Source organism: Segatella copri (assembly GCF_026015465.1).
Classification (GTDB): Bacteria; Bacteroidota; Bacteroidia; order Bacteroidales; family Bacteroidaceae; genus Prevotella; species Prevotella copri_E.
In genome coordinates this window covers 613,358-671,028 of the sequence record NZ_JAPDUQ010000002.1, presented here as the reverse complement: position 1 = coordinate 671,028, position 57,671 = coordinate 613,358, and the positions used below count along the sequence as shown (strand labels likewise).

Genomic DNA, 57,671 nt, shown 5'->3' with positions numbered 1-57,671 from the left:
GAAGACCTGAAAGCGGAAATCGCAAAGAACAGGGAGAACGAGGAATTCATGCGCTTCCAGTTTAAGGAACTGGATGACGCAAACCTGCAGGAAGGCGAACTTGAGCAACTGGAACAGGAAGCAGAAACCCTGAGTCATTCTGAAGACATCAAGACTGCGCTCTATGAAGCAGATAATGCACTCTCGGGCGAAGACGGCAGCATTCTCGACAAACTGAAGAATGCAGCCCAGCAGATTGACAACATCAAGGAGGTTTATCCGGATGTGAAGGAGGTGGCTGAACGAATGCAGAGCAGCTATATAGAACTCAAGGATATTGCCCAGGAAATAAGCGGAAGCGTTGACAATATAGAGTTCGACCCGAACCGTCTTGAAACCATCAATTCCCGGCTTGACCAGCTCTACTCGCTCCAGCAGAAATTCCATGTGGAAAATGTAGAGGAACTCATCGCCACTCGCGAGCGAATCAACGAACAGCTACAGCACATTGATAATGGAGATGAAGACATAGAAGAGCTGGAAAAGCAAGTTGCCCTTCTGCTTGCCAAGGCTGAAAAGCTGGCTGGTGAACTGACTGCCATCCGAACAAAATCGGCTAGAAAGATAGAAGAAGAAATGAAGAAACGTCTCATTCCTCTGGGAATTCCAAACGTCCGCTTCGAAATTTCATTCTCCGCCAAGCCGCTCAGTTCTGATGGTGTTGACAAGGTCAATTTCCTGTTCAGCGCCAACAAGAGCACGCTTCTCCAGCCGGTGAGTCAGGTTGCTTCTGGTGGAGAAATCGCCCGCGTCATGCTTTCTCTGAAGGCCATGATCAGCGGCGCCGTAAAACTGCCAACCATCATCTTTGATGAAATCGACACGGGAGTAAGCGGTAAGATTGCTGAAAAGATGGCGGAAATCATGACAGAGATGGGCAACCTGAACCGTCAGGTTATTTCCATCACCCACCTGCCTCAGATTGCTTCCATGGGAACCCATCATTACAAGGTTCTGAAAGAAGAAACCGAAGAGGGAACTCTTTCTCACATGAAGGAACTCAACGAGCAGCAGCGCATAGAAGAAATCGCCCAGATGCTCAGCGGAAGCGACATTACGCCTGCTGCCCTGGCAAATGCTAAGGAGTTGCTCAATAAACACAAGCAACACAAATAAGATTATGAAAAAAATAAATATGATCATGATGGGACTGATGCTCGGAGCATCGTCCCTCTATGCCCAGCCGGGTTCGGTCCAGAAACTGGCTAAGAGCGTTTTCACCTTGACTACTTTCAATCAGAAAGGCGACATTATCGCCTCTACCCAAGGTGTTTTTATCGACAACAAGGGAACGGCTATCAGCACCTTCAAGCCATTTGTCGGAGCTGTAAAGGCTAGCGTTGTTGACGCTTCCGGAAAATCGATTCCTGTTGAGGCCATCATGGGAGCCGACGAACTCTACGATGTGGCTAAATTCCGCATCAACGCCTCTACAGTTGCTGCCCCTATTGCAACCAAGGAATCGGCTGCTGGCGACAAGGTCTGGCTGGTTCCATATTCTATCAAGAAGCCGGCTTACCAGCAGGAGGACATCAGCAGCGTGGAGAAGTTCAAGACTACGTACAACTATTACATCTTCTCGAATAGTGCTCCCGAAAATGCAGTAGGTTGTCCGTTTGCCAACAAGAACGGTCAGGTCATCGGTCTGATGCACAGCAATGGTCAGGTTACGGCCATCGACGCCAACTACGCCAAGCAGCTGAAGGTAACCGGTCTTTCGAGTCTTGATGCAGCCCTTCGCGAAACCACCATCCGTACAGCTCTTCCTGATACAGAGAACGAAGCTATGACGATGATGACTCTGAAGAAAGGCCAGACTACAGCTGATGAGTATGCGAAATATAGCGATGAGTTTATCAGTAAATTTCCTACTTCAGCCTTCGGTTACAAGGAGAAAGCCGCTTATCTGACGGATAAGGCCGAATATGATGCAGCTGCCAAACTGATGGAAGAAGGCATTAAGAAATCGGCTGCCAAGGATGAGGCTCATTCCAACTATGCCGACCTGATTTATCAGAAGATTATTTACAAGGGCGATTCTGTTTATAAGGACTGGACGCTTGATAAGGCCATAGCTGAGGCTCAAAAGGCATACGAAATCAAGGCTCAGCCTATTTACCGCCATCAGGAAGCGCAGATTAATTTTGTAAAGGGTGAGTATCAGAAAGCTTACGATACTTTCATGGATTTGACCAATACTTCACTTCTCAGCGGCGAACTCTATTTTGAGGCTGCCCAGGCTAAGAAGAATCTCAAGGCTCCAGCCAAGGAGATTGAGGTTTTGCTCGATAGTGCGGTAAGCGTTGGAAACAAGATCGGAATGGTTGCGAATTATTATCTGGCACGTGGAGAATTTCTGAAGGAGCAGGGTGAATTCCGCCGCGCTATTCAGGATTATAATATGTACGATTCCATTGCCCGTCCTGTTTCGCCAGCCTTCTTCTACACCCGTTACCAATGCGAAACCAAGTTACGCATGTGGCAGCCAGCCCTGCTTGATATTGCCCGCACCTGTTACCTGGCTCCTAAAGAGCCTACATATTTTGCAGAATGGGCAAGTCTCGACTTGCGTGTAAAGCGTTATGATGAAGGAATCAGCGCAGCCACCCATTGCATAGAGTTGGCTCCTGAATATGCTGACGGCTACCTTCTCTTAGGACTGCTCCAGAAGGAGAAAGGAAATAAGGAAGAGGCCATCAAGAACCTGAAGAAAGCCCAGGAACTCGGCGATTCCCGCGCTGGAGAATATCTCAAGAAAATGAAGTAATTTTTTAGTAATAAGTAAGAAAGTCCGTAGGCATTTTAACAGAACGCCTACGGACTTTCTTTTACATTTTAGTCATGTGGTACCCCAGCATTTTAAGCTCTACGGCTATTCCCATGAGGAACATCTGGTGAAGGGCAGCAACGAAACCACGGAAGGCTTCCTCGCTTCCAGGCTGCAGATTCAGATGAATCAGCTTGCTGTAAGAGCGCGAAGCACATTCTGCCACTACATTCGTAACAGCCTTATGCGCTTCCTCATTCAGCAGCAGAACCTTTTCGCAGATGTAATCATCCATGTGGTCGAAATCTATTCTGTCACGAAGATATTCATAATGATTCTCTACCTTGCTGTAGAGTTCCCAATCCTCATCCCAATACTTGGCAAGCGCCATTCCTACATACATGATCCAACCCAATGAAACCGTAGGATATTTGGCAAACTCGCGAATCGCATCAGGCAGATAACTCTCGCCTACTTTCTGCCACAGCTCTTCCAAATCCGGAGCTTCCGGCAAATGAGCATCTACCTTATCAATACTCAGCAGATATTGATAAAGATCTTCCTTGAAGATCGCTTCAAAATTCTTTTTCTCTTCCATTTATCTTTTCTTTTTCTAATATTTTTTTACTGAACTCTGCAAACCCTGATTCCTATCTGCACCGGATGTTTGTGCATGTAAGTATAAAGTGTCATCGGTTCATCAATCACCTTCTTGTGAATGCTGCTGGCGTTGAGCAGATGCAATCCGTCTTTGTGCCAGGAGGCAATACCGATGTGGGTCGTGTCGAGCCCCTTCTTGTTGGTAATGATGGCGATAATGTCACCATCGTGAATAGCGTTGCGGAAAACTGCCGTGTTGGCAATCTTGCCCTTCGGAACATAACGGTAACGCTTGCCGTTCACACTCTGTTCCAGTTTTCTGATTCCCGATTTCCATTCCGGATGAGCCTTAAGCATCTTATAGCTCGAAACATGCGTACTCATCCAGTTGATGTTCACGGTCTGAACGGCCGAGAAAGGAGGATTGGGTGCAATATTCTTCACGATTCCCTCGCGCTCGTTTGCATCCATCCAAATCGTGAAATAATGCTGGCGCTTCACATAGGAAATCTCTCCACCCACATAACGCACATTTCGGAGATGTTCACAGAAAGCCGAGAAAGAAGTCTCGTTCTTCTTGGCGCACAGGGTGAGCGCCGTAACCATCTCTACGTATGTGGTGCAGTCCAGCTCACGGGTGTTCACGATGAGCACCTCTTCCTTCGTCCGGTCCAGCGTGCCGCCCACATAAGGGACGCCCGCCATCTGCTTGCCGAACCAGAGCATCCAACTGGCTGGTTTCTTCTTCATAGCCCTTGCCTTCTGCAGCAGTCCTACAATCCGCAGACTGTCCTGCCGCTGATAAACCACATTCACCCTGGCTTCTCCCGGAACAGCCAGCACGCAAGCCAGCACGACAGCTGCCATTTTCGTAAATATTTTCATCTCTTCTCTTTTTATATGTTAATGATGACGTTTCCTGCCAAAGTTCACGCCCACATAAATATTGAGTGAGCCAAACGAATTGTTGGTAGAAAACTGTTTTTTCTTATAGTTGTAGGAATGGATGATGGTGCTGGCGCCCGCGTACCAATGCGTGTTGTTCCACACAATACCGAAGCGGCCTATTCCATCCAGGTTCACATTCTTGAAACTGAAGTTGGTAATGTCCAGATGTTCACTTTCATTATCCGATTTCGAGCGGTTGTAAGCCACACCCACCGAGAGCGAAGCATTAAAGAGCCAGTTCTTGGCGAAAACCCAGTTGTAAGCATAGCCGCAGGTTACGTTCACATCGCTGTATTTCACCTTGCTGAACATCAGCGAACTGTCTATCTTGGCTTCCGGAGTTCCCCCGTTTGTCAGATTTTTGTTCAGCCGTTCATCTACAAGATTGGCCAGTTTATCCCAGTTCACCTCCAGTTCATGCTCCGTGTAACCGATTCCCAGAAGCATGGAACCGGCACTTCTCCGCTGCACCGTACTCTGCGAATAGGCGGCAGGATAAGAGAAACGGCGATGGTTGAAGATGTAATAAAGATTGAATCCCTTGATGCTCGATTTGAAACCGTCGAAAGGAGCCTTGCGGATAGGGTCACAATCGATGTGCTCACCCAGATTCATCCGCAGAACATGATAGTCATTTCCCGTCTGTCGCCAGAACAGGTCTATTCCCAGCAGACTGCTGTAGAGGCTCAGGTCAAACTCCTTTTTATTAGTGTGGTTATTCCTGAAATTAATGTGCTTCAGGTCGAACGTATAACCCAGAAACACCCATCGCCAGCCCAAATAAGGCCCCAGGCGGTAAGAAGGATCAGGAGCAAAGGAAATGCTCTGTCCCTCGCGGTTTCTGAGTGTATATTCCTCGTAGGTATTGGTGTTCTGCAGCATCACCGTATAATTGTAGTGCTGGTCTTCGATGTAAGAAGAATCCGTACTGTTGAATTCTCTGAAGAACCGGGTGAACACATTTCCCACCTGATGGAAGAAAGTTTTTCGATGGCGCTCTTTCACAAGGCTGTCCTTGGAATTATGCATGAACATCGACTTGTTGAAGAGCGTTCCCAGCATGGTAGAATCCACAGGCTCCCCTGCCCTTGCCGAAGTACAGGCAAGAGAACAGATAATTGCAACTATACAGAAACTTCTCTTCATAACTTACTCTCTATTCCAGATGATGATGCTTCCTTGATGTTTGCTTTCGAGATGATTTTGTAAAGAAAAATCAGTTCTTCCACAACACACGGTCCAGCACCCAGTTCACAGCCGTAGCCGAAACGCTGGTGCAGTCGCATTCGCCTATTCCCTGCAGATGCTCAATCACACTCTTGATGAGCGGCAGCTGCACGTAAGGCGGATTCGGAACCGTAATCGAGTTCTTTCCTTCGCTCGTAATCACTTCTATCGGCTGGTAAGTGAACACCGAGAATGAGAGCGAACCTTTCTCGCCAATCACCTCGATGCAGTCTTCCTTCGCACTCTCATGTCCCACGAAGCACCAGCTTCCGCTGCCCGGAATTCCACTCTCAAAGAAGAAGCACGCCGAGAGCGTATCTTCTGCCTGATAAAGATGCGCTCTGTTGGCAGGATAGCCGTGCGCACGGGTAATCACACCAAACAGATTCTGGAGCAAATCTATCTGATGAGGAGCCAGGTCGTAGAAATAGCCGCCGCCCGCAATATCCGGCTGCAGTCGCCAGGGCATTTCCTTGCCGCTCTGAAAGTCGAGATCGCGCGGAGGAACCGAGAAGCGCACCTGCACATTTACCACATTACCGATGGTTCCGCTCTCGATAATCTCCTTTACCTTCTGGAAATAAGGAAGATAACGGCGATAGTAAGCCACAAAGCATGGAACACCCGTCTGCTCGCTGATGCGGTTGATGCGGATGCAGTCGTTGTAACTCGCAGCCAGCGGTTTCTCTATATAGCAAGGTTTGCCCGCACGCATCGCCATGATGGCGAAGGTGGCGTGAGAAGAAGGTGGCGTGGCGATGTAAACAGCATTCACATCGGGATCTTCTATCAACTCCGATGCATCTGTATACCATTTGCGCACATGATGGCGCTCAGCATAGCTGCGTGCCTTGTTCTCGCTTCGGCTCATCACAGCCACCACCTGCGAACCCTCTACTTCGTTGAAAGCCGGTCCGCTCTTCTTTTCGGTTACTTCTCCGCAGCCGATAAATCCCCAATTAATCTGTTTCATTCTCTGTTGGTTTATTCTCTCCCGAAAGATTATTCTCCGGCGAGCGATTTGTTGATTTCGTCAATATAGTCGAGCACCTCGTCGCGTCCCATCTTCTTCTCACTACTGGTAATGAAATAAGGTGGAAGCGCTTCCCAGCGGTCTTCCAGTGCATGCATCCATTTCTCCGCATTCATGCGAGCCTTGACCGGACCCAACTTGTCGGCCTTGGTAAAGACGATACAGAAAGGAACGCCGCTCTCGCCCAGCCAGTCTACAAACTCGCGGTCTATCTTCTGCTGGTCGTGGCGCACATCGATGAGCACGAAGACGTTAGCCAACTGCTGGCGCTGCAGAATATAACTGCTTATCATCTGTTCCAGCTGTTTCTGTACGGTCTTCGAGCGTTTGGCGAAACCATAGCCCGGAAGGTCAACCAGATACCATTCGTTGTTGATGATAAAGTGGTTGATAAGCAGCGTCTTGCCCGGTGTGGCTGAAGTCTTAGCCAAACCCTTGTGGTTGCAGAGCATATTGATGAGGCTCGATTTTCCCACATTACTTCTGCCGATGAAAGCATATTCTGCCTTCGTATCTTTTGGACACATGCTCACTCGTGGAGCCGATATTGTAAATTCTGATTTCTTAATTTCCATTTTTTCTATTTTCTTTTATAAATGTTTATTATTAACGGCCGCACATCAACTAATCATAAAGTTCAATGTTCAACGCTCAAAGTTCAAAGTCTAGAGCATTTCAGCCAGTTCCAGCCATCTCATTTCCTTCTCATCAAGTTCATCCTTGATTTCTGGCAGGCGTTTGCTCTTCTCCGTCAGTTCCTCAACCGACAGATTTCCGCTGCAGAGTTCCTCTTCCAGTTTCTTCTGTTCCTCGGTCAGCGCATCTATTTCCTGGGTCAGCTGCTCATATTCGCGCTTCTCCTTATAGCTCATCTTGCGCTTGTTCTCAAAGTTGGCGTCGCGCTTTGCTGTGCCTGCTCCATCGCTTTCTGCCGGTGCATTTCCGCCCTTTGCCGATTTCGCCTGTTCCGCCTCGTCCTTCGCCTGCATCCGGCTCCATTCCCTGTACTGCGTATAGTTGCCTGGAAAATCCTGAATTTCGCCTTCGCCCTTGAAAACCAGCAGATGGTCTACTACCTTGTCCATGAAATAGCGGTCGTGGCTCACTACGATGACGCAACCCGCAAAATCCTGAAGATATTCTTCCAATACCTGCAGCGTCTGGATGTCGAGGTCGTTAGTCGGCTCGTCCAGCACCAGGAAGTTCGGATTTCTCATCAGCACCGTACAGAGGTAGAGCTTGCGTTTCTCGCCGCCACTCAGCTTGTAAACGTAGTTGTGCTGCTCCTCAGGCGTAAAGAGGAAGAACTGCAGAAACTGCGAAGCCGTCATGTGCTTGCCGCCGCCCAGATCTATGTAATCAGCAATCTCCGTAATCACGTCAATCACCTTCTGGTCTTCACGGAATTTCAGTCCCTCCTGCGAGAAATAGCCGAAGCGAACCGTCTCGCCGATGTCAAACTTGCCGCTGTCGGGCTGAACCTCGCCCAGCAGCATCTTGATGAAGGTCGATTTTCCCGTTCCGTTATTACCCACAATACCCATCTTCTCGAAGCGGGCAAAGTTGTAGTAGAAGTTGTCGAGAATCACCTTCTTCTGTCCCCTGTCGTCAAAAGCCTTGCTCACATACTGGCATTCGAAAATCTTCGAACCTATATAAACGGTAGAAGCCTTCAGTCTTACCTGCCGGTCTTCGATGCGCTGCTTTGCCACCTTTTCCAGCTCGTAGAAAGCATCCTCGCGGTATTTCGCCTTATGTCCGCGAGCCTGAGGCTGACGGCGCATCCAGTCGAGTTCCCTGCGGTAGAGATTCTTCGAGTGCTGTATTTCGGCTCTCTGATTGTCCATTCTCTCCTGCCTCTTCTCCAGATAATAGGCATAATTGCCCCGGTAGGTGTAGATGGTGCGGTCGTCTAGTTCCAGAATCGTATTGCACACCTTGTCCAGGAAGAATCGGTCGTGCGTAACCATGAAGATGGTCTTGTTGCCGCGGTTCAGATAACCTTCCAGCCACTCTATCATCTCCAGGTCCAGATGGTTGGTCGGCTCGTCCAGCATCAGAAAGTCAGGTTCCGTAATCAGCACATTCGCCAGCGCCACTCGCTTCTGCTGTCCGCCGCTGAGCTGTCCCATCGGCTGTTCCAGGTTGGTAATGTGCAGCTGTGTGAGAATCTGTTTCGCCTTCAGCACCTTCTCCGGATCATCCTCATGATTGAAGCACGCCTGCAGCACACTTTCCTCCGGATCAAACTGCGGCGACTGTTCCAGATAGCCCACCTTCAAGTCGCGTCGGTAGATGATGTCTCCGCTCTCGTGGCCCTCTTTATCCATCAGCACCGACATGAGTGTAGACTTTCCCGTGCCGTTTCTCGCCACGAGTCCCACTTTCTGTCCTTCAGCGATAGAGAAGGAAATATTATCAAAAAGAACCTGTGCACCAAAGCGTTTGGTGAGGTTTTGAACGTCTAAATAGGGTATTTGACTAGCCATTTTTATTTTTTTTGTGCAAAGATAGGCAAAATATTTGGCAGAAACAAATTTTTTAATTATCTTTGCACACGAATTTATCAATCAATACCGTGTTTCCATTCAGAAACGCGACATTTCAGAAAGAAAATCATTAATATACAATATATAATATATGTATAGTAAAGAAGAATTACAAGCAAAGAGTGTCGTTCAGTTGAAGGACATTGCAAAGGAACTAGGAGTCAAGGTCAAGTCGGGCGATAAGAAAGAAACTGTCGTCTACGCCATTCTCGACGCCCAGGCAGAACAGCCAGCTTCTGATGCAGGCCCTAAGCGCAAGCGCACCCGCATTGCAACCAAGAAAGAAGACCGTGTTTATTCAGTACACGGCAATGAGGGAGAGAATTTCGACGTGCAGAAGAATCAGGTTCTGGGTCCTAACGGCGGCGAAGCTGCTCCTCAGGCTATGAACGAAACTGCCCCAGCCCCAGCGGTTGAGGAAGAAATCCAGTTCAGTCCGGCAGAGCAGAGTTTACAATCAACAGCCCAGAAGCAGGTTCTGAACCAGTCGGGCGAAGACATAGAGTCACAGGTACTTGCCAACTTCCCGAAACACCGCGGCAGAAGAAGCAAGGCTGAACTCGAGGCCATCGCTAAAGCCAGAGCAGCAGCCATCAGAAAACATCAGGCAGTAAAGGCCGAGATTGAAGCCCAGATGGCAAAAGATGCACAGGCTAAGGCTAACAAGCAGCCGACTGATGCTAACCAGCCGGCAGAAGCTGCAGCCGACAACCAGCAGACTGCTCCTGAGAATGCAGCAGCTCCTGAGCACGCAGCCGTTCCTGAAGAGCAGTTCTCTGCCGGAAACGCTGAGAGCGCCAACATCAGCGGCAATTTGCAGGCGATGCTCCAGGCTAAGATGAATGCACAGAACGCAGCAGCAGCTCCAGTTCCGGCAGCCGCTCCGGCTCCAGCTGAGGAGACAAAGGAAAAAGCTACTGAAGAAACTGCAACCGATAAGAAGCAGGAGTCAGCTCCTATCCACTATACAGAAGGTATGAAGGTAGAACTCGATGCAGACGGAACCTGGAAGGGTGATCCGGGCGATGGAACCGATTTCATTCCTGTAGTCGACATTCCTATCGAAGACCAGGCTGCCATTCCTACAGTCGACATCTTCGACCGTCCAACCACTCCACAGGTTTCTCACCAGCACACGCCAGCTGCTCCTGTTGCCAAGAACAAGCAGGAAGCACCAGCTTACGATTTCAGCAATCTCGTGAAATCCAACGGTGTGCTCGAAGTGATTTCAGAAGGCTACGGATTCCTGCGCAGCAGCGATTACAATTACCTTTCTTCACCGGATGATGTTTATGTAGCATCCAGCTTCGTCAAGAAGTTCGGTCTGAAGACTGGCGATGTCATCGAGTGCAAGGTTCGTCCGCCTCACGAGGGCGAGAAATACTTCCCGCTCACCAGCATCATCAAGATCAATGGCCGTGACCCGTCAGAGGTTCGTGACCGTGTTCCTTTCGAGCACCTCACCCCACTCTTCCCTAACGAGAAGTTCAATCTCTGTGGCGACCGCCGAACCACCAATCTCAGCACCCGCATCGTAGATCTCTTCTCGCCAATCGGTAAGGGTCAGCGTGCGCTCATCGTGGCTCAGCCTAAGACCGGTAAGACCATCCTCATGAAGGATATTGCCAACGCCATCGCAGCCAACCATCCTGAGGCTTATCTCATGATGCTGCTCATCGACGAGCGTCCTGAGGAGGTTACCGACATGGCACGCACCGTGAATGCAGAGGTTATTGCCTCTACCTTCGACGAGCCTGCAGAGCGCCATGTCAAGATTGCCGGAATCGTGCTCGAGAAGGCAAAGAGAATGGTAGAATGCGGACACGATGTTGTCATCTTCCTCGATTCCATCACCCGTCTCGCCCGTGCCTACAACACCACAGCTCCTGCATCTGGTAAGGTGCTCACCGGTGGTGTGGATGCAAACGCCCTCCAGAAGCCTAAGCGTTTCTTCGGTGCTGCGCGTAACATCGAAGGCGGCGGTTCGCTCACCATCATCGCTACTGCCCTCATCGATACAGGTAGTAAGATGGATGAAGTCATCTTCGAAGAGTTCAAGGGAACAGGTAACATGGAGTTGCAGCTCGACCGCTCACTCAGCAACAAGCGCATCTTCCCTGCTGTCAACCTCATTTCTTCGTCTACCCGTCGCGACGATCTCCTGCAGGACAAGACAACGCTCGACCGCATGTGGATTCTGCGCAAGTATCTGTCAGATATGAACGCTATCGAGGCGATGAGCACCATCCACAAGAACATGCAGCATACTCGCAACAACGACGAGTTCCTGCTCTCTATGAATTCATAACCCCTCATCCGGGTTTAACCATACTAGAATATCCGGCAAAAGGCTCCGTTCATCGGCTGTCTTTACTAGATATAAATGAAGAGAGATTTGAAAGAGAAGGGCAAGTTCCATTTCCGGGATTTGCCCTTCGTGCTTTTTTACTGTTTAAAATCATTAAAAAAATATTCCATTTCATTTTTTATTCGTATCTTTGCTAATCTTAAACACAGAGGGACGCAAAGCCCCAATATAAATAATGTATAACTTAAAATCAAAAGAACCATGAGCAAATATTTTGCAGAATCAGAATTGATTATCAATGAAGACGGAAGCTGCTTCCACCTTCATCTACGCCCGGAACAAGTGGCTGATAAAGTAATCCTCGTTGGCGACCCAGGTCGCGTAGCCCTCGTAGCCTCCCATTTCGATGAGAAGGAATGCGAAGTTTCAAGTCGGGAATTCCACGCCATCACCGGCACATATAAAGGCAAGCGAATCACTGTGCAGAGCACCGGAATAGGATGCGATAATATCGATATTGTAGTCAACGAGCTCGATGCGCTGAAGAACATCGATTTCAAAACCCGCACCGAGAAACCCGAGCACACCACGCTCACCCTCGTGCGCATCGGAACCTGCGGCGGCCTGCAGCTCAACTGCCCTGCCGGAACCTTCGTAGCCTCGCAGAAGAGCATCGGTTTCGACGGACTCATCAACTTCTATGCCCGTCGCAACGAAATCTGCGACCTCGAAACAGAGGCAGAATTCAAGCGCCAGGTAAAATGGAACGACCAGATTGGCAACCCATACTGTGTAGACAACAATCCGGAACTGCTCAACCAGATAGCCGGCGATGATATGGTACGCGGAATCACCATAGCCTGTGGCGGTTTCTACGGACCTCAGGGCCGCGAACTCCGTGCCCCACTTGCCGATCCAGAACTTAATCAGAAGATTGAAGCATTCGAGTATAACGGTCTGCGCGTCAACAACTTTGAGATGGAGAGCTCAGCCCTCGCCGGTCTTTCCCTTCTCCTCGGTCATAAGGCATTAACCTGCTGCATGGTCATCGCCAACCGCCGTGCCCTCAACGCCAACACCGGCTACAAGAGCACCATCGACAATCTCATCAAGGTTGTATTAGATAGAATTTAAACAATAAAAAAATGAATCAAGAAGAATGTATCTGCGCCCTGGCAACCCCAGCCGGCGGTGCTATCGGAATCATCCGACTCAGTGGCTCTAACGCCATTACCCTCACCGACAAAATCTTCCAGTCTGCCAACGGCAAATCCCTGGAAGAAGCCAAGCCCTACACTCTGCATTATGGCGAAATCAAGGATAAGGATGGCAACACCATCGATGATGTACTGGTGAGCGTGTTCCGTGCACCCCACAGTTATACAGGCGAGAACTCCACCGAGATTTCCTGTCATGGCAGCCGGTACATTCTTCAGCAGGTTCTCCATCGCTTTACAGAGGTAGGATGTCGCCAGGCAGAACCGGGCGAATACACCCGTCGTGCCTATCTTAACGGCAAGATGGACCTATCCCAGGCAGAAGCCGTAGCTGATCTCATCGCCTCTACCAACAAGGCAACCCACAAGATGGCGCTCAGCCAACTGAAGGGTCATTTCAGCAACGAACTCTTCCTCCTTCGCGAAAAATTATTAAAGATGACTTCGCTCCTGGAGTTGGAGCTCGACTTCAGCGACCACGAAGAACTGGAGTTTGCCGACCGCAGCGAACTCCAGGCACTAGCCGAAGAAATCAATCACAAGATTACTACCCTCGCCCATTCCTTCGAAACCGGCAATGCCCTGAAGCAAGGAGTAGCCGTAGCCATCGTAGGCAAGACGAATGTGGGTAAGAGCACCCTGCTCAACCGTCTGCTCCACGAGGAGAAGGCAATCGTGAGCGACATTCACGGAACCACCCGAGATGTAATCGAAGACACCACCCTCATCGACGGAATCACCTTCCGCTTTATTGACACAGCCGGAATCCGCAAGACGGATGATGTGGTAGAAAACATCGGAATAGAGCGCACCTTCCAGAAGATGGAAGAGGCGAAGATAGTAATCTGGCTATTAGATGAGCAGCCGTCAGCCTCAGAAATCGAGGAGATGAAGCTGAAGAACCAGGGCAAGAAGCTGCTGGTAGTATTTAATAAGATGGATAAACTTGAGAATGATAAACTTGCGTTCGATAAATTCACCCATTCCTGTGGCTCAGATTCCAGTGAATCAGAAGCCAGCGAAGGAGATTCCAGTGAACCAAAAGCCCCACTCTTCATCAGTGCCCGCACAGGCGAGAATGTTTCATCCCTGGAGCAGGCATTAGTAAGAGCCGCTGATATTCCTGAGATTACCGAGAACGACGTCATCATAACGAGTGCCCGCCATTACGAGGCCCTTCTCCGTGCCCATGATTCCCTCTCCCGAGTATTGGAGTCGATGGAAATGGGCATGAGCGGCGACATCATCGCCGAAGACCTGAAAATGGTATTGGAAGAATTGGGCGAAATCACTGGCGGACAGATCAGTAGCCAGGAAACGCTAAACAATATCTTCAAGCACTTTTGCATCGGAAAGTAACCCCCCTGGACAGCTCTAAAACGAACATTTTTATAACTGCTTGCAAGCCACCTACTTAGGTGGTTTTTTTCGTCTTAACACATTCCATTTGTAATTTGCTGAAACCAATATTTTGGTGTATTTTTGGCTCAAATTTCATTCGTGGCCCTCAATTCTGTGAGAAAATGGAAAGGAAAAAATCTATGTTTTGGTACCTTCTGAGACAAAATGAGACAGTTTCAATCCTTCGACCATTTCTCATGTTTGGCACCTCGTGAGAAATACTGAGAATATGTGAGACAGTCTGAGACAAAATCGACGACCTCATTAACCAAAAAGAGCATGTAAAAATGAGAATAATTAAGGTGTGTGGAGTCTGTGGAAAGGAGTTTGTTGCCAGCAAAATGACCAGTAAATACTGTTCAAGACGCTGTGAACGTGTCGCTTTCCGGAAAAGAGAATCCGAAAAGAAGAAAAATGAGAAAGAAAGTGCCGAAGCTTTGCGTGAGGAAGAGAAGATAAAATCCTTGCGAGAAAAGGCATTCCTTACCCCGAAAGACGTTGGCGTTCTATTCGGTGTAAGCCGTGCTACCGTATATAGATATTTCCAAACTGGTATTGTTAAAGCTATAAAAATTAGAAATAAAACTTTTGTTAGAACATCAGACCTAGATAAGATGTTCGATGAAGCTTCACCATACAAGAAGAGAAAATATCAAATCAAGGAAGAGCAGGAGTATTATACCCTTCGTGAAATCATGGAGAAATATCACATCGGTCGCAAAGCCGTATGGGGACGTTGTGACCGTATGGGTATTCCAAAAGTTTATGAAGGTCGTAACACCTTCTTCAGCAAAAAGGCAGTTGATGCAAAGTTTGCAGACCTTCTTGAAGAAATCAATCTCGGCAACTACTATACAATGGATCAGGTGATGGACATGTATGGTATGACTCGAACTAACGCTATGAATTTTGTAACCTATCACAAGGTACCAAGGGTAAACAGAAATGGTAAAGCCTATTACTCAAAGATACATATTGATAGTATCAAGCAAAAAGGTAATGAGGTAGATCCGGACTGGTACACTTACGAAGAGATTTCAGAAAAGTATGGCCTTACAAAGGATCAGATTAGCTACACTCTTAAAAATTATGATGTAAGGACTGAGAAGCGAGGTAAGTTCACGATGATATATAGAACCGACTTCGACAAGATTACTCAACAGCGAATGGGCAACACCAAGAAAGTTGAGAACTTGGATGGAACAGAACGTGTCATCTTCCAAGCAAAAGCACAGGAGAGAGCATGTCCTCCTACTCCAGAAGGATATTACTCAACTGAGGAAGTGGCAGAAATGTTCAAGATCACCATCAAGCATGTCGGTGTGATGACCAGAGAGAACAAAACTCCTAAAATAGCTCTTAAAAATTTCAACTTCTATGAGAAGAAGGCCATCGATATCCTGTATAATCAAAAGCATAAGTATGCGGATATAAATGACTGGATTACTCCTGAGGAGATGAGAGATACCTACAAGATGACGCATGATGCAGTACGTTCATTCATCCACCGGCATAAGATACCTTCAAAAGTTGAATATGGAGTAACCTACTATTCAAAGCAGCACATCCAGGCGCTGAAGACTGGATATTTCGAAGGAAGAGAACGCTACTATTCAGTCGAAGAAGCTATGAAGAAGTATGGAATGACAAAGGATATTGTTCATTATTACGTCAAGCATTACAAAGTCACTAAAGTAAAGAAGGGGCAATTCATGTTCTTTAGAAAAGAAGAATTCGACAGACTCATGGAAAAACGTTTCAAAAATGATGATTTGAAAACAGATTATACCGAATAGTATGATTTACTTTCTCTTTACTGTTGTCAATGTAGTATCATTTAGGAATTTTGCAACCGAATTTTATTAATACAAAAATCAGATATATTATGCAAGTATGTAAAACCGTTAAGCTCCGTATGCGTGACAGACGCAACGGAACAAAGTCACTTTTCCTGGACTTTTGGCCAGGATATAGAGACCCGGAGACGATGGAGTTGATACGCCGTCGCTCACTTGGCATGTACATTTATGCCGATCCTGCCAACAAGCAGCAGAAGCTCTACAACGACAAGATTCTCGCCAAGGCAGAAGCTATTCGTTGTAAGGTGTATATTGATGTTCTCGATGAGAAATATGATTTCTTCAACCGTGACAGATTGAAGGAGGACTTTCTCGGATATTTCAGAAGGTGACTATATACGACAATACCCCGATATTCTCGTGGTAGTCAATTAAGGAAACGTTGCTAAATACAATAATACCGATTATGATGCGTTATTATAGCAAAGTTTTATAGATACAGAAAGGAAAAAGCCCTGACAGAGCGGTTACTCTATCAGGGCACATCCTAAATGGTAAAACACATTACTTGTTCTTCTTGCCAGTAGATGTGTTTGGGGTACTGCGATAGTGAGTTCTCACTTCTGTACCATCTTCTTTGGTATGAGAGTGTACATACACTTTCTTTTTACCTTCTGAAGTTTCTGCCATAAGCAATCCTTTCTTCTCTATGGTGGCAAGCCACTGTTAAACAATAGAAAAGTCTCCTTGCCTACTCCAAATAGGCTTGGAGACTTTTCGTTAATAAACTCATATGTCTCTTTAGTACGAGGCAGAACCATCAGCCTTTAAGTAGCCGATAATTCCATATACTTTTTACAAAACTTATGCCAGTGATTCTCTGCTGACAGAATGGCTGTCCCAATCTGCCTTTTTTGACGTGACAGCGTTAATCGAAAGAAAACATCATAAGTATGAAAGAAACAAGAATTATAATCAACAGCACCGAAAATGCCGAAATCAAGATAACGGCAGAGCAAAACTTCAATCCCTTATTTTCGGAAACGTTTTTAAGCGTGGATAAACCATTAGACGTACACCTTATAGATAAAGAGACGATAAGTGGCGAGGATGCTTGTAAATCGGCATCTACCACCATTCTTTCTAATCTATTAGGAATTATCCAAAAAGCAGATAAGGATAGTAGCCACATATTCACGCAAAAAGAATTAGATTTGAAGTCTGAATTTATAGACTTGCATAGGATAGAACAATTTGAAGAGATAGCAGGAATTAAGTTTGACCACTCCAAATTTCATAATCGAAGAGAATTTCGAGCCTATTTCAAGAAGTGGCTAATGGAACGCAATATGTGAAATAGTGTTATATTTTTAGGCATTTCTAACTTTCTTTCAATAAATTTGCGTATCTTTGTCGCTGTCTTTCGGGACAAAAGTTTTCGTGGAATAAAGAAAGTGCCTTACTTCTTGTAAAATCGCCAAATCTCTACAAAGAATATACGAGGCACGGAGCAGCTCATATACGTGGGCTGCCTATCCGTGCGTATATTCAGGTGTTTGGCGATACCTACAAGAGGTGCATGGGAGGCAGCCCACTTTCTGAATCTATAAACATTGTAGAATTATTCTCCAAGTTGGCTGTCTGCGGAGAACTCTTGTAAAATTCGCCATTATGAAAGTTTTTGGAAAAGCATTCTTATCGGGGGTTGTATTTGCCATACTCTTGATTGTTCTTGTCCCTTTGTTCGCAGAGGGAATGTCGCCAGGTGTTGCTATTGCTAGGCTTACAAATAATCCGTTGAAGATGGTTTCAGTTCTTCAAATAATGTGTATCACAGGACTTGTTTTTGGGTGTGTTGCTAGCTTTTTCTCTTGGATTGGTCGCAGAAATCGTGAACGTGAAGAGACAGATGACCTTATGCGTGAATATCTTAAAAAGAAACTCCAAGAAGAAAATGAAAAGCAATATTAGAAAGCAACTTTCCATTACGTCACCTAAACAATCAAGACGATTGCTTGAAGTTGGCTATACCATAGATACCGCTGATATGGTATGGATAAAACATCAGTACTGCGTTTCTTCAGTACTACAAGAAAAAGAGAACGCTGAAAATTATCCCACTGATTCATACGATATTCTGCCAGCGTGGTCGCTATTGAGATTGTATCAAATGCTGCCACCTAACCTCAATTTATTGGTAAATGAGGATGCAGACGAATGGAATTTATGGGAATTGAAAATTGACAAGGATAAAGGTATTACTTATGTTGATAGTGACGGAAACTATTCATATATCGAAGAGTCATATAGTTTGGTTCCAATAGATAATCTTGTCAATGCATTTATTTGGCTTGCAGAGAACGATTGGATGTATGCTGTTGATGAGGAATTTAATAGTTTGCCCGAAATGATGAAATAGAATTGTCTCAAAATAAAGATTTACACATTCTTAACTATTCCGACTTAACCCAGTATTTTACTTGGGTATAAGACAAATGCTAGCGTCCTCACGGATTGCTAGCATTCTTTATTCTCATAATTTCTTTGTACCTTTGCACCGCCAAGTCCCACCTTGGCGACTGTTCAAAATAATAAACATAAAGATTTAGAAATTATGACACTTGAAAATATGTTTCAATCTATTATAGTTGATGACCGTATGGAACGCTTAAACTCAGCCATTGAAAAAGTCTATGGAGTTCATGCGGTTGGTGCTGTATATTCTGAAAATGAAGAGTTAATCCAATACACAGAATCGTAATGGAATAGCAAGGCAGGATTTAGTTCTTGCCTTGCTTTCTGACTTTCTTCTTGTTAGTATGGAGCATCTTATCCATAGCCTTATCAAAATTACCACTATTGTTATCAATCTCCATAATCTCTTTCAGCCGTTCTTCGGGCATGTCTTGAAGAAAGTCAGGCAGTTTTGTTCTATCAATCATTATGCTGTGAGTTTGTTATACGTTAATCTACTCTTGCAATGCAGAATAGCCTCCGCAAAGCGTTCATTAATAGAAACGTTGCGAGTATTATAACGGAAACAAAACTCGTCAAAGTATCTTTGCATGTGTTTACGGCTAACCCAGTTGTATATGCCATTGATAGCACGCTTGCTATAATTTCCCCAAAAGGCTTCAATCGTGTTCGTATATGCGCCACCACTAACATAGATGCCGTGTCCGTGGTCAACAACGTAGTGTTTATAGACTTTTGATATAAGCCTATATCCGTGCCACTCATCAGAGTATATAGTGGCGGAGTGCTTAACCTTACACAACACAGGTGGTGTTAGCTGCTTGTAACTCGTATTTTCTACTACTTTACAGAAAACTTTACCACCACGCTGCAATATGCCCATTACGGGAACTTTATCAACGAATGCTCTGCCTTGGCATTTCTTCGCTTTCTTGTTCCAATGCCGATTTTTATTCTTGCCACCAACGAAAGTCTCATCAAGTTCAACCTCACCGTCAAACTTTTCCTTGTAGTTTTGCTTGAAGGCTTCACGTATGCGGTGCGTCATAAACCAAGCGGTTTTCTGAGTAACGTGAATATCCTTAGATAACTGCACAGAAGATATACCCTTTGTGTGACAAGTTACCATATAGATGGCATAAAACCACTTACGCAAAGAGATTTTAGAGCCTTCAAACAGCGTACCTATTCGTATGTTGAAGTTCTTGCTTGTGTTCTTACAACGATACATACCATCACCCCTTCGGTAAACTTTTGAAGTTGGGTCGTATGGAGATACTGGCTTACCATTCTCCCAAAGTTTACTTTCAAGGTAACTGATACATTTCTTCTCTGTATCGAACACTTGCATAAGTGTAAATGCGGAGTTGAAATTGTCAAAGCTAATCGTCTTCATAATCCAATCATTTTGGTGCTTGGTTACATTAACTTTGGCAAGATTTTGCGTTGAGCAAGAAAAGGCTAAAACCTTGTGATTTTAGCCTTTGGGAATACACAACTATCAGTGTATCAATCGTTATTGAGAGATAGTTAAACTTTGTGAATAAAAATTTGACTACCCTATGTTAGGGGTATTGTCGTATATAGTCACCTTTCAGAAATATGGTCAATCGCAACTATGTGAAGTGTGATGCAGCCTACAAGCATTTCGAGAAGTTCTGTAAAGGCAAATGTACATTTGAGATGCTTGATGTTCTTTACTGTAACAAGTATATGGAATATCTCCTTGATACCAAAGTATCATCAAGAGGTGGACATGTTATCAAGAAGTCTATTTCCAGAAATACGGCATCAGCCTATTGGAATGTGTTCAAGCAGGTCTTGACAAAGGCATACCGTGAGCGAAGACTGACAGATGATCTTGCCAGCCTTTTGGAAAACATTTCATGTACAACGCCAGTGAAGCAAAGTCTTACATTGGAGGAAGTTAGAAGAATGTATGCCACTGAATGTTCTATTCCGGTGGTTCGAAAAGCTGCATTATTCTCATGTCTTACAGGTCTCCGTATCAGTGACATCCTGAGATTGAAATGGGAGAATATCCGTAGCTATGCTGATGGTGGATATTATCTGGATTTCATTTGCGTGAAGACAAAATGCCAGACCCAGGTTCCAATTGGCGATGATGCTTATGCTCTAATCCATCCAAAGACCAACAGAACATATATCTTCCAAGGTTTCAAACGTACTATGACGTATGGTGTGATGCAGAGCTGGCTGAAAGAGTGCGGTATCGAAAAGCATATCACCTTCCACTGTTTCCGTCATACGTATGCCTCGTTGCAGCTCGAACTTGGTACAGACATATATACCGTTCAGCATCTGCTCAACCATAAGAATGTCAGCACGACACAGATCTATGCTTCCCACGCAAACCCAAAAACACGTGAGGCAGCAGGCAGAATTACGTTAACGAACGTGAAAGACGACGAGAAGTCAACTGAAAGTACGACACACCCAAAAGCAAATAAAAGAAAATAAGATTATAAAAAGGCAAAAAAGAGAAGCTAAAATATAGCTTAAAGCATTGAAACACAGAATAATAAATAGTGTTTAAGAGACGCATTTTGTTGATACGAAATAGTAGAAAATAGCAAGATTCTCTATATCTTTGCAGCCACAAAAACTCCAAAAAGTAACAATTGCAATGATTAAAAAGTTAAAAGAGAACTTCTTGATTCTCCTCATTTCGAATATGCTCACCATCATTATGGTAGTAGTCGCTCCAAGAATATATGGAGCGATTGCTAACCTGATGATGACAGTTTCCGACTCAGATTCCGGTTTCTCTTTGCCGATGATATTCTACTATATATCATTTGCCATCATTGTCTGTGCATTCATGTGCTTGCGTAAGCCGCAAGCGGTGAGAGACATCGTGATCAACAACAGTATTTCTTCCAACGAACCATCCATCTCGGATGTGGAGAAAGCAGAAGAAATGCGTGAACGCTATCGCAACAGGCAGTATAGTCTTGAAAGTTCAAAATATGATGCAGTCAAAGACTATACTTACTCTGTACTTTCGCCATATATGACGGATGAGTACTTGGAGATGCTGTGTCAGAATATAAAACTGTACGACATCCCTGAATCATGTATTGTTCCTGTGAAAACAAATGGAACCTTGAATACTCTTGACATCAGACATTACTCCTGGAATATTGGAGAACGCCTTGGTTGGAGCGGTCAGAAACGAGCAACCTTCATCAAGCTGTGTTTCCCTACCGAGCTCCAGGATGTTGAAGTAGAAAGCATGAGACGTACATTGAGACAGAAGGGCAAATGCGTAATAGAGATAGATGTACCCGATTACAATGATTATCAATTTCATCATCAGAAATAAAGAAAGTTTTTAATATGCAGAACGAAGAAAGACAAATAACATTCAATGACATACCGGAAGTATTGTCAGAGATACTGAAAAGATTCGATCTTCTTGACCAGTCTATGGAACTGATTCGAGAAGAGGTACGCAGGACTAAAAGACCTTCCCTATCAGATCATATTCCAATGGATGTGAAGGAAGCATGTGAATTTCTTAAAATCAAGAAATCCACTATGTACACTTACATACAGAACGGAGAAATCCCTGTCAATCAGAAGGGTAAGAAATACACCTTCTTTAGGGATGACCTTATCAAATGGTTGGAATCTGGCTGCAAGATAGAGGCTCCAATCAGCACTATGGAGATTAATCAGATACTCAGCAAAAGACCAAGACGAAGAACTTTATAGGACAGATAAGTGCCTAAAATTCAGAAGCCTACATTGGATATTCCCTAATGTAGGCTTTTCTTTTGATAATAGTCTAAATAATCATACTGATGTTAATTTTTATACTGAATGCAGATAGACTGCACAATTTTAGTGTATCTTTGCACTGAAATGATGACTTACATAGCAAATATCAGTCAAGTAAAATACACATTTCCGCCTGCTTCATTAAGCAGGCGTATTTCAAATTTATTCATTAACAAAAAGTAATATGAGTCAGAAGAACAATTCCTCTGTGCTCTCTCTTTTTGTGTTTACAGTGCTCAGATCATTGTCCAAAACAAGAGATTGAGCTTTCCAAAGATGAGCTTTGGACACTCTATCGTGCTGCTTACGAGCAGTACAAGTCGGAAATCCTTAATGATGGCAAGTTGTATGACAGATATGTCAACGACTTTGTTAGCTATCACCTGCTGGTCTTCTCTTCCGAGGAGCTGATCGTTCGTAACCATTTCAAGCATGTATTCAGCTTGTATGAGTTGCTTACTACCAGAAAAGACCTTGTCACCAAGTACTTCACCAAGTCATCATTTGAGAAAGGAGACTTTGAGACAATGGTTTATGAGTTCAACCACATTGAAGTTGTGGTTGAAAGCCCTCGCATTCTTGCTTCATTCACTACAGAACAGATTCGACTCATTACGAAATTCGCCAATGAGTCGAATTTCTTTGTAGATGGTATCGATGAAGAAACGATGGACGGATTCTTCAAATGTGCGTTGGATGAATCTCTGGTTGTAGTCAACATGCGACAGGTACTTCAATTGCTGTATGCTTTGTCTATCGAGAAGATGATTCCCCACAACTGGGTATCACTTATTGCGGACAATCAGCTGCTCACCCCTAAGAGTACGGGAAAGGCATCCAAGCGAGGTGCTATCAGCAGCCGACTTAGTGAACTGAAGGCTTCATCTGCAAAGTTCCCAAGTGGGGAGTTTCTGGATTTTGCAAAACAACTGAAAGAAATGCGATGAAGTAAAGTAAGTTAAACAACTGAAAAGAAAAATCTCCTTACATCCCCCCTGACACTTCCGAGTGTCAGGAGTAAGGTCAGTTGTATTAGATTTTATTGGGGTAATTTTGCCCCCGAATCGATTCAGTTTCGGGGGTAGCCCCCTTATTGTCTAACATTAAAAGTAAAAAGAAAATGGGAAATAGCAAAATTGACATGAACATACTTGCCAAGAGAGTAGAACTTTTGGAAATGAGAGTAAAGGAACTCACTTCGGTAGAACCTGAGGCACTTAACGAGCGTCTTTCAAAGATTGAGGAAAGATATTTCTCAAACAAAGAGATGCTCACCACCACCGAGGTTGCTGAATATCTTGGCGTTTCTCAGTCTCAGATATACAAGCTCACCATGAACATGGAGATTCCTCACTACAAGCCACAGGGCAAAACCATCTATTTCGACAAGAAGGAGCTTTTGAAATGGATGCGCAACAACCATATCACCCCGGCACGAAAGGACAGTGCCAATAAATAGAGAAGCGTTATGAAAGACAGAAAGAAAAACAAGACCAGAGTTTATTCTGATGTCCAACTGACGGCTCTCTTGGAAAAGTCTGAGATAGTGATTGACCCCTCAAAGTGTAGAAATCAAATTGAAAGAAGCAATGGCAAGAGGAAGAAACAGTAAAAGTGAGAAAGAAGAGTCTGCAGCAAGTTCTCTTGAAGTAGGCATGCTGTGCAAGAGCGCTTTCAACGACAGTGAACTGGAAAGCTATCTCAGACAAGGAGAGATAAAAGCTTCAGAAAAACCGCCCGTACCACCCCAGGTGTTATGGGTCGGTGACTGTACCATTGCCACTTTCGGAAATTTCAGCGCATCAACTGGTAAGGCAAAGAGTAAAAAGACGTTCAACATCACGGCGATGGTAGCAGCAGCTTTAACCAATTCCACTGTACTCAACTACCGGGCAAGTTTTCCTGAAGGAAAGAGACAGATCCTCTATTTCGATACGGAGCAGAGTCGCTATCATTGCCACAATGTTGTTGAACGAATCTACCGACTGGCAGGACTCAGCCTTAACAAGGAAGACAAGCGCATCAAATTCTATGGACTAAGGGAGTTCACTCCTACTCTACGCATAGCCCTCATAGATTATGCGCTAAGAACATTTGATGGTGTGGGACTTGTCATTATCGATGGTTTGCGAGATCTCATGTACGACATCAACAATGCCAAGGAGTCAACAGACGTAATGACGATGCTGATGGCATGGACGAGCAAGTATGATCTGCATATCCATTGCGTGCTCCACCTTAACAAGAATGACAACAACACTCGTGGCCATATTGGTACTGAGTTGGAGAATAAGGCAGAAACGGTGCTGACTATCAGCAAGAACAAGCAGGATGCCAATATCAGTGAGGTAAGACCCATGCACATGCGAGACAAAGAGTTTTCGAGCTGGGCATTCCACATTGACGATAACTCTCTGCCTGTCCTTGATGTCGGTTATCACGTCACTGTTGTCAAGCCCAAAGACAAGCCGCTCACCTCTCTGCCTGACGATGTTCATACGATGGTACTTCAAAAGATTTTCTCCGAGAGTACCCCACAGAGATACGTCGATTTGGTAAAGGCTCTGGGTGAAGCTTATGCCGAAGAAGGTTACAAACGTGGTGATAATGCCGTGAAGGAGATGCTAAAGATTTTCAATGAACGAAAGTTGATAACAAAAGAGAAAGACGGCTACCATTATCACCCTACTCTGTTTCCGTCCAAGTAAGTTTATAAGTTTAAGTTTAACCGGGTATATATATATTAAACTAATATGTGCCCATAAAATATGTAACAACATGACTATAGAAGAAATCAAATCAGTCAGCATTGTGCAGTTCCTTGAATCACAGGGCTATCATCATGTCTATATATTAAAGGAGAACTATTGGTATCTGTCTCCTTTTAGGACTGAGGCATCGCCTTCATTCAATGTCAGTCCCAAGAAGAATCTATGGAATGACTTTGGAGCTGGCGAAGGTGGCAATCTCATCAATCTGGTTCAGAAAATGAATCCTTCCTGGAACAATCATGAAGTTCTGACCTATCTGGAACAGAAGATAAAAGAACACCATCTACAATATTCAGAGGATTATGAAGCCCAAAGAAAGGAAAATGAGAGAAAGGAAGTCTGGAAACAAGACCAAGCTGACCAGCGAGAGAAGGCAAAAGAAGCCAACACCATCATTGAGCGTATTGTTGGGCTCAGTCATCCTTATCTCAGAGACTACATTTTGCAGAGACGAATAGACTATGACATAGCCAAGGAGTATTGCAAGGAAGTACATTATCGTATCTATGACAAGAGTTACTATGCCATAGCCTTTGAGAATATCGAGGGTGGAATGGAAGCAAGGAACAAATACAGCAAACGAAGCATTGGCAAAAAGTCGATTTCAATCATCAGACCAAACAACGAGCTACACAAAGAATGTTGTATCTTTGAAGGTTTCTTTGATATGCTGACATATGCCAGTATCAAGAAATGGATAACAGACAATGAGATTTGTCTGCCACATGAATGCGACTATCTCGTTCTCAACTCTGTCAGTAACATCAAGGTTCTGCTGCCATACCTGCAGGAATACACTCTGATACATTGTTATCTGGACAACGATGATGCAGGTGCAAAGACTGTAGAGAAGATAAAAGCTGCTTATCAGGATAAGGTAGTAGATGAATCCCATCGATATGTCAATTACAAAGATGTTAATGATGTAATCAATGGTATCATCAAACCACCCAAATAATGTCCCAAATGCCATATCACTGACCAATCAGGAGGTTCTCTTTCGAGAGGGTCTCCTTTTTTGTTTTATATGCCCTCTTGTTATTTTATAGTATGATTATTAAAATATTATCATACTTCTTTTATAATCTGTGTTAAGACTGAAACGGTTTTAGCTCTGTTTTTTCATTTATCGCACAAATATATGTTCCTTTGCACTGTTTTTGGGAAATACGCCGACTCGTCGGATGTAAGTTCCGAGTATGATAACAATAAAAATAACAAATAAAATTCAGATTAAAAATGTCAGGATTCGTAATTTTTGCGCTCGTCCTCACTTTTGTGTATGTAGTGTACTTTGCAGTAATGATCACATTAGACCTACATGGAAAGAAGGATGAAAAGAAAACAGAAGAAGAGGCCTATGATGTAGGTGATTTGACCAATGAGGAACAGCCAGTTGCAATCGAAGAACGCAACGAGGGTCCTGACGAGGGTGACATGACCTTCACGGAGCAAATCACGGATGATGGACTCAGAGTTGTCAACCCGACAGGAAACGTACCCTATCCGCAACCTCCTTCTGGTGAAGAGCAATCGCAGCAGCCACAGTCACATACCGTGACCAGCGAAGAACTCAACGAGAAGAACGATGAGATTTTGGAGCACATAGATCCAGTGCCACAATGCAGTTACCTCTCAGATGAGTTTATGCAGAATCTCAACAATAAGCACAACACCCGAAAAATAGAAAAGAAGAATGCCAGAGATAAGCTGTAAACACAATCTTTTGTTTGCCATAATGTTAATAGGTGTCATGCTCTTCCAGCCAATGTTGGCATCTGCCAAATGCGGTGGTGTCGATTATAGCTGGGGAGCAGACGCACTGAGCAATGCTCATGACTTTACGGTAACAATGATGCTCTATGTAGTCTATCTGGTGTATGCCATAGCTGCCATCGTAGCCATCATAGGAGCTTTGCAAATCTATATAAAGATGAATACGGGCGAAGGTGACGTAACCAAATCCATCATGATGCTGATTGGTGCCTGCCTTTTCATGATAGGTGCAACTATCCTGTTCCCTGCATTCTTCGGTTATAATATAGTATAAGGTAAAAAAGATAGGATAACAAAACATCTCAACCTGCAGGAGAGATAAATGAGTGTAAATTTTTTAAGTAACATCAAAAGAAATCAAATGAAGAAAATCAAGAATTTCGCAAAGAATCTTTTCAGTGCCAAGCGTATGAAGACGCTCGCCATGCTCCTTTTCTGTGGAACATTGGCGACCTATGCACAGAACGCAGCTGGTGATTACACAGCCGGAACAGATGCCCTCGCAACTGTGACGGAGGAGATTGCCAAGTATGTACCTTTTGTGGTTAAGCTCTGCTACGCCATTGCCGGTGTAGTTGCCGTTGTGGGTGCTATCAGCGTTTACATCGCTATGAACAATGAGGAGCAGGATGTCAAGAAGAAGATCATGATGGTTGTTGGCGCATGTATCTTCCTCGTTGCTGCAGCCCAGGCTCTGCCTTTGTTCTTCGGCCTCTAATCTATCGTTCAAGCATTAAAGAATACATCATGTCAGGAGAAGTAAACGAAAATCAGTACGTAAGCTATCCCATGTTCAAGGGCCTCCAGAAGCCCCTTGAATTCATGGGGTTCCAGGGACGCTATATCACCTGGGCTGCCTGTGCCGTTGGTGGAGCCATCCTCGGCTTTATCATAGCATATTGCATTCTCGGCTTTGTGGTTGGTCTTGTGGTTCTTGCAGTTTCCCTCTGTTCGGGAGCTGCCCTCATCTTCTTCAAACAGAAGAAAGGGTTGCATACCAAGAAGGAAGAGCATGGTGTGTTCATCTATGCTTGTTCGCATAGAATGTAATCAAACAAAATTCAAACGTAAACAAATGAGCAAGTGTGTTGAAATCTGAATAGTGTAAATCGGTAGGCTCACCCTCTCGCAAGGATGAGCCTATCTTCATTTGATAAAAGAGCAAATAACAATGATCATATATGTAATCATAGCATTTGTCGCAATACTCATAGGTATGGCTATCTCAGTCTCTGCCTTTGGAACCGGAGGCAAACGCAAGAAAATCTTTCAGGACATCTACTTCTCTGTTGAGGATGTGGATGGCATCGGCGTGCTCTACACCAAGACTGGCGAATACTCAGCCATCTTGAAGATGGAGAACCCAGTGCAGAAGTATTCTGCCAACATAGACAGCTACTATGAGTTCAATCATCTTGTCACCGCACTTGCCCAGACTCTCGGTGAAGGCTATGCCATTCATAAGCAGGATGTCTTCGTGCGCAAGCAGTTCCAGGATGAGAGCAACGACAATCATGAGTTCTTGTCGGAGTCTTACTTCAAGTATTTCAATGGACGTTCCTATACCGATAGCCAGACTTATCTGATTATCACCCAGGAGAATAAGAAAAGTCGTATTTTCTCTTTTGACAGCAAGAAATGGCGTGACTTTGTGGTGAAGATCCGAAAAGTCAAAGACCAGTTGAAAGACTCTGGCGTGGAAGCCTCCTACCTGGACGGAAATACGGCTCGTGAATATGTTGACCGCTATTTCTCCATGAACTTCAACGACAAGACTGTATCAATGACCAACTTCAAAGTCGATGAAGAGTCTATCTGTATGGGCAACAAACGATGCAAGGTCTATAGTCTTGTTGATGTTGACTGTGTCAGCACACCATCTATAGTCCGTCCTTTCACCAACATTGAGGTGAACAATGTTTCCATGCCAGTGGACATGGTATCATTGGTTGACAGCATCCCATCTGCCGATGTAGTTGTGTATAACCAGATGTTCTTCATTCCTAACCAGAAAAGAGAACTCTCCCTACTTGACAAGAAGAAAAACCGTCATGCCAGTATGCCTAATCCAAGCAACCAGATAGCCGTGGAGGACATCAAGAAGGTGCAGGATGTGATAGCAAGAGAAAACAAGCAGTTGGTATATGCCCACTTCAACCTTGTCGTTGGAGTACCTATAGATGCTGATATTCAGAAATGTACCAACCATCTGGAGAACTCCTTTGGCCGATTGGGCATTCATATCAGCAAAAGAGCCTACAACCAGCTGGAGCTTTTTGTCAACTCATTCCCTGGTAATTGCTACTCCACCAACCCAGAGTATGACCGATTCCTGACTCTCAGTGATGCAGCAGCCTGCCTCATGTACAAAGAGCGCATTCAACATAGTGAGGAAACACCGTTGAAGATTTACTATACAGACCGCCAAGGTGTGCCAGTGGCCATCGACATCAGCGGTAAGGAAGGAAAGAACAAGATAACGGATAACTCCAATTTCTTCTGCCTCGGTCCTTCGGGAAGTGGTAAGTCCTTCCACATGAATAGCGTTGTCCGTCAGATGTGGGAACAAAATACCGACGTTGTGATGGTTGATACCGGTAATTCATACGAAGGACTCTGCGAATATGTCGGTGGCAAGTATATCAGCTATACAGACGAGCATCCAATCACAATGAACCCTTTTGCCATCAAGCGTGAGGAGTTGAACATTGAGAAGATAGGCTTCCTGAAGAATCTGGTCATGCTCATATGGAAAGGAACCCAAGGTGAAGTCTCCAAGACGGAAGACCGTCTCATAGAGCAGGTTATCACGGAATACTTCGATGAATACTTCATGAAGAAACAAATAGAGAACCTGTCGTTCAACACATTCTATGAGTACAGTACAGTCCGTATTCCTCAGATTATAAAGGAGAACAACCTGGCAGGAATCGACCTTGCATCCTACAACTATCTGCTGAAGGACTTCTACAAGGGCGGTAGCCATGAGCTCACCCTCAATGAAAACCTCGACACAAAGCTGTTTGATGAGACCTTCATCGTTTTCGAGATTGACTCCATCAAGGATGACCCTCTCCTCTTCCCTCTTGTTACACTGATCATCATGGACGTTTTCATCCAGAAGATGCGTATCAAGAAGAACCGCAAGGTGCTTGTCATTGAAGAGGCATGGAAAGCCATTGCTTCTCCAATGATGGCAGAGTACATCAAATACCTCTACAAGACAGCCCGTAAGTTCTGGGCTTCTGTGGGTGTGGTTACTCAGGAGATTCAGGATATTGTTGGAAGTCCTATCGTGAAAGAGGCCATCATCAACAACTCTGATGTGGTGATGCTGCTTGACCAGAGCAAGTTCCGAGAACGCTTCGACGAAATCAAGGCAATCCTGGGTTTGACAGATGTGGACTGCAAGAAGATCTTCACCATCAACCGACTTGAAAACAAGGAAGGCAGAAGCTTCTTCCGAGAAGTCTTTATCCGAAGAGGAAGTGTCGGAGGCGTGTTTGGTGTAGAAGAACCTCACGAGTGCTATATGACCTATACCACCGAGCGAGCTGAGAAGGAAGCCTTGAAGCTCTACAAGAAAGAGTTGCAATGCGACCATCAGCATGCCATCGAAGCCTATTGCCGAGACTGGGAACTGTCAGGGATCACCAAATCCTTGCCATTTGCCCAAAAGGTGAACCAGACTGGTCATGTGCTGAACATCAAACCCAAGAGGAAATTTGATGAGTATATGTAACAAGTCATAAACAATAATATTCAGACAAATGAAACGCTATCTGATAATACTTACTCTCTATCTCTGTGCCGTAGTACCGATGATGGCGCAGTACTACAGTGTGAACTTTGATAAGCGCACTGTAGAAGCTATGACAGCCGCTTTTGCAACAGAGGCAGCTACTGAGGCGTATTATGCCGAACAGGTAGCTAAGATACGTGAACACTATCAGGCGGCAGAGGTGGCAGCGGCAGGAATCTTCACATCCAAGTTCCTTGACCGCAAAGCCCTCACCCATCTGGGACTGTGGACAAGTGCCACTGAGAACTACTATTACCGCCGTATCTACAACATGGTGTCGGCCAAGATCATGCCGAAGATATGGACTGTAGCTGGAATGATGCTTAAAAATCCACAGAATGCTCTCTACTGGGGAAGCTATTTATATAAGGTATGTGAAGAGACCAAGACACTCTGCTATCAGTTCGAGTCTATCGTCACCAACAGCACCCTCTCGTTCAAGGATATTGCATTCCTGGAAATCAACCAGGAATTGGCTGCCATCCTGAAACTCTCGGAGTTGGGCAACGTGGATTGGGAAGCGATGTTTGACAACTTTTCAGGATTCGGTTCCAACTTCACCAAGGAGAATCTGAAGGAAGACATTGATAACCTGTATGCCATGGGAGTCAATCTTGCTTCTGCTGGAGCAGGCAATGCGGTAGGTTCCATCCTTGGCAACAGCAGTTTCAGAGGAACGATGATGGATAAGACAAGCAGCGTCATAGAGATTGCAGAAAATGTCTATGGTCTCTACAACAGTCTGTCTGCAAATGCAGGAAACACGCTCTTGCAGTTTGTTGGAGGAAGGGACAGCATTGCAAATCTCTTCTCTTTATCGAACTACAATCTGACATCCTGGGTAACAGACTATGCCCGTGAAGGAATGGGGCAATACTACACCCAGCGATGGTATATCTACAGAGTCGATGCCGGTAATGTGAAGCTGTGTGACTACTATCCACCAACTGACAATGATGCTATCATCAAAGGTGATCACTGGTATCGTATCAGCACAAAGGACAAAAACTATACTCCAACATCTGCAGAAAGAGAAGCAGCATTGAGAAACTCAGAAAGCCACGCAGGTTGGAGTCGAAGTGATGTTCAGCAGCATAACAACTCGAATGACGGTTACAATTATAGCATAACCTACTATATGTCAGGCTATATTCTCAGCAAGAAGAAAAGTGGTCAATATGCTAAAGCCTATGCCTACGAGATTCATGTTTCAAAGAGCTGGTATAAAAAGGAAGTTGCCTATGAGGATGTCTTTGATTCCTACACGATGGACATGAACACATTCAAAGCCGGATTGAATGCACGACTGAAAGAACTCAATGATAACGAAGAAGGTTACACCTACTATCTTTCAAGTGATGCAAAGAGATACTATCAGACAACCGATGCCAAGAAAATCGCAGGATGCGAAACTGCAACCATCAGTGTTACCTGCCATGGCGGTACCAAACTTGGTGAAGCATCGACCCAATACAAGTGTTCGAGTTGCGGAGGTAGCGTGAATGGTCACACCATGCAGTGTGCCATGGCCACTAGTGTCACTCATGAAAGCGTCAATACTTCTGAGGTTGATTCCAAGATTGCTGAAACAGAGAGGAAAATAGTTTCTCTCCAGTCAGAAATCACAAGCTTGGAGGCAGAGAATACGGAACTTCTGAGAAAAATCAAGAATTCAAATGTGAATGATGCAGCGAGGTATCGTCAACAGTACAATGCCAACAAAGACCGTATTACAGCATTGAAGTCAGATAAGAGTACAGCCGAATCAGAACTAGCCCAGTACCAAAAGGTAAAGCAAGAGGCTATTGATGGAGAAAATGCAGTGACTGATGACTATTACCGCATACCTGCCATCATGCAGGATTGCAAGACTGCCTATAATCTCAGTTGGAATGGTTCGGGGGCTTGGGAAGGTAATACTTTCGTTCGTACTGCTTCCATGCCTAATATCAATGGTGTCATCTCTTTCAAGGCAACAGTCTCGATAGCAAGAAAGCCCAAGTACTTCATGGGTATTAAGATACACCGTGCCATCGTGCAGATTTCTTGGACTCTGACAACGGAATATAGCGATACGCAAGTTGTGGCTGTAGTAAACCTCGATCCTACTAAAACCGATGAGGAGAAGGCTGCCGAAGTGAATGCCAAACTTGCAGAGATTGCTCGTGACTATCCAGACTGTGACCCTACGGTTGAATATGCCAAGAGTAGCCCTGTGGAATCAGACAATACGGATGATACTTATCATTTGCTCTGGTCAAGTGACCGACTGGAGATTGCACGTCAGATAGACAGCCGTCTCACCAAGATATTTGCCGATCTGGTGTCATTGGAGAAGATGATGCATTACAAGCATTCCATCATAGACATTCTGAGGAGTGTCGCTCCCCCACTGAATGACGAGCAAGGCAGAAGACTGACGCTCATAGAAAAGTGCAGGAAACGATGGTTGCGACATGCAGCTGATAGCGGACATTCAGATAGTTATAACGGAAAATATGATGACGATGAAGAAGAAAACAGTGAATAGCAAGATATTGACAATACTCATTTGTCTGTTTACTCTTTTGCCTTCGGTAGCAAAGGCTCAGGTGGGTTTTGATGCAGTTTCTATCGAGGCCTATATCAAAGATCACAAGCAACAGCGCAGTCTGCTGCTTGTGCGTTCCACCTTGGAGGCAAGCAATAAACTGCTGCATGACTATAGCGGCGATGCCAACTTAGGCTTCAGAGACATCAACAAGGAACTGGATAAGTACACCAGGGCATTTGATGTGATTGACATTCTGTACCAGTCACTCCGCACCAGTCTCAATGTGTACAGCACCTATGAGAATGTGAGTGACAAAGTCGGTGACTATAGAAAGATGCTAAATGATTTCAGGAAGAAATGCCTGGAAAGAGGAAACATCATGAGTACCGATACGCTGATCATCACCATCAACACCAAGGCTTTGGCTAAGATTGCAGATGAAGGCGACAATCTCTATAGGTCTGTAAGTGATTTGCTGCTATATGCTACTGGAGCTGCGGCATGTTCAACGTCAGACTTGCTTCTCATTCTTACAAACATCAACAACTCGCTCGACAACATCAACAAGCATCTCAACAAGGCATACTTTGAAACATGGAGATATATCCAAGTGAGAATAGGCTATTGGAAAAAGCAGGTGTACCGTGCCAAGAGCAAGGAGGAAATCATAAGTGATGCCTTTGGACGATGGAGAGACGCAGGATATTTAGGCTATTAGGATTATAAATAAAAACTCAATGAATATGAAACATTTAATCTCTTCACGGACAGCACTTTGTCTATGTGGCTTGACGTTATGCTTTAACGCATCAGCCCAAGGCTATGTGAGTTACAACCATGATGCAGCCAAGATGAATCAGATTACGGTTCAGGAGATTGGTGCCGGTGGTCTCACTCCTGCATTCTATTATGATGCCTTACACAACAGCTATCAGAAGTCTGCAGCAAAAAAGAACAAGCAGTTTTTCAGAACCATGGCAGGAGTCTCTGCATACCAGCAGGTGGATGTTGCAGACAGCATCAAAGCTTCCCTTACCCAACGAGCAGAAATCGAAGCACTCAACATTGCAGACCGGCAGATTGACATTGCCTGGCTTGCAGAAGGAAACAAGATCAACTCCAAGCTCTCGGACTTTCAGGCGAATATTGACCGAATAGTAAGCGCTGGTGGTTCTGTTTCTGACAAAACACGATGGACAGAATACTACAAGATGTATAAGACCGCCATCAAGGAGATGCAGGATGCCTATATGCCTAATGCCCAGCGCAAGCAGCAGTATCTTGCCATCTATGATGACATTACCAAACAGAATGAGACACTTATCTCCTTTTTAGTCCAACTAAGCAACAAGAGAAAGACCTCCTCCTTGCTTGCTGCTCGACTTGAAAGAAGAAACAATGTGGCCAGCCACGCATCATCAGCAATCAGCCGATGGCGTGAAGCAGGCAAAAAGAATATAGGAAATAACTCCGGAGGCTCAGGAACTGATGACTCCGACGAAAATAACATAGTAAGACAATAAAACATGGCAGATTCAAACATCCTTTCCGATTTCGGTATCAAGATCCTCGAACAGGAGATTGATGATGTGATTTTCCAGACCAACGAGTTCCTTTGTGATGCCACGTTCACAGGCTCACAAGGTCCGTTTTGGTGGATATTGCAGATGTGTATGGCTCTGGCTGCGCTGTTCTCGATAGTCGTAGCTGGCAGTATGGCCTACAAGATGATGGTAAAGCATGAGCCGATAGACATCATGAAGCTGTTCAAGCCTCTTGTGGTCAGTGTCATCCTCTGTTGGTGGTACCCACCTGCAGATACCGGCATTACAAACAACGGCAGCAGCTGGTGTGTACTTGACTTTCTCTCCTATATCCCTAACTGCATAGGTTCATACACCCACGACTTGTATGAAGCTGAGTCCGCACAGATTGAGGATAAGTTTGAAGAAGTCCAGGAGCTCATCTATACACGTGATACTCTTTATAACTCATTACAAGCCCAGGCTGACGTAGCCCATTCTGGCACATCGGATCCAAACCTAATAGAGTCCACCATGGAACAGGCTGGTGTGGATGAAGTGACAAACATGGAAACTGATGCTTCGAAGCTCTGGTTCACATCACTCACAGCTGGTGCGGTGGTAGGCATAGACAAGGTGATTATGCTCATAGCATTGATAGTCTTCCGTATAGGCTGGTGGGCAACTATCTATTGCCAACAGATACTCCTGGGTATGCTGACGATATTCGGTCCGATACAATGGGCATTCTCTCTCTTGCCGAAATGGGAAGGAGCCTGGGCAAAGTGGCTGATACGTTATCTCACGGTACATTTCTATGGAGCAATGCTATACTTCGTGGGCTTTTATGTCCTTTTACTCTTTGATATAGTGCTCTGCATTCAGGTGGAGAACCTTACAGCCATTACGGAAAGTGAGCAGACGATGGCAGCATATCTGCAGAACTCGTTCTTCTCAGCCGGTTATCTGATGGCAGCAAGCATTGTAGCATTAAAATGTCTGAACCTCGTTCCAGACCTTGCTGCATGGATGATTCCTGAGGGCGACACAGCATTCTCTACCCGAAACTTCGGTGAAGGTGTGGCACAGCAAGCCAAGATTTCAACCCAGGGCATGATTAGTAAAGTGATGTAAACAGCAAATAATACATATATAATAAGGTATGGTAATAAAGAATCTCGAAAACAAAATCAAGTTGGTGATGATTATCTGCTCACTCTTCCTTGTGGGCTGCATCATCATCTGTATCTCCAGCATTTGGACAGCCAAGCAAATGGTTTCAGATGCTCATCAGAAAGTGTATGTGCTGGATGGCAATGTTCCTATTCTCGTTCAGCGCAGCACCATGGAAGAAACACTCGATGTGGAAGCAAAGAGCCATGTGGAGATGTTCCACCATTACTTCTTCACTCTTGCGCCAGATGACAAGTACATCAAATATACAATGGATAAAGCCATGTATCTGGTCGATGAAACGGGTCTTGCGCAGTACAATACGTTGAAGGAGAAAGGCTTCTACTCAAACATCATGGGTACAAGTGCCGTATTCAGCATCTTCTGTGACAGTATTAAGTTCGACAAGGAGAAGATGGAGTTCACCTACTATGGCAGACAGCGTATTGAGCGACGCACAAGCATTCTTACCAGAGAACTTGTGACGGCAGGTCATTTGAAGCGTGTTCCCCGTACTGACAACAACCCACATGGTTTGCTGATTACCAACTGGAGAACCCTTCTCAATAAGGATATAGAACAAAAGACCAAACTGACATATTGATATGGGATGGAAGAAAATGTTTATCGGTGAAAAGATGCCGGACAAAGATGATCCTCAATATCGTCAGAGATATGAGAATGAGGTGAAGGCAGGACGCAAGTTTGCCAAGACTATGAAGCTTGATGTGCTTGCAGCCAAGGTACAACTGTTTGCTAATGACCATAAGCTGTTGTTCCTCTACCTTGTATTTGGTTTCATAATCTTCTGTTTTGGTCTGAACATCTACAGGATGGTAGTGGTGTATAGTCATCAACAGTCAAGACAAAGTGCTACGGAAAGGCAAGAGCAGATGTTGCGCCTGCGACACAGCAAAGTCTGGAAAGCTGTTGAAAAAGCCTACACCACGCATCCTGCCATGAATAGAGATAATCAAAAGAATAATAACGAAAAGATAGAAAACGATGGACGCATTGAAAAAGATTAACTGGAAACAGCCCAAGTATATGATACCGCTTATCATTTACTTCCCTCTGTTGTTTGTCGGCTACTTCGTCATTGACCTCTTTCATACGGAGAAGGCTGAGATTCCTGATGGTCTCACTACGACCGAGTATCTTAATCCAGACCTGCCTGATGCCAAAATGAAGGGAGACGGTATTGGTAACAAGTATGAGAGTATGCTCAAATCATACGGTAAGATAGACGATTATTCAGCAGTAGGAAACATTGAACGCAATGAAGAAGATACCAAGGAAGAGTATGATACAAAGTACTCAGATGAAGAACGTAAACTGGTCGAAGCCCAGGAAACCGAGAAGCTCTCTGAGATGCAAAGGCAGCTACAGGAGAGCGCACAGAAAGGCCAAGAAATCGTCAAAGGCAATAATTCGGCAGAAAATGATCGCTTAGCTCGTGGCAAACAGCGTGAACAGGAAGCGATGGAAGAACTCAATCGAGCCATTGCCCAGGCAAGGATGCAGGCTCAGCAGGTCTCTACCCCATCCATGCAGGCCGAAGTGACTGCCAAAACTGGAGATGCAAAGGAAGGAAAGGTTGAAATTCCGGAAAAGAAGAAGACCAACGATGAACCTCATGAGGTCGTCAAGAAGGTCAAGGTTACATCCGACTACTTCAACACCCTGTGCGACAATGACAAGGAAGCTGGACTTATCAAGGCTATCATAGACGAGAACATCAAGGCGGTGGATGGATCAAGAGTAAGACTTCGTCTGCTCGATGATATTGTCATCAATGAAGCAGTCATTCAAAAAGGCTCCTACATCTATGCCACCATGAGCGGCTTCGGTTCACAGCGTGTCAAGGGCACTGTCAAGAGTATCATGGTAGATGATGACATCGTCAAGGTAAACCTTTCGCTCTATGATACCGACGGACTCGAAGGATTATATGTACCAAGCAGCCAGTTCAGAGAAACCACGAAAGATGTTGGAAGCGGTGCTTTGAGCAATACTTCAACCCTTACCAACAGTACATCTACAGGAGGTGGCAACCTGGCAAGCTGGGGAGCACAAGCCGTTAGCAATGCCGTTCAGAAGACAAGCAACGCCATTAGCAAAGCCATCAAGAAGAACTCAGCCAAGCTGAAATACGGAACCTTTGTGTATCTCATCAATTCACGTTCAAACCAGAAAGATAAATAATAAAGACATATATGATTATGAAGACTATCAAGAAAATCTGCGCATTGGCAGTATGCGCATTAGCCTCCCTCCCATCCATGGCACAACAGACGTATCTGGAAATGGAGCAGCTTACCATCAATGAGAATGTCACAACAGTCATTACCGCCTCAGAGCCAGTCCTCTTCGTTGATATTTCTACGGATGCAGTGGTCGGTGACCAGCCAATCAACAATACCATCCGTCTGAAACCCAAGGAAGGTGCAGCCGTACATGCAGATGGTGACATCCTTGCTATTGTGACGATAGTTACAGAGCGTTACAGAACCCAGTATGCTCTGATATACACTACACGAATGCAGGAAGCAGTCACAGACAAACAGATTCTTGCCTCAGAGAAGATTCCATACCATAATCCTTCTGTATCAATGAGTACTGAGGATATGACCAGATATGCCCGAAAGATCTGGAACTCACCGGCAAGAATACGAAATGTGAGCACCAAGCAGCACAGAATGACCATGAAGTTGAACAACATCTACTCTGTTGGAGAATACTTCTTCATTGATTTCAGCATTGAGAACCGCACCAATATCCGCTTTGACATCGACGAGATGCGTATCAAGCTGAATGACAAGAAGGTTTCCAAGGCAACTAATGCCCAGATGATTGAGCTTACGCCAGCTATGGTGCTTGACCAGTCCAAGACCTTCAAATATGGTTATAGAAACGTTCTCGTCCTCAAAAAGATGACATTCCCTAACGACAAGGTGCTGACTATTGAGATTTCCGAGAAGCAGATTAGCGGAAGAACCATCAGTTTGGATATAGACTACGAAGATGTTCTGTATGCCGACTCATTCAACTCATACTTAATGATGGAGGAATAAGACGATGAAGAAATACATTTTGTCATTGATGATGGGACTGTGCGTTTCAGTCTCATCATTCGCCCAGAGCCATAGCGACCGAATATCCATTGGTGCAGGAGCCTTATATCAGAGAGGTTTGGATGCCACAATCTCATGGGAACATGAAACACGCTACCACAACGCTTGGGAGTACTTCATCAACGGTTACATCAAATGGGATGAATGTGCATCATGCGGACATGTCTGCCCAGAGTCGTTTTGGAACAACTACCGTACATGGGGAGTTGGTGCTGCCTACAAACCCTGTGTGGCAAGAGACAGGAACAACTACGGAAACCTCCGAATTGGCGCAAGTGCTGGCAGTGACACTGACAAGTTTGTCGGTGGCTTGCATGTCGGTTACGAGCATAATTTTGCCCTACGTCATGGGTGGGGATTGTTTGTTCAAGCCAAATGTGATCTCACTCTTCCCAAACGGGAAGACTTGTTTCGTACTGGCATCGTGATAGGATTCAAGATACCCACATTAAAGAAATAGCAACAATGAAGATACTAAATATCATTTGTGCTACTCTCATGGCAGTAGCATTTGCCTCATGCGATGAGCATCGAGACTTTCCTGATACGGCAATGAAGACCTGCGACATCCTCTGTACAGATGGCAAAGTCGTAAGATTCGAGGAAGTTAAGTCACAAAACAAGACTCCTATAGCCGTGGTATTCTATGTGAATCAGAACGAGGACATCCAAGGCACAGGCTATGCTGTCTATCTAAAGGACATTGAGCCGTTTGCCTATTCTGACTCTCTCGGAATAAAGCATAACACATCAGCTGATATTACTGCATTCGATGGCAATGACAATACTCATGCTATGTATTCCACTGGTACTTCGCCTATAGCTTCAGCAGTCTTTGACATGTGGCAATATGGTCAGAGTGCCTACATCCCTTCCGTTGCTCAGATCAAACTCTTGTATCAAGCACGCAGTGCGGTAAATACGTATATTCGCAAGTGCGGAGGTGATGTGATTCCAGACAATCCGGATGAGTGTTGGTATTGGAGTTCGACAGAGGTTAAAGACCAGGAAACTACCAAAGCCTGGCTATACTCGTTAGCTTCAGGGGCACTTCAAGAAACGCCAAAGACGCAAGCACATAAAGTCCGTCCAATCATCACTTTATATAATTAGCATTAAATATTCACTATAATACAAGAATAAGGTTTCATGGAGGAAACAAAAGAATTACAGACCATGTATAAGATATTCCGCTGTCTGATATACTTATCATTGATAGTGGAGTTCTTTGAGTATGCAATAGACCCAGCGTTGCTTGACTATTGGGGTGGCATTGTTTGTGACATTCATAGCCGTGTAAAGAGGTGGTTCATCTATATGGATGGTAACCTCGTATGGAGCAAGATTGCTACCATCGTGCTTATCTGTATCACCTGCATTGGCACCCGAAACAAGAAACACTTGGAGTTTGATGCTCGCCGTCAAGTGTTCTATCCGTTGGTGAGTGGACTGTTCGTTACCATACTGTCTATATGGCTTTTCGGTCATCGTATGGATATGAGGTTCTATACCATCAGTCTGAACATCTGGCTCTACATGGCTGCCTCTATTCTTGGTACCATCTGCATCCATGTTGCCCTTGACAATATCTCCAAGTTCCTGAAGGAAGGATTGCTCAAAGACCGTTTCAACTTCGAGAACGAGTCTTTTGAGCAATGCCAGGAACTGCAGGAGAACAAGTATAGCGTAAACATCCCGATGCGCTATTACTACAAGGGCAAGTTCCGCAAAGGTTGGGTGAATATCGTGAACCCTTTCCGTGGAACATGGGTAGTTGGTACTCCTGGTTCCGGTAAGACTTTCTCCATCATTGAGCCGTTCATTCGTCAGCACAGTGCCAAGGGGTTTGCTATGGTTGTCTATGATTACAAGTTCCCGACTCTTGCGCAGAAGCTGTATTATCACTACAAGATAAACCAGAAAGCCGGGAAGGTGCCACAAGGATGCAAGTTCAACATCATCAACTTTGTGGATGTTGAATATTCCAGACGTGTGAATCCTATTCAGCAGAAATACATTGGTAACCTTGCTGCAGCCAGTGAAACGGCAGAAACCCTTTTGGAGTCTTTGCAGAAAGGTAAGAAGGAAGGTGGTGGCGGTAGCGACCAGTTCTTCCAAACATCAGCGGTCAACTTCCTGGCAGCTTGTATCTATTTCTTTGTCAACTACAAGAAGGTGCCATACGACAAGAACGGCAATCCTCTTATTGCTGAGATGACAACAGAGCCAAAGACTCATCGTCCGAAACCTACTGGCAGAGTCTTTGACCATACCGGCAGAGAGGTGGAGCCAGAGTATTGGCTGGGCAAGTACAGTGATATGCCCCATATCCTTTCTTTTCTCAATCTCGATTACCAGACTATCTTTGAGGTTTTGGAAACAGATCCAGAGGTTGCTCCTCTCCTTGGTCCTTTCCAGACAGCCATGAAGAATAAGGCTATGGAACAGTTGGAAGGTATGATTGGTACACTCCGTGTCTATACCTCCCGATTGGCTACCAAGGAGTCGTATTGGATATTCCATAAGGATGGTGATGACTTTGACCTGAAGGTGTCAGACCCGAAGAATCCTTCATATCTGCTCATTGCCAATGACCCAGAGATGGAAAGTATCATTGGTGCATTGAATGCTTTGATTCTGAACCGCCTCGTCACCCGTGTCAATACTGGCCAAGGCAAGAATATCCCTGTCAGCATCATCGTGGACGAGTTGCCTACGCTCTACTTCCACAAGATTGACCGACTTATCGGTACTGCCCGAAGCAACAAGGTTAGCGTGGCTCTGGGTTTTCAGGAGTTGCCACAGCTTGAATCTGACTACGGAAAGGTGGGTATGCAGAAGGTTATCACAACTGTAGGTAACGTGGTGAGTGGTTCAGCAAGAGCAAAAGAGACTTTGGAATGGCTCTCCAACGACATCTTCGGAAAGGTGGTTCAGCTAAAGAAAGGTGTGACCATCGACCGTGACAAGACCTCCATCAATCTCAATGAGAACATGGACAGCCTTGTTCCTGCCAGTAAAATCTCAGACATGCCTACAGGTTGGATATGCGGTCAGTCAGCTCGTGACTTCATTAAGACCAAGACCGGACGAGGTGACAGCATGAATATCCAGGAATCAGCAGAGTTCCAGACCTCTAAGTTCTATTGTAAGACGGACTTTGATATGAAGAAGATTGCTGAGGAAGAAGCTGACTATGCGAACTATAAAATACCGAAGTTCTATACCTTCCCATCCAAGGATGCCAAGGAGCGAATCCTGTATCAGAATTTCGTGAGTGTAAACCTCGATGTCAAGAATATGATTGACGAGATAAACAAATTCAAGATAAAATGACTTTCAGAAAGATAATATTATTACTGCTTATATCATTGAGTCTGGTTGCGAATGTCCAGGCTCGAATGCCGACAGAGCGACCGGCATCAACACCGGCTTTCATATTCGAGTTGCCACCTTTCGAACGTGCAGTATGCTGCATCAGGTTCTATGAAGGTATGCACCGAGCTAAGGATTATCCGTATGTAGGTTATGGGCATAAGCTCAGACCTGGAGAGCGTTACTCTGCTAATATGACGATAGCGCTGTATCGGTACCAAGCGTAGCGGTGTAATCGGTACCATGCTATCACTGCAATCGGTACCGCTTGTATCGCTGCAAGCGGTACCAAGATTTCAGTTCTGCTTTTCAATTTGCAAAGGTAATTTATTTTTTCAATTTCTGGCGCATAGAATCGCCTTTTAACTCTATTTTACTTGCATTTGCCACCAAACGGTCCATAATGGCATCTGCCAAGGTAGGATCACCTATATAATCATACCATTTGGCAATAGGAAGCTGTGAGGCGATAATGACGGACTTTCTCTCGTATCTCTCTTCTAGGATTTGGAGCATTGCGAGTCTGGTCTTGTCATCCATTGGCTGCAACCCGAAGTCATCCCATATGAGCAAGTCATACTTTTCCAGATTGGTTATCATCCTCAGGTACGACCCATCCAGCTTGCTGAGTGCAACTTTCTCCACAAAGCTGTTCATATTGAGATAGAGAGTTCTGTAGCCTAGCATGCAAGCCTGTCTTCCAAGGGCACAGGCAAGGAAGGATTTTCCGCAGCCGCACTTTCCTTGTATGAGCAAGTTCTCATGTCTGCGTATGAAGGCACAGTCGGCAATGGCGGCAAGGTCATCCTTGGTGAAGTTGCGGTCTGTTCCACAGATGACATCCTCTAAGAGTGCCGTATATCTAAGCTTGCTGATTTTTAGATACATGGCGGTCTTTCGATCTCGTCTGTCCTGCACCTCTGCATCCACCATCTTGGAGATGGCGACTTCCAGGGATGGGCGGTTCTGTACAGGAAGGCTGGTCATGGCCTCGAAGGAGGATGACATACCTCTGAGTTTCAACTCGTTGAGTTGTATGATGGTTTCTTGTAAGTTCATGTTACTATATATGTTTAAATGTTCATAAATGCCTCCGCGCCTCTCACATAGTCGTTCTGTGGCACATTTGAGACTGTTTCTTCCCCGTCAACTTGGTCAAGGTTCTTCTCCAATACGTTGCGGATGGTCGTGTAGGTGATGGATGAACAACCTGCCAGACGCTTGCAGGCCTTCTCCAGGCGCTCCTTGCCATACTTGCGCTTGAGAGACAGGACTCCTTGGCAGGACTTGTACGACTGCTCGACATGCTTCGTGCGATTGAGGATGGATTGGACTGCGGAAGTGGTGTTGCTGCCAACCAATGCTGCCTCCTCCAGAAAATAGGCGGCGTTATATCCCTGTCCGTGCTTGTAGGCAAGATGTTTGTCTGGCATATGCTCGTCAAGCGTGCTGTATCCAGATCCTTGGCGACGCTGATGGATGGCTATGCGAGAACTCCCGGAGTAAACCTCCACGGTATCTAAGTCCCACAGTACGCTCACCTTTTGCCCGACATACTGGTATGGCACGCTATAGTTGTGCTTGTCAACCATGACGTGATAGGTACCGGACAGTTTCACCTCCTTGCGATATCTGAAGCGGTATGGAGTCATGGGCAGTTTGCCCAACGTAGGTTGCTCTTCCGCCTCGAAGATGTCACGTCTGCTTCTCCCTGTCGTTCTGGACGGCTTTTCATTGAAGCCGTCCATCAACTCATAGATACGGGCATTCATACTCGGTAGATTGTAAAACACCTCGTCATGTAGCAGAGCGTAGACGGCATTGTAGGTCTTTTGGACGAGTCCCTCGACTGGACCTTTGTCCCTGGGAGTGCGAACCCTGCAGGTTTGGAGGGTTGTATCGTAGTAGGCGGCCCATTCCACGGCTGCATCATTGAACGCTGGCTCGTAGCGGTCGTATTTCTTCACCCACTGCTTCATGTTGTCACTCTTGGCTATGCGAGTTGTTCCGCCGAAGTAAGAGAAGGCATCGGATATACCGCCGAAGAAGTTCTCCATGGAAGCGTTGTACATAGCCTTGGCAAATCCCAAGCCGCTGTATGGCAGGATACAGACCAAGACGACAACCTTGGTTAGCTCACCTGTCTTCGGGTCGGTAAGCCACAGGGTATCGCCGGCGAAGTCAATCTGCATCTCTTCCCCAGGAATATAGGTGTTATGGAAGCTGAGGTTGTGTGAGTACTGATACTTACGGATTGACTTCTTGAACTGGGTGTATCCATATCCGTCGGGATGCTCCTTCTTGTATGACTCGTGCAGGGCTTGAATGGTGAGGTAGCGGTTATGCGACAAGTCTGACACATATTCAGGCAACAGCCCGTCCAGCACCTGACGTTGGGAAGATGGGGCTGCTGTGGGTTTGGACAACTGGAGGAAAGATTCTATTTCCCCGTCACTCATGTGGCCTATCACGCCATAGGACAAACCTTGGGAATCCGCCAAGGTCTTGTAACGGTTCAGTACGCCACGTCCCATGTGTAGTTGCTCGCAAATGGTGCGTTGCGGTATTTTTGCCGCTAGCATTTGAAATGAACGTTTTAATTTGCTCATGTTTACATTACTTTGTGCCATATCTATACAGATTTAAAAATTCTTCTGCAAAGATAGGCGGTTATTATTATACATGAGCAGAACTTTACATCTTTTTGGTACCGATTGGGGCGCTATGATGGTACCGATTCAAGTGATACGATGGTACCGAATGCAGTGCTATGATGGTACCGATTCATGCGCTATAGTGGTACCGATTCGCCGATACTGTCACATGATGCACTGTGAGAAGCAGGGATATAAGTTGCCGGTGTTCTGCACCTTCGACAGAGTGGCCGGTCTGAACTTCAATAAGGACAAGCAAGGAAAAAGACAGCAGGTTAAGGACAACAATGGTGAAGCTTTGCCTCAGGTGACAATCCTCAAAGGCGAGAAGAGTTTCCCGGTTTTCATCACGACTTTCACCGTTGTAAACAAAGAGACAAGGGAGAAAATCAAATACGATGACTACCGCCTGATGTCCGAAGAGCGACGCAAGGAGTATAACGTATATCCTAAATTGCAGGTTTACAATGTGTTTAATGTGGCGCAGACCAACTTACAGGAGGCTCGTCCGGAACTCTATAAGAAGCTGGAGGCAGCTGCAGGAGTGAACCGACCTTTGAATCAGGGTGATGACTTCTCTTTCCCTGTCATGGATAAGATGATCAAGGAAAACGGATGGATATGTCCTATCAAGCCTGTCTATGGTGACAATGCCTACTACAGCATTTCGAAGAATGAGATTGTCATTCCTGAGAAACGCCAGTTCAAGGATGGAGAGTCCTTCTACACCAATCTCGGACATGAGATGGCTCACTCTACGGGTTCAGAGAACCATTTGGGCAGATTGAAGCCTGCATCTTTCGGAAGCGCAGAATATGCCCGTGAGGAACTTGTTGCCGAACTGAGTGCCGCCTTGGTAGCCCAGCGTTTCGGTATGACCAAGCACTTGAAGGAAGACAGTGCCAGTTATCTGAAAAACTGGTTGGACAGTTTGAAGGAATCGCCCGAGTTTATCAAGACTACGCTTACCGATGTAAAGAAGGCTTCTCACATGATCAACCAGCATATTGATGCTATGCAGCTGAAAATAGACCAGGAGCAAAGTCAAGAGGCAGAGCAGAAGCAAGAGAAAGCTCCAACGATGTATTACGCATCAGTGGCGTATCTCCAGACTACCGATGCTACTGACCGTCTCGACAAGTTCAAAAATGACGGCAACTACGATGCACTCCTTACTGAGGCTAAAGAATACGACCAAGGTGATGCTCCTGACCTCTCCAAAATCAATCTCTCACCAACTAAATACCGTGGCGATGATCTCCTTGTTGAGGATGAGCATTATGCTGTAGTATATAATCCGACTGTTGGAGGCACATACGATGTGATGCGCAAGGTAAGCGCAGAGGAAATCAAGGATAACATCATCCGCTATGGTCTCCCAGAAGATGCAACGGACGACGTAAAGGAAGTTGCCAAACTAATGGAAAAAGAAGAGGTTGTTGCTCAGGAAGAAGGGCAACATTACCATCGAGGACGATAACATACTTCATTAAATTATAAGTGACACAAGCACCACACATTCTCATTTCGGGTAGTAGGTAAATACTAATCGGGATCTTTACCTACACCCGATTTGTTAATAACTTAATCCACTTTAAAAACTACGGCTATTTTATAATATAGCCTTTTTTGCTCAATCTTCTGTAAATAGCCCCGTTTCGGGCATTTTTAATAAAATTAGGCACAGCCTTTTTGAGATAATTCATCACAAGAGTTGCTTTTTCGTGAGAATTAATATTTTGTTTGTTCAGTATAGTTAATTCCTTTTCTAAAGGTTTACTCTTGGTTCTATCAAGCATACGCAAAGAAATTATGATTTGACTTACTAATGTATTAACGTTTGCGACACCTACAAAAATTCGATTGTCAGGTTGTTGATCGCCTAATAAATGTACATTGTAAGCCATTGATGCAAAAAACTGGGCATATTTCGCATCAATTCCACCATGTGCGAAACCAAATATTTTCTCTGTCTCTTCGTTTATTTTATGATTTCTCCTTTTCTGTTCAGATTTAACTAATAACTTAATTTCATTTATAGTTTTTTCTTCATCGATATAATTTAATCTACAATAGGTTCTTATATGTCTTTCTAGATAAGGGCTCCATGGTTCTACATTATATCCCCAATGAAATAGCAGTCGATGATAATTTGGTGTTGCAATCTTGAAGTTCGGATATTTACGTTCTAAATATCGATGGAACATGGTATTATCTATCATATCAGAACTTATAAATTTAGTCCAACTTTTGTTTGAACGTGTATCTTTACTTCTGCTGAATAGCTTAATATTGTATTCAAATCCGAAAACGTCCATCATATCTTCACAGTGCGCAATAAATGAACTGTGTGCCATTGTTGAAATGGCACACGCAAAAATCAGAAATACGAAGATTATTCTTTTCATCAAATTCGTTTAAAAAATATTCTTTATATAAGTCCACGTAGATTCCCACCAAGACGTTTCGCCTCCGGAATTGTTATCTACTTTATCTTTAATGATATCATCTTCTTTTTTCGCATCATCATTTGACGAGAACCAACCACTTATAGAAGACCATATCTTACTCCACCAAGAAGGATCATCATTAATGTCTTCTGATTTCTTATCAGCTTTTTCAATATACAGATATTCATTCTTAGCATTAGAATTTGCAAACGAATACTTCTTGGCATCATATATCATATATGGTGTAAACGTATTTAGATCATCATCATATTTATATACTACCTGCAGATTATTTGCAAATACTAATCTCAGATAATAACCTTTTTGAAGGTCTGAATGATGAACTTTATACTTAAGTGTGTCACCATAAAACTCTACCGTCAAATCTTCAGAGCTCTTACTAAATTCCTTGTTTATTTCACTAATTTTACTAAAAGAAAGTTCTGTTCCTGATTCTGGCAGAGCATGATCTTCACAAAAATCAATAATATCATCAATATCGCTTTCTGTCAGAGAAAATTCACTTTGCCTTGGCCATGATTCATCTTTGATCTTTGCTAAATCAAGATTTGCTTTTAATTTATAAGTACCATCACTTAATGTCTCTACATACAAGAATTTGAGGTTTTTATTTGCTTTAAAACAATCAATATCGTTAATTTCTTCTTCTGTTATAGAGTTGCAATCAGTAGCTTTTAATTGATGAATAATAACCTCTTTATTATCATGTTCTTCCAAATACATGTATACGTCATTTGAAGAAAAAAGAATTTTATTAGACAACAGCAAATGGAAATCATCATTAAATTTCTTTCCAATCCAAAATGTGTACCATGTCCTTTTATAGCAATCTATAAAATCCAAATTCCGATTAATTTGCGTCCAAGTGTTTGATTGAGAATAAATCAAATAAGTCAAGAAGGAATCAAAACTAACGGAAGTCGTATTCTTAAATGTTTCAAGTATAGCTCGATAAACAGGAGGAAATGATTTTGCATATGGCAAAAGATTTGCTGCTGCCATGAACAAAACATCTCTATCTGATGCTTGCGGATCATCTATACCTGCTCTTATTAATTGAAAACCTTTTTCTGCTTCTCTTAATTCGTAAATGTAAACCATTGCACATTGAAGAACAGCAGCACTATTACTTGGTAAATTTTTTATTGCAACAGAAACTAGTTCTTCTTTTTCACCAGTAGAAAGAGTCTTGTCATATGTCAACATAGCCAATGCAATACAGCCACTTCTTTCATCATATCGAAGAATTGGTGTTCTTTTATACATCTGAAGATATACAGAGAATTGCTTTTTTGCATTTGAATAATCACCCTTATCCAAATAAGCCATACCTAAATGATAGTAATATTCAGGTATTTGCTTATATACTTCATAATTATCTTGCAAAAGTCTTAATCTTCTAGAGGCATCAGCAATTGTAATATAGTCATTGAATATATTTGCAGTTGCTTCGGTTAAACGGTCACTCTCGTTTAAATGGTATTTGTTATATAAATCAAAGACAATTCCTTGAGCTGATTTGCGCAGCTCATTAATTGTTTGCATATCTTCTTTGCGTAGTTCCCACATTGCTTGAAGTTCTTCAATGTTCTGCTCACCCTGCATGGTTTTATATTCAACAACAGATCTGGCAGCAGAGAGTAGCGATTGAAAAGCAAGTTGTGGACCGAATCCACCATTGCCTGTCAAAAGCATTGTTGGACTCAGTGCATTAGATATAGCAGCCCATTTCATATTATCTCTTTTTATGGACTGAATACGTCTCATTAAATTCCTTTCTTCTTCCGTTATCTCAAACTTACTAACAGCATCCATTAAGTCTATTCTAAAATCCCTGATTTCAGGCAGACCTATAATTTGCTGCATTGTTAGATTATTAATAAGCTGATCAGATTCATGTTCAAGAACAGACATAGACTTATTATGAACAATATTAGTCAAACTATTTATGCAGTAATTCATTTGCGCTACTACATTTTCATCATTTGTCATACTATTGCTCTGTCCCCATACTTGGGTACAAGAAAGACTTAATGCAATTAATGCATATATATATTTTTTAAAATACATGCTATCGTTTTTAAGAATTTAAATTATTCGATATTTTTTAAACCTTGCAATGAATTTGACTCTGGAAATTAAATGATCCATGCCAGACACAAGCTAACAATCCTCATACTATTTAGTTTTCCAGAAACTTGTAAATTTATAAATACTATACTCCAGCATTACTATTTTGTTGGCCAAAGTAAGTCCGTCACATTAACGTCAAGTAACATTGCTGTTTCTCTCAGAGTTTCTAAATTTGGTTGCATGGTGTTTGTACACCATTTTGAAACAGTCCCTTCATCTTTGCCAAGTTGGTTTGCCAACCATCTGTTAGTTTTCTTCTTTTCTGCAAGAACAACTTTAAGGCGATTAATATCTTTTGTCATATTCATTCTATTTTTTCTGCAAAAGTAGATTATTTAATTTATTGTTCCAAATTAATTAAGAATTATTATCCAAATATTTAAAGAATCACGTCAAATGTTTGAATTATAGTTCAATCTTTTGCCACAAAAAGGTCAATGTTTGACAGTACTTTGAGTATATTTAGTAAACTTTATATTAGAAAGGCGTACCCCCATATAGCATACTTTTTTAGATGATGCTACTTTGATGAATACATAAGATAATGACTTAAATATGAAGTACAAATTTGGAGGCTATAAAAATATGGGGGAGTTTACTCATCACGAGCAAACTCCCCTTGATGTATGAGAGAAGAATTTTAGTGCTTTTACTCAAAAGCTACGTTCAGTATATATTATGTATATATGTGTACATGTATTCACGTATTCATGAATACACGTTTAAGCCTATTTCAGCAAAACAACGGTTGTGAAGCGGTTTGCCTCATTCGCCGCATATTTGTCGATTCCGCCTAAGTTGTAGGCTTTGATCTGGCTCTTATCTACACCTCGCTTGATGAGTGCCTTGGCTATGAACTTGGCACGTCGTTTACCCAAATCCCGGTTGCCGGACTGAGTACCTGTAGCACTATCGGCTGCACCGGATATTTTAATCTTCAGATTTTCCTGCTTGGCCATCTTCGCTATGTCTTCGAGGTTCACAAGCTGAGACTTGTCAACCAATTTATCAGTGTTGAGCTTGAAGAAGAAATACACCGGAACACCGATGCTTACTTTCAGGTGGTCAGGAGATGAAAGGGAATCTGGGCGATAGCCATCTGCATTGCCTGCCATGTTGCCATCACCGCTGCCCATTGCACCCTGCTTGCTGTTGCCATTCATAGAGAGTCGGGCACGGAGGGAGTTGAGACCACTGTAGCTGTTTTTCGGATAGACGGTCTTGCCATCGTCATTTCCTGCAAGTCGCTTTTCCAGATGAGCGTTCCTATCCCTCATGTAGGCAATGTAATCCTGGAGGGCAAGATTCTGCTCGATGTAGGGAGTAGCATCCAATACTCGCTTCCACCCCGTCTTGCCTATCGTGAAGGACAAACCGGCTGATACGGAAATCATGTTGTCGCCAAACTTGGTTGAGGTTCCAATGCCGTCAAAGTTCCTGGCGGTCAGCATTCCACTCACTTCTCCTACAAGATGAACACGGTCGCTGATGCGGTAACGGGCTTCCACGCCATAGGTGAAAGCAAACGGATGACTGCCACTTGAACCGCCCTGGCAGGTACAGTTGTTGATCCAGTCGGAATTATGGATCATGCCGACACCTACGAATGGAATCACATCCCAAAGAGGGATTCCGCTTTCATTCTGACGGATTCCAGACGTGACGTTGTACAGAAAGTCTGCATGGACATACTGATACTTCATCGTATGGAACTCTGCGTTCTTGAAGCTGAGTCCCTGAAATCCTATTCGTCCACCGATTGCGGGCGTGAACCATTTGCCGACTCCTATCTGCAAGAGAGGAGTGACACGGTCGAACACGTCACCGCAACCAATGGGCGTCCCAAGAAAAGCTGAAGCCCCGCCCTTTGTTTCTATAAACCAATTTCTACCCCAGTTGGCTGCTTCGCCTACATTCTTGAGATATGTAGGATTTACAGGCATGAGCATCTGCTCCTGACTGTATGATTTCTGGATATAAAGACTGTCAGAACTCTGTCCGGCAGTTTGTGCCGAAGCTGTCATTGCAGCCAGACACATCATTGTTATTGATAATATTTTCTTTCTCATGTTGTTGTCTTTGATGATTGATTACTTGCGTAAACAAATGAGCATGGTGTTACATCTTCTTTCTTCTTCCGACGGACGGAGCGCACATTTTGCGTGCCATTGCCAGGCATCTTCTTGCCCACTCCCTATCGTCTTCATCTGGCCGTTTCCCCCATCCAGAGCCTGGACTGCCGCCTCCACCTCCATGCGTCTGTGCGATGGTCGTGGCATCATCCACGAAACCGCACACGAGGTTCAAGGCTACCTTGACGACATGGTTTCCGTCTTCAGCCAACTGACAGAGAAGCGTGCCGTCGAAGTCGAGTTTCACGCTGTCGGGAAGATTCGGGAAGCGAATGGCAAACTCATGTGCCATGGTGTCGAGCATCACTCCGTTGAGATGGTAGCTCATGTTGTGAGCCCAGGAAAGTTCAGACTGGTTGGCTTTGTCTTCCAGTTCACTTGCCTGCCTCTCAATCTCTTCCTTGTCCTTGCGGAGGGTGTCAAGCAACTGGTTGGTCTCTGAAAGTTTCTTCTCCTTGTCTGCCAGTTTATCTTCCACCAAAGCCTTCTGCTGTTCAAGACTCTGAATCTTACGGGCGATGTCGGCACTGATGTTGTCGCTATTAGCTTGCAAGGCTCTCAGCGGTTTGAGTTCTGCTTCAAGGCGGTTGATTTCTGCCTTCAGATTCTCGATCATGGAGGTGAAGGATTTCTGCTTCTTCTGGGCGATGGAGAGTTCCATATTCAGATCTTCGAGGGCTTTCCGGGTGTTCAGCATCTGGGCTTCGAGTGTCACGCACTCGTTGGCAAGCCATCGTCGATACTCTTCAGTAGAACGGTGACGTGCTCCTGTCTCTGCTATCGACACCCCTCTCGTGAGTCCCCATTTCTCATTGACCATGGCAAGCTCGTCGTGCAGGGCAAGAAGATAGTTCTTGTAATCTATGCGGTTCTGACCATGGAAGATTTTCTTGAAGGCGAACTTCTTATCTTTATCTATCGCCAGAAGCGCAGCGTGGACGTGCGGATTTTTCTCATCGCAGTGGACGATGAAGGAGACGATGTTTTCCTCTCCATATTTATCTGCCACAAAGCGGTAGATGTCCTGTGCCCACTTTTCTATTTCGGGCATTCGCCGGATGTGCTCGTTACCACCCTTGCTTTCAAAATCTACCTCCTGATTGCCAAAGGCAAGTTCTCGCATACGTTCCGTTGAACCACCGAAAATGAAATTCACCACAGTTCGGTAACGTGGCTCTGCCAGTCCTTCGTTGGGATCTTTAATGCCACGTGAGGCGAGATTTTCTGCCATGCGCCTGGTAAGCGGACGGCTCTTGTCTATCGGGGCGACCATGCCACCTGGACGGATCTCGAAGTTGAGATGCTCACGGCTACGGTCGTAGTTGCCTTCACGCATGGCCTGGTTCCATCCCTTCTCCGTCCAGTCTCTCAACTCCTCGTTGCCTACCGAAGCAAGACCTTTGGTAACCTTGATGTCCATTACCTGTTTTGATGATGTTCCCATATCGTTTTTCTTTGCTATAGTCCTTACTCCAGGAGCCTTTTTCAGTCTTGGCAACACAAGGAAATCTGACCCAGCTTGCTGTTTATCTGGTCAGCCCTCCCGACTACTTCAGTAGGTCGGGGTATTAGGCTTCCCAAGACTGAAAAAAAGTGGCACGTGCAAGCACGCTGCCTCACGTTGCTTGAAATCATTCAGCGATGTGCTAACGGGCGTCCTGATCGCATCAGCGTGCCTCGCATGGAATAAGGGGAATATGACTATTATTTTTAATCGTCGGAAGATTCCGCAGGTGCTACCTCTTCGGATGGCTCCCTGACCTCAGTAAGAGGACGAGGGGGATTCACATAGTAGTGGGATGCGGAGCCGGAGATGTAGTGCTCGAAGATGCAATCCAGGAGTACTATCTCCGCTTTCGAGTATCGGGTTGCCACTTCGTCCATATAACTCGGCTTGGTATTGCCACTGATGGCTTTAGCCAGAATGCCAAGAGAATCTATCACTTTGTGCCAGTCCCAGACATGGTCTTTTCCGAAGAGCAGGCTCACGGAATCGGAAAGTTCCTCTGGCAGTTCTTTCTCCTGATTGAGATAACGGAGGATGGAAACTGCCAGTGAATCGAACACCTGGGCTTGCTGATTGACTACACGTCTGGCAGGAATGCTGCCATATCCTTCCTGCTTGGCCATGTTCATCTTCAAGTCGTAATAACGGCTGTAGGATTCGGCCACTTCCTTGGCGGTGGATCTGCCTTTGATGAAGCGGATGAACTGCATGGCGCAAAAGTCGAGAATGTCGTCCGGACTCTCGATAAGAAGAGACAGACGTTGTTCCAGGTTGACAGAGAAGATGAAGCTCTTGGAATATGGCTCTACGGAAAGCTGACCAAGTTTGGTGAGTCCGGAGATAAACTGGCGAACCGTGGCACGCTGCCATTGCCACTGACGGGCAAGTTCGGAAATGGTGGCAACAAACTGACCGGGGAGCAGCTGGAGGGCTCCGTCGGTTCCCGGCGACTGATAGGCTCCTGAGGATGCTTTCGAAAGCAGGTCGCAGTAGGCTTCCAGCTTGCTGTAACGTTCCTCTGCTTTCGGCTTCAGAAACTCCAGCAATGAGCGATCAACACCTTTAGACTTATCAGCCTCGGGTGTGTGATGATTTGAATTGTGAGTCATTTGAGTCATTTTTGAATGTGGAATGTAGAGCAAGTGGATATTGTATTGTGCCAGTTGTAAGTGGCATCTAATAGTAATTTTTGATAATCAGCGCAAGCAGATCCTTCGGGTTGTTGATGGCCTCAGGATGGCTCTTCATGCGGAGCACTTTTCCAGATGGATAGAACACTGCTGCCACGCTGACGGCAAAGAGGAACAGAGACATGCTATTCATATAAGGTAAGGCGTAGCAAACCATCGAGAGCAGCAAGGTGGCGAACCACAGTCTTTTTCTCTCATGCAAAAGATGGAAGGTGCTTTCTGCAATTTTCCTGTTCAGAAGCACCAGGGTCAGGAGTGTTGACACTACGACTGAGAGATTGGGTGCCGTTACATGGCAACACCAGTTGACGAAGATAAGCATCAGCACGACCAGGTAGGCATAGAGATTTCTTGCACTCTGAAACATGGTCATTTTCCACATAAACCGCTTCATGAATCCATATTCCTTTCTGTAAAGACAGAAGAATGCTGTCAGCAAGAGGAAGGGAAAAGCGAACCGGATGAGGGTTAGAATTTGTATCATATATTCCTTTATTTTACTTGTTTTTATCTCTGTCGAGTGATTCAAGTCGCTCGGCAATTCTGTTATTTAACTGGATGTTGTAACTGGGCGACATCTGGTCAATGGTAGGGTCTTTCGCCAGTTCTTCATCAGCCTCGATGAGAAGACGGAGATAGAGATCCACATTGGAATTGTGGTCTAACTTCGCCGTTGGAACGGCTGCCGATGTATTAACACTTGTATCTATCGGCTGCATCGTATCAGGGTCGATGTCATCAGGTAGATGGTAAGCCGTCTGTATGCTTCGCATCACGAAGATGCAGAAGACTATCATCAGTCCAACTATCGCCTTGGCCATGATGTTCAGATTGCACAGCATCAGAACCAGCACCATCACCAGGATGGCTATTATATAGAAGGTATATACTTTTCGTTTAGTACTCATAATCGCTTAATTCAAGTTTGATGATTCCGAAGGATGCTTTCTCTATAATGTATTCGACATCATGCCGGGTGAGAGTGCCCTTCTCTACTCTACCCTTGGCGCTTGGATCTTTTTTACAAAGAGCTGCCAGACCCTGGTTCAAGTCGTATTCATTGATTTTCCAGGTTCGCTTCTTTTTGAAAGAGTAATGATCCCTGTAACTCTGGAGCGATAGTCCCTTGTAAAACAGGGTCTTCAACACCCCATCCTGCAGGATTCTCATCTCTACCAGCTGTTCCGTATCTTTAACTATTATCCATGTTCTGTATCTTTGTATGATGTCTGCAATTAGGTAATACGTCTTCTTGTTCATCTAGAGACCGCAGTTGAAATCATTCATGATCTGTACGTGTTCCCGCTTTGCCCGGAACGTGCCACGACGCTCGTGCAGACGGAGGTCTTCGAAAAGATCTGCCGACATGAGTTCGATGGAGTTGTAAATCGTCACATTCAACTCGTGGATGAGTCCATCGGCGGAAGTCTTGCAGTTGATCTTGAACATCCTTTCGGTGACCGGATAGCAGTAGGCGCAGCATTCATGTCCGAACACCGTATGGACTGATGGCTCCAGATGGTAGAGAATGGCAAGGTCTGCATTCATTTCGAACATATCAATCACCTTGTCTATAGGCTGTGGGATATGAACTTCGTAGGGAAGAATGGCGTAATCTTCGTATGCCTTTATCTCGCCAATCCAATAATTGTCAATCAGTTCTGGCAACAGCATGGGGCCGGATGCCTTGAATTTATAGATAGCTTCCTGTAACATGATAATGAAAGATTAGAGGGTTGATATGTAAAGACGCATCAGCTGGGCTGGAATCCTGTTGGACACTTCCTTGTTGACAAGGTGCTTGCCTTCAAGTCTCGTGATGATGGCAGGATAATCCTTGGCGATGTCCGTCATCAGCTGAGCCTGCTCCGGGGTGAGCATGGCAATGGCCAGCGCATCCATCGAGAGATAAGGCTGCAATATCATCCAGAGATAGGCATTGGCTTGGATGGCATCTTTGATTTTTCCTCGCTTCAAAGCGTCACGGCAAACCTGGGCGTTGAGAATCAGACGGCGGTCTGTTCGCATCGACATGAGAACGAGGGTCTCAGAAGCTGGCAGCTTGTTTCTGGAAGCGGACTTGTAGATGGCAGAACAAATGTCTGCAGTATGGTTGGTGATTTCCGTCATTCCGATGGATGAGCATTCGTCGATATGTGCGAGGAACGTGCGGAAATGACGGTCTTCCTCATGTAGGAACGCCATGAGTTCTTTTCTTGACTTAATGCCATGCGACTTAGTGCTCAGCAGGAACTTGGAGTAGTTGGCCAAGGCTCTGTGAACTTCCAGTTCATAGACAGGCGATTTGTCCAAGGTAGCGAAAAACTTTAAGGCATTTTCCTTCAAAGAGCCGAGTTCCTTGTTGTCCTTATATAAAGAGGTGTGGAGCTTCACGTAAGCCACATCGCTCAAAGTGCAGTTGCCTGTCATCCCCAGCAGTTCTGTGCGGATGGAGTCTGAAATCAGATCATACTTCATGGAAAGCCCACTGTGCGCATTGAATGAAGGATCCTTCCTGATGTAGTTCAAGACGGTATCTCCATACTCGCGCCACTGGTTGATGTAGTCTGCAAGATGCTCTGCATCAGAGTCTGAATGCCCTTTCATAGTTTGAAAGAAAGCCTGGTACTGTTTCAAGGCATCTTCTGAAGACTTGAAATCATATTGACGACTTCCACTGCATGAGGTGATCATGAGTAAGGCACATAAAAAAAGCAAGTGAAAGAATAAACTCTGCTGAGTTGTTTTTCTTTCACTTGCTTTACTTTCTTTCATTTGGTTTTTGAGACCTGTTGCTGAAGAGTTACCGAGGCAACCGACAAAACTGTTCAACTGTACTGTATTCCTATTATCCATTGGCATGTAATTGAAAATTTTGCGTACAAAGATACAGATAAAATTCCACATTAACGACACTACAATCAGACTTTATGTTATTTTATGTTTCATACTCTTTGCAGTATGATTATTGAAGATGCGCTCCTAATTTATAAATTAGGTTAAATCAAGTCTGCTGACCCAACAAAACCAAATAGTATGAATCCATTTCTGAATATAATTTGTATCTTTGCAGAAGAATCGTGCCTGAACAGGTGTTATCCTGCCGTAAAAAGGCGCATAACTATCAAGTTATCAGTCAATAAAACATTTTGATATGGCAAAAGTAGGCTACATCATGGCTACATCCCAGTATGACAAACTGGAAGAAGACCGCAAATGGATGAACGAGTTCGGTTGTGTAAGAATCATCGAAGAAAGTGATGATAACGAACGCCACAGACCGCTGTGGAAACAACTGATGGCAGCATTGCAAAGAGGTGATGAACTGGT

The 57,671-nt window shown here is 44.6% G+C and carries 59 protein-coding genes (2 of these 59 running past the window's edge); 37 read left to right on the top strand and 22 right to left on the bottom strand.

From position 1 onward, the window contains the following. Together recN and ONT08_RS09885 are read left to right on the top strand one after the other, a co-directional pair. Positions 1-1,155, top strand: partial view of a DNA repair protein RecN gene (recN, locus tag ONT08_RS09890; protein WP_264959825.1) — the 3' portion only. It extends 519 nt beyond the left edge of the window; the window shows 1,155 of its 1,674 coding nt (coding positions 520-1,674); its start codon lies off the left edge, out of view; its stop codon occupies positions 1,153-1,155. A 4-nt stretch (positions 1,156-1,159) separates the two neighbouring features. Next, positions 1,160-2,806: a tetratricopeptide repeat protein gene (locus ONT08_RS09885; RefSeq protein WP_118152434.1), complete on the top strand. Its 1,647-nt coding sequence runs from the start codon at positions 1,160-1,162 to the stop codon at positions 2,804-2,806. Between the two features lie 61 nt (positions 2,807-2,867). On the opposite strand, the gene ONT08_RS09880 is transcribed toward ONT08_RS09885, so the two are convergent. From ONT08_RS09880 to ONT08_RS09855, 6 genes are all read right to left on the bottom strand, one after another. Next, on the bottom strand, positions 2,868-3,404 hold the full coding sequence (locus ONT08_RS09880; RefSeq protein WP_022120659.1) for a hypothetical protein: 537 nt from the start codon (positions 3,402-3,404) through the stop codon (positions 2,868-2,870). A gap of 26 nt (positions 3,405-3,430) precedes the next feature. Then, positions 3,431-4,291, bottom strand: coding sequence for a DUF1460 domain-containing protein (locus tag ONT08_RS09875; protein ID WP_264959824.1), 861 nt, complete (start codon positions 4,289-4,291; stop codon positions 3,431-3,433). An 18-nt stretch (positions 4,292-4,309) separates the two neighbouring features. Then, positions 4,310-5,383, bottom strand: a complete 1,074-nt coding sequence (locus tag ONT08_RS09870; protein WP_119236224.1) for a DUF4421 domain-containing protein — start codon at positions 5,381-5,383, stop codon at positions 4,310-4,312. 187 nt (positions 5,384-5,570) lie between these two features. Further along, positions 5,571-6,554: a Gfo/Idh/MocA family protein gene (locus ONT08_RS09865; RefSeq protein ID WP_117586204.1), complete on the bottom strand. Its 984-nt coding sequence runs from the start codon at positions 6,552-6,554 to the stop codon at positions 5,571-5,573. 29 nt (positions 6,555-6,583) lie between these two features. Next, positions 6,584-7,189 carry a ribosome biogenesis GTP-binding protein YihA/YsxC gene (gene yihA / locus ONT08_RS09860; RefSeq protein WP_022120663.1) on the bottom strand — a complete coding sequence of 202 codons (606 nt, stop codon included), beginning with the start codon at positions 7,187-7,189 and terminating at the stop codon, positions 6,584-6,586. Positions 7,190-7,279: 90 nt separating this feature from the next. Continuing rightward, on the bottom strand, positions 7,280-9,103 hold the full coding sequence (locus ONT08_RS09855; RefSeq protein WP_264959823.1) for an ABC-F family ATP-binding cassette domain-containing protein: 1,824 nt from the start codon (positions 9,101-9,103) through the stop codon (positions 7,280-7,282). Between the two features lie 151 nt (positions 9,104-9,254). Between ONT08_RS09855 and rho the strand changes: the two genes are divergently transcribed. The 5 genes from rho to ONT08_RS09830 all read left to right on the top strand — a co-directional run bounded on the left by rho (position 9,255) and on the right by ONT08_RS09830 (position 16,280). Then, entirely contained in the window at positions 9,255-11,471 is a 2,217-nt protein-coding gene (gene rho, locus ONT08_RS09850) for a transcription termination factor Rho (RefSeq protein WP_264959822.1), read from the top strand. Between the two features lie 261 nt (positions 11,472-11,732). Then, on the top strand, positions 11,733-12,605 hold the full coding sequence (locus tag ONT08_RS09845; RefSeq protein ID WP_118200890.1) for a nucleoside phosphorylase: 873 nt from the start codon (positions 11,733-11,735) through the stop codon (positions 12,603-12,605). 11 nt (positions 12,606-12,616) lie between these two features. Continuing rightward, positions 12,617-14,047: a tRNA uridine-5-carboxymethylaminomethyl(34) synthesis GTPase MnmE gene (mnmE, locus tag ONT08_RS09840; RefSeq protein WP_264959821.1), complete on the top strand. Its 1,431-nt coding sequence runs from the start codon at positions 12,617-12,619 to the stop codon at positions 14,045-14,047. A gap of 329 nt (positions 14,048-14,376) precedes the next feature. Continuing rightward, positions 14,377-15,885, top strand: a complete 1,509-nt coding sequence (locus ONT08_RS09835) for a helix-turn-helix domain-containing protein (protein WP_264959820.1) — start codon at positions 14,377-14,379, stop codon at positions 15,883-15,885. 89 nt (positions 15,886-15,974) lie between these two features. Continuing rightward, complete coding sequence (locus ONT08_RS09830) at positions 15,975-16,280, top strand: hypothetical protein (protein WP_264959819.1); 306 nt, start codon at positions 15,975-15,977, stop codon at positions 16,278-16,280. Between the two features lie 172 nt (positions 16,281-16,452). On the opposite strand, the gene ONT08_RS09825 is transcribed toward ONT08_RS09830, so the two are convergent. Further along, positions 16,453-16,578, bottom strand: coding sequence for a hypothetical protein (locus ONT08_RS09825; RefSeq protein WP_264959818.1), 126 nt, complete (start codon positions 16,576-16,578; stop codon positions 16,453-16,455). A 263-nt stretch (positions 16,579-16,841) separates the two neighbouring features. On the opposite strand from ONT08_RS09825, the gene ONT08_RS09820 reads away from it, so the two are divergent. The 4 genes from ONT08_RS09820 to ONT08_RS09805 all read left to right on the top strand — a co-directional run bounded on the left by ONT08_RS09820 (position 16,842) and on the right by ONT08_RS09805 (position 18,649). Then, positions 16,842-17,243 (top strand): hypothetical protein, encoded by a 402-nt coding sequence (locus ONT08_RS09820; RefSeq protein ID WP_264959817.1) that lies wholly within the window; start codon positions 16,842-16,844, stop codon positions 17,241-17,243. Between the two features lie 316 nt (positions 17,244-17,559). After that, complete coding sequence (locus ONT08_RS09815; protein WP_153112237.1) at positions 17,560-17,859, top strand: hypothetical protein; 300 nt, start codon at positions 17,560-17,562, stop codon at positions 17,857-17,859. Then, entirely contained in the window at positions 17,843-18,307 is a 465-nt protein-coding gene (locus ONT08_RS09810) for a hypothetical protein (RefSeq protein ID WP_264959816.1), read from the top strand. Before ONT08_RS09815 ends, ONT08_RS09810 begins: the two co-directional genes overlap by 17 nt. A gap of 195 nt (positions 18,308-18,502) precedes the next feature. Continuing rightward, complete coding sequence (locus ONT08_RS09805; RefSeq protein ID WP_264959815.1) at positions 18,503-18,649, top strand: hypothetical protein; 147 nt, start codon at positions 18,503-18,505, stop codon at positions 18,647-18,649. A gap of 19 nt (positions 18,650-18,668) precedes the next feature. Here the strand turns inward: ONT08_RS09805 and ONT08_RS09800 are convergent, their stop codons facing one another. Then, complete coding sequence (locus ONT08_RS09800; RefSeq protein ID WP_264959814.1) at positions 18,669-18,830, bottom strand: hypothetical protein; 162 nt, start codon at positions 18,828-18,830, stop codon at positions 18,669-18,671. Next, positions 18,830-19,759: an IS1595 family transposase gene (locus tag ONT08_RS09795; protein ID WP_264959813.1), complete on the bottom strand. Its 930-nt coding sequence runs from the start codon at positions 19,757-19,759 to the stop codon at positions 18,830-18,832. The genes ONT08_RS09800 and ONT08_RS09795 overlap by 1 nt, the downstream gene beginning before the upstream one ends. Positions 19,760-19,965: 206 nt before the next feature. On the opposite strand from ONT08_RS09795, the gene ONT08_RS09790 reads away from it, so the two are divergent. The 24 genes from ONT08_RS09790 to ONT08_RS09675 all read left to right on the top strand — a co-directional run bounded on the left by ONT08_RS09790 (position 19,966) and on the right by ONT08_RS09675 (position 42,481). Next, positions 19,966-20,844 carry a site-specific integrase gene (locus ONT08_RS09790; RefSeq protein ID WP_264959812.1) on the top strand — a complete coding sequence of 293 codons (879 nt, stop codon included), beginning with the start codon at positions 19,966-19,968 and terminating at the stop codon, positions 20,842-20,844. A gap of 166 nt (positions 20,845-21,010) precedes the next feature. Beyond that, on the top strand, positions 21,011-21,709 hold the full coding sequence (locus tag ONT08_RS09785; RefSeq protein WP_118191503.1) for a hypothetical protein: 699 nt from the start codon (positions 21,011-21,013) through the stop codon (positions 21,707-21,709). Positions 21,710-21,723: 14 nt separating this feature from the next. Beyond that, entirely contained in the window at positions 21,724-22,101 is a 378-nt protein-coding gene (locus ONT08_RS09780; protein ID WP_118191501.1) for a helix-turn-helix domain-containing protein, read from the top strand. A 287-nt stretch (positions 22,102-22,388) separates the two neighbouring features. Next, positions 22,389-23,114 (top strand): hypothetical protein, encoded by a 726-nt coding sequence (locus ONT08_RS09775; protein WP_264959811.1) that lies wholly within the window; start codon positions 22,389-22,391, stop codon positions 23,112-23,114. Between the two features lie 173 nt (positions 23,115-23,287). Further along, complete coding sequence (locus ONT08_RS09770; RefSeq protein ID WP_094881200.1) at positions 23,288-23,626, top strand: helix-turn-helix domain-containing protein; 339 nt, start codon at positions 23,288-23,290, stop codon at positions 23,624-23,626. A 196-nt stretch (positions 23,627-23,822) separates the two neighbouring features. Further along, a complete protein-coding gene (locus ONT08_RS09765) occupies positions 23,823-24,875 on the top strand; it encodes an AAA family ATPase (protein ID WP_437183611.1) in 1,053 nt (350 codons plus the stop codon). Between the two features lie 70 nt (positions 24,876-24,945). Next, the gene (locus tag ONT08_RS09760; protein WP_118191497.1) at positions 24,946-25,896 is read left to right on the top strand and encodes a toprim domain-containing protein; all 951 of its coding nucleotides are present in this window, start codon (positions 24,946-24,948) and stop codon (positions 25,894-25,896) included. A 344-nt stretch (positions 25,897-26,240) separates the two neighbouring features. Then, complete coding sequence (locus tag ONT08_RS09755; protein ID WP_233544393.1) at positions 26,241-26,654, top strand: hypothetical protein; 414 nt, start codon at positions 26,241-26,243, stop codon at positions 26,652-26,654. Positions 26,655-26,676: 22 nt separating this feature from the next. Further along, positions 26,677-26,988 (top strand): DUF4134 domain-containing protein, encoded by a 312-nt coding sequence (locus ONT08_RS09750; RefSeq protein ID WP_118115504.1) that lies wholly within the window; start codon positions 26,677-26,679, stop codon positions 26,986-26,988. A gap of 87 nt (positions 26,989-27,075) precedes the next feature. After that, entirely contained in the window at positions 27,076-27,432 is a 357-nt protein-coding gene (locus tag ONT08_RS09745) for a DUF4134 domain-containing protein (protein ID WP_118191493.1), read from the top strand. A gap of 29 nt (positions 27,433-27,461) precedes the next feature. Beyond that, a complete protein-coding gene (locus ONT08_RS09740) occupies positions 27,462-27,764 on the top strand; it encodes a DUF4133 domain-containing protein (protein ID WP_228113653.1) in 303 nt (100 codons plus the stop codon). 121 nt (positions 27,765-27,885) lie between these two features. Then, the gene (locus ONT08_RS09735) at positions 27,886-30,456 is read left to right on the top strand and encodes a TraG family conjugative transposon ATPase (RefSeq protein WP_264959809.1); all 2,571 of its coding nucleotides are present in this window, start codon (positions 27,886-27,888) and stop codon (positions 30,454-30,456) included. A gap of 28 nt (positions 30,457-30,484) precedes the next feature. Then, the gene (locus ONT08_RS09730; protein WP_264959808.1) at positions 30,485-33,046 is read left to right on the top strand and encodes a hypothetical protein; all 2,562 of its coding nucleotides are present in this window, start codon (positions 30,485-30,487) and stop codon (positions 33,044-33,046) included. Then, positions 33,024-33,767, top strand: a complete 744-nt coding sequence (locus ONT08_RS09725; protein ID WP_118191487.1) for a hypothetical protein — start codon at positions 33,024-33,026, stop codon at positions 33,765-33,767. The genes ONT08_RS09730 and ONT08_RS09725 overlap by 23 nt, the downstream gene beginning before the upstream one ends. 25 nt (positions 33,768-33,792) lie before the next feature. Next, on the top strand, positions 33,793-34,572 hold the full coding sequence (locus ONT08_RS09720) for a DUF5045 domain-containing protein (protein WP_264959807.1): 780 nt from the start codon (positions 33,793-33,795) through the stop codon (positions 34,570-34,572). Positions 34,573-34,575: 3 nt separating this feature from the next. Beyond that, a complete protein-coding gene (locus ONT08_RS09715; RefSeq protein WP_118191485.1) occupies positions 34,576-35,706 on the top strand; it encodes a hypothetical protein in 1,131 nt (376 codons plus the stop codon). Positions 35,707-35,734: 28 nt separating this feature from the next. Beyond that, positions 35,735-36,349, top strand: coding sequence for a conjugative transposon protein TraK (gene traK / locus ONT08_RS09710; RefSeq protein ID WP_118079520.1), 615 nt, complete (start codon positions 35,735-35,737; stop codon positions 36,347-36,349). A gap of 1 nt (position 36,350) precedes the next feature. Beyond that, positions 36,351-36,773, top strand: a complete 423-nt coding sequence (locus ONT08_RS09705; protein ID WP_118191483.1) for a hypothetical protein — start codon at positions 36,351-36,353, stop codon at positions 36,771-36,773. Next, positions 36,751-37,950, top strand: coding sequence for a conjugative transposon protein TraM (gene traM, locus ONT08_RS09700; RefSeq protein WP_118191481.1), 1,200 nt, complete (start codon positions 36,751-36,753; stop codon positions 37,948-37,950). The genes ONT08_RS09705 and traM overlap by 23 nt, the downstream gene beginning before the upstream one ends. 17 nt (positions 37,951-37,967) lie before the next feature. After that, entirely contained in the window at positions 37,968-38,819 is an 852-nt protein-coding gene (traN, locus tag ONT08_RS09695) for a conjugative transposon protein TraN (RefSeq protein WP_264959806.1), read from the top strand. 4 nt (positions 38,820-38,823) lie between these two features. Then, a complete protein-coding gene (locus ONT08_RS09690; protein ID WP_264959805.1) occupies positions 38,824-39,339 on the top strand; it encodes a hypothetical protein in 516 nt (171 codons plus the stop codon). Between the two features lie 5 nt (positions 39,340-39,344). Further along, positions 39,345-39,992 (top strand): DUF1566 domain-containing protein, encoded by a 648-nt coding sequence (locus tag ONT08_RS09685; RefSeq protein ID WP_264959804.1) that lies wholly within the window; start codon positions 39,345-39,347, stop codon positions 39,990-39,992. Positions 39,993-40,028: 36 nt separating this feature from the next. Beyond that, positions 40,029-42,215, top strand: coding sequence for a type IV secretory system conjugative DNA transfer family protein (locus ONT08_RS09680; RefSeq protein ID WP_118191473.1), 2,187 nt, complete (start codon positions 40,029-40,031; stop codon positions 42,213-42,215). Next, positions 42,212-42,481, top strand: coding sequence for a hypothetical protein (locus ONT08_RS09675; protein ID WP_264959803.1), 270 nt, complete (start codon positions 42,212-42,214; stop codon positions 42,479-42,481). The genes ONT08_RS09680 and ONT08_RS09675 overlap by 4 nt, the downstream gene beginning before the upstream one ends. Positions 42,482-42,581: 100 nt before the next feature. On the opposite strand, the gene istB is transcribed toward ONT08_RS09675, so the two are convergent. Both istB and istA read right to left on the bottom strand, forming a co-directional pair. After that, a complete protein-coding gene (gene istB / locus ONT08_RS09670; protein WP_118201903.1) occupies positions 42,582-43,313 on the bottom strand; it encodes an IS21-like element helper ATPase IstB in 732 nt (243 codons plus the stop codon). A gap of 14 nt (positions 43,314-43,327) precedes the next feature. Continuing rightward, positions 43,328-44,884: an IS21 family transposase gene (gene istA / locus ONT08_RS09665; RefSeq protein ID WP_264959802.1), complete on the bottom strand. Its 1,557-nt coding sequence runs from the start codon at positions 44,882-44,884 to the stop codon at positions 43,328-43,330. Between the two features lie 52 nt (positions 44,885-44,936). Here istA and ONT08_RS09660 point away from each other — a divergent pair, with 52 nt between their 5' ends. Then, positions 44,937-46,388, top strand: a complete 1,452-nt coding sequence (locus ONT08_RS09660) for a zincin-like metallopeptidase domain-containing protein (RefSeq protein WP_264959801.1) — start codon at positions 44,937-44,939, stop codon at positions 46,386-46,388. A 127-nt stretch (positions 46,389-46,515) separates the two neighbouring features. Here the strand turns inward: ONT08_RS09660 and ONT08_RS09655 are convergent, their stop codons facing one another. The 11 genes from ONT08_RS09655 to ONT08_RS09605 form a co-directional block, all read right to left on the bottom strand. Beyond that, entirely contained in the window at positions 46,516-47,229 is a 714-nt protein-coding gene (locus ONT08_RS09655) for a hypothetical protein (protein WP_264959800.1), read from the bottom strand. A 96-nt stretch (positions 47,230-47,325) separates the two neighbouring features. Further along, positions 47,326-49,371 carry a hypothetical protein gene (locus ONT08_RS09650; protein WP_264959799.1) on the bottom strand — a complete coding sequence of 682 codons (2,046 nt, stop codon included), beginning with the start codon at positions 49,369-49,371 and terminating at the stop codon, positions 47,326-47,328. A 239-nt stretch (positions 49,372-49,610) separates the two neighbouring features. Beyond that, positions 49,611-49,820, bottom strand: coding sequence for a helix-turn-helix transcriptional regulator (locus ONT08_RS09645; RefSeq protein WP_264959798.1), 210 nt, complete (start codon positions 49,818-49,820; stop codon positions 49,611-49,613). Positions 49,821-50,240: 420 nt separating this feature from the next. Next, the gene (locus ONT08_RS09640) at positions 50,241-51,581 is read right to left on the bottom strand and encodes an OmpA family protein (protein WP_264959797.1); all 1,341 of its coding nucleotides are present in this window, start codon (positions 51,579-51,581) and stop codon (positions 50,241-50,243) included. 49 nt (positions 51,582-51,630) lie between these two features. Beyond that, positions 51,631-53,088 carry a MobV family relaxase gene (gene mobV / locus ONT08_RS09635; RefSeq protein ID WP_264959796.1) on the bottom strand — a complete coding sequence of 486 codons (1,458 nt, stop codon included), beginning with the start codon at positions 53,086-53,088 and terminating at the stop codon, positions 51,631-51,633. Between the two features lie 266 nt (positions 53,089-53,354). Further along, complete coding sequence (locus ONT08_RS09630) at positions 53,355-54,260, bottom strand: hypothetical protein (protein ID WP_264959795.1); 906 nt, start codon at positions 54,258-54,260, stop codon at positions 53,355-53,357. Positions 54,261-54,327: 67 nt separating this feature from the next. Then, positions 54,328-54,825, bottom strand: a complete 498-nt coding sequence (locus ONT08_RS09625; protein WP_118192258.1) for a hypothetical protein — start codon at positions 54,823-54,825, stop codon at positions 54,328-54,330. 13 nt (positions 54,826-54,838) lie between these two features. Continuing rightward, positions 54,839-55,249, bottom strand: coding sequence for a hypothetical protein (locus ONT08_RS09620; protein ID WP_264959794.1), 411 nt, complete (start codon positions 55,247-55,249; stop codon positions 54,839-54,841). Beyond that, positions 55,239-55,601 (bottom strand): hypothetical protein, encoded by a 363-nt coding sequence (locus ONT08_RS09615; protein WP_264959793.1) that lies wholly within the window; start codon positions 55,599-55,601, stop codon positions 55,239-55,241. Before ONT08_RS09615 ends, ONT08_RS09620 begins: the two co-directional genes overlap by 11 nt. Further along, positions 55,602-56,057 (bottom strand): hypothetical protein, encoded by a 456-nt coding sequence (locus ONT08_RS09610; RefSeq protein ID WP_094880475.1) that lies wholly within the window; start codon positions 56,055-56,057, stop codon positions 55,602-55,604. Between the two features lie 12 nt (positions 56,058-56,069). Continuing rightward, positions 56,070-56,948, bottom strand: coding sequence for a hypothetical protein (locus tag ONT08_RS09605; RefSeq protein WP_264959792.1), 879 nt, complete (start codon positions 56,946-56,948; stop codon positions 56,070-56,072). 547 nt (positions 56,949-57,495) lie between these two features. On the opposite strand from ONT08_RS09605, the gene ONT08_RS09600 reads away from it, so the two are divergent. Then, positions 57,496-57,671, top strand: the 5' end (the start) of a protein-coding gene (locus ONT08_RS09600) for a recombinase family protein (protein ID WP_117695437.1). It continues 454 nt past the right edge of the window; the window shows 176 of its 630 coding nt (coding positions 1-176); the start codon lies at positions 57,496-57,498; the stop codon falls past the right edge of the window.

Bases quoted from the DNA above. Each gene is read 5' to 3' on its own strand.
- ONT08_RS09885 (WP_118152434.1), top strand. From the start codon at position 1,160: ATGAAAAAAATAAATATGATCATGATGGGACTGATGCTCGGAGCATCG.
- ONT08_RS09880 (WP_022120659.1), bottom strand. From the start codon at position 3,404: ATGGAAGAGAAAAAGAATTTTGAAGCGATCTTCAAGGAAGATCTTTAT.
- ONT08_RS09875 (WP_264959824.1), bottom strand. From the start codon at position 4,291: ATGAAAATATTTACGAAAATGGCAGCTGTCGTGCTGGCTTGCGTGCTG.
- ONT08_RS09870 (WP_119236224.1), bottom strand. From the start codon at position 5,383: ATGCATAATTCCAAGGACAGCCTTGTGAAAGAGCGCCATCGAAAAACT.
- ONT08_RS09865 (WP_117586204.1), bottom strand. From the start codon at position 6,554: ATGAAACAGATTAATTGGGGATTTATCGGCTGCGGAGAAGTAACCGAA.
- yihA (WP_022120663.1), bottom strand. From the start codon at position 7,189: ATGGAAATTAAGAAATCAGAATTTACAATATCGGCTCCACGAGTGAGC.
- ONT08_RS09855 (WP_264959823.1), bottom strand. From the start codon at position 9,103: ATGGCTAGTCAAATACCCTATTTAGACGTTCAAAACCTCACCAAACGC.
- rho (WP_264959822.1), top strand. From the start codon at position 9,255: ATGTATAGTAAAGAAGAATTACAAGCAAAGAGTGTCGTTCAGTTGAAG.
- ONT08_RS09845 (WP_118200890.1), top strand. From the start codon at position 11,733: ATGAGCAAATATTTTGCAGAATCAGAATTGATTATCAATGAAGACGGA.
- mnmE (WP_264959821.1), top strand. From the start codon at position 12,617: ATGAATCAAGAAGAATGTATCTGCGCCCTGGCAACCCCAGCCGGCGGT.
- ONT08_RS09835 (WP_264959820.1), top strand. From the start codon at position 14,377: ATGAGAATAATTAAGGTGTGTGGAGTCTGTGGAAAGGAGTTTGTTGCC.
- ONT08_RS09830 (WP_264959819.1), top strand. From the start codon at position 15,975: ATGCAAGTATGTAAAACCGTTAAGCTCCGTATGCGTGACAGACGCAAC.
- ONT08_RS09825 (WP_264959818.1), bottom strand. From the start codon at position 16,578: ATGGCAGAAACTTCAGAAGGTAAAAAGAAAGTGTATGTACACTCTCAT.
- ONT08_RS09820 (WP_264959817.1), top strand. From the start codon at position 16,842: ATGAAAGAAACAAGAATTATAATCAACAGCACCGAAAATGCCGAAATC.
- ONT08_RS09815 (WP_153112237.1), top strand. From the start codon at position 17,560: ATGAAAGTTTTTGGAAAAGCATTCTTATCGGGGGTTGTATTTGCCATA.
- ONT08_RS09810 (WP_264959816.1), top strand. From the start codon at position 17,843: ATGAAAAGCAATATTAGAAAGCAACTTTCCATTACGTCACCTAAACAA.
- ONT08_RS09805 (WP_264959815.1), top strand. From the start codon at position 18,503: ATGACACTTGAAAATATGTTTCAATCTATTATAGTTGATGACCGTATG.
- ONT08_RS09800 (WP_264959814.1), bottom strand. From the start codon at position 18,830: ATGATTGATAGAACAAAACTGCCTGACTTTCTTCAAGACATGCCCGAA.
- ONT08_RS09795 (WP_264959813.1), bottom strand. From the start codon at position 19,759: ATGAAGACGATTAGCTTTGACAATTTCAACTCCGCATTTACACTTATG.
- ONT08_RS09790 (WP_264959812.1), top strand. From the start codon at position 19,966: ATGGTCAATCGCAACTATGTGAAGTGTGATGCAGCCTACAAGCATTTC.
- ONT08_RS09785 (WP_118191503.1), top strand. From the start codon at position 21,011: ATGATTAAAAAGTTAAAAGAGAACTTCTTGATTCTCCTCATTTCGAAT.
- ONT08_RS09780 (WP_118191501.1), top strand. From the start codon at position 21,724: ATGCAGAACGAAGAAAGACAAATAACATTCAATGACATACCGGAAGTA.
- ONT08_RS09770 (WP_094881200.1), top strand. From the start codon at position 23,288: ATGGGAAATAGCAAAATTGACATGAACATACTTGCCAAGAGAGTAGAA.
- ONT08_RS09765 (WP_437183611.1), top strand. From the start codon at position 23,823: ATGCTGTGCAAGAGCGCTTTCAACGACAGTGAACTGGAAAGCTATCTC.
- ONT08_RS09760 (WP_118191497.1), top strand. From the start codon at position 24,946: ATGACTATAGAAGAAATCAAATCAGTCAGCATTGTGCAGTTCCTTGAA.
- ONT08_RS09755 (WP_233544393.1), top strand. From the start codon at position 26,241: ATGATCACATTAGACCTACATGGAAAGAAGGATGAAAAGAAAACAGAA.
- ONT08_RS09750 (WP_118115504.1), top strand. From the start codon at position 26,677: ATGTTAATAGGTGTCATGCTCTTCCAGCCAATGTTGGCATCTGCCAAA.
- ONT08_RS09745 (WP_118191493.1), top strand. From the start codon at position 27,076: ATGAAGAAAATCAAGAATTTCGCAAAGAATCTTTTCAGTGCCAAGCGT.
- ONT08_RS09740 (WP_228113653.1), top strand. From the start codon at position 27,462: ATGTCAGGAGAAGTAAACGAAAATCAGTACGTAAGCTATCCCATGTTC.
- ONT08_RS09735 (WP_264959809.1), top strand. From the start codon at position 27,886: ATGATCATATATGTAATCATAGCATTTGTCGCAATACTCATAGGTATG.
- ONT08_RS09730 (WP_264959808.1), top strand. From the start codon at position 30,485: ATGAAACGCTATCTGATAATACTTACTCTCTATCTCTGTGCCGTAGTA.
- ONT08_RS09725 (WP_118191487.1), top strand. From the start codon at position 33,024: ATGAAGAAGAAAACAGTGAATAGCAAGATATTGACAATACTCATTTGT.
- ONT08_RS09720 (WP_264959807.1), top strand. From the start codon at position 33,793: ATGAAACATTTAATCTCTTCACGGACAGCACTTTGTCTATGTGGCTTG.
- ONT08_RS09715 (WP_118191485.1), top strand. From the start codon at position 34,576: ATGGCAGATTCAAACATCCTTTCCGATTTCGGTATCAAGATCCTCGAA.
- traK (WP_118079520.1), top strand. From the start codon at position 35,735: ATGGTAATAAAGAATCTCGAAAACAAAATCAAGTTGGTGATGATTATC.
- ONT08_RS09705 (WP_118191483.1), top strand. From the start codon at position 36,351: ATGGGATGGAAGAAAATGTTTATCGGTGAAAAGATGCCGGACAAAGAT.
- traM (WP_118191481.1), top strand. From the start codon at position 36,751: ATGGACGCATTGAAAAAGATTAACTGGAAACAGCCCAAGTATATGATA.
- traN (WP_264959806.1), top strand. From the start codon at position 37,968: ATGAAGACTATCAAGAAAATCTGCGCATTGGCAGTATGCGCATTAGCC.
- ONT08_RS09690 (WP_264959805.1), top strand. From the start codon at position 38,824: ATGAAGAAATACATTTTGTCATTGATGATGGGACTGTGCGTTTCAGTC.
- ONT08_RS09685 (WP_264959804.1), top strand. From the start codon at position 39,345: ATGAAGATACTAAATATCATTTGTGCTACTCTCATGGCAGTAGCATTT.
- ONT08_RS09680 (WP_118191473.1), top strand. From the start codon at position 40,029: ATGGAGGAAACAAAAGAATTACAGACCATGTATAAGATATTCCGCTGT.
- ONT08_RS09675 (WP_264959803.1), top strand. From the start codon at position 42,212: ATGACTTTCAGAAAGATAATATTATTACTGCTTATATCATTGAGTCTG.
- istB (WP_118201903.1), bottom strand. From the start codon at position 43,313: ATGAACTTACAAGAAACCATCATACAACTCAACGAGTTGAAACTCAGA.
- istA (WP_264959802.1), bottom strand. From the start codon at position 44,884: ATGGCACAAAGTAATGTAAACATGAGCAAATTAAAACGTTCATTTCAA.
- ONT08_RS09660 (WP_264959801.1), top strand. From the start codon at position 44,937: ATGAGCAGAACTTTACATCTTTTTGGTACCGATTGGGGCGCTATGATG.
- ONT08_RS09655 (WP_264959800.1), bottom strand. From the start codon at position 47,229: ATGATGGACGTTTTCGGATTTGAATACAATATTAAGCTATTCAGCAGA.
- ONT08_RS09650 (WP_264959799.1), bottom strand. From the start codon at position 49,371: ATGACAAATGATGAAAATGTAGTAGCGCAAATGAATTACTGCATAAAT.
- ONT08_RS09645 (WP_264959798.1), bottom strand. From the start codon at position 49,820: ATGAATATGACAAAAGATATTAATCGCCTTAAAGTTGTTCTTGCAGAA.
- ONT08_RS09640 (WP_264959797.1), bottom strand. From the start codon at position 51,581: ATGAGAAAGAAAATATTATCAATAACAATGATGTGTCTGGCTGCAATG.
- mobV (WP_264959796.1), bottom strand. From the start codon at position 53,088: ATGGGAACATCATCAAAACAGGTAATGGACATCAAGGTTACCAAAGGT.
- ONT08_RS09630 (WP_264959795.1), bottom strand. From the start codon at position 54,260: ATGACTCACAATTCAAATCATCACACACCCGAGGCTGATAAGTCTAAA.
- ONT08_RS09625 (WP_118192258.1), bottom strand. From the start codon at position 54,825: ATGATACAAATTCTAACCCTCATCCGGTTCGCTTTTCCCTTCCTCTTG.
- ONT08_RS09620 (WP_264959794.1), bottom strand. From the start codon at position 55,249: ATGAGTACTAAACGAAAAGTATATACCTTCTATATAATAGCCATCCTG.
- ONT08_RS09615 (WP_264959793.1), bottom strand. From the start codon at position 55,601: ATGAACAAGAAGACGTATTACCTAATTGCAGACATCATACAAAGATAC.
- ONT08_RS09610 (WP_094880475.1), bottom strand. From the start codon at position 56,057: ATGTTACAGGAAGCTATCTATAAATTCAAGGCATCCGGCCCCATGCTG.
- ONT08_RS09605 (WP_264959792.1), bottom strand. From the start codon at position 56,948: ATGAAAGGGCATTCAGACTCTGATGCAGAGCATCTTGCAGACTACATC.